The sequence below is a fragment of the Mycobacterium sp. 1165196.3 genome, assembly GCF_001673415.1.
GTDB lineage: Bacteria > Actinomycetota > Actinomycetes > Mycobacteriales > Mycobacteriaceae > Mycobacterium > Mycobacterium europaeum_A.
In genome coordinates, this window is sequence record NZ_LZLU01000267.1 from 1 (window position 1) to 41,798 (window position 41,798).

Genomic DNA, 41,798 nt, shown 5'->3' on the forward strand with positions numbered 1-41,798 from the left:
CGTCGTCGAGCGCGGCCAGCGCGGCCTGGACCTCGCCGAGCTCGATGCGGTAACCGCGGATCTTCACCTGCTCGTCGGCGCGACCCAGGTAGCGCAGCTGTCCGTCGGGCCCCCAGCAGACCAGGTCCCCGGTGCGATACATGCGCGCCCCGGGCGCCCCGAACGGGCACGCCACGAACCGCGAGGCCGTCAGCCCGGCCCGGCCCACATACCCGGTGGCCACCCCGTCGCCGGCCACATACAGCTCGCCGACGACACCGGCGGGCACCGGGCGCAACCACGGGTCGAGCACGAACAGGGCCGCGCCGTCCACCGGCAGACCGATCGGCGGCGTCCCGGATCCCCGCGTCAGCGGGGCGCTGATCGCCACACACATGGTGGTCTCGGTCGGGCCGTAGGCGTTCACCATCACCCGACCGGGCGCCCAGCGATCCACCACCTCGGCCGGGCAGGCCTCGCCGACCACCGCCAGCGCCACCGACTCCAGCCCCTTCGGCGACAGCATCGCCACCGCCGACGGGGTCTGCGTCAACACAGTGACCTCCGCGTCGACGAGCAGGGCGTGGAAGTCCTTCGGCGAGCGGGCCACCGACTCGGGCACCACCACCAGCCGGCCGCCGCGCAGCAGCGCGCCGAAGATCTCCCAGACCGACACGTCGAAGGCGTACGAGTGGCTCTGCGTCCACACGCCCACCCGCGGCAGGCCGGCGTCCAGGGTGTCCAGCAGCTGGGTCACGTTGCGGTGGGTGATCGCCACGCCCTTGGGGACACCGGTGGTGCCCGAGGTGTAGATGACGTAGGCGATGCCGTCGGCCGCGACCGCCGGCAGCGGCGTGGCCGCGCGCTCCCCGATCCGGGGGTCCTCGATATCGATGACCGTCACCTGGGAGCCGTTCAGTCGCGACCGCAGGCCTTCGGTGGTGACGGCGGCGACCGGCGCGGCGTCGTCGAGCATGAAGCGGATCCGGGCGCCCGGCGCGGCCGGGTCGATCGGCAGGTACGCCGCCCCGGTCTTGAGCACCGCCAGGATGGCCACGATCGCCCGCGCCGACCGCGAGAACAGCACCGCCACCGACTCTCCCGGCCCCGCGTCCTGCTCGGCGAGCAGGCGCGCCAGCCTGGTGGCGGCCTCGTCGAGTTCCCGGTAGGTCATCGACGTGCTGCCCCAGCTGATCGCCGCCGCGTCGGGCCGGTCGGCGACCTGCGCGTCGAACAAGGCGGGAATCGACGGCAGCGCGGGCAGCGGCCGGGTCAGCACCGCCCGGTTGCCGATCTGGTCCAGGCGGGTGCGCTCGGGCGCGCCGAGCAGATCGACCGACGACAGTGGCCGGCCCGGGTCGGCGGCCATCGCGAGCAGCACCCGCTCCAGCCGGTCGCGCAGCGCGTCGATGGTCTGGGTGTCGAAGATGCCGGTGTCGTACTCCACCCGCAGGCCGAGTTCCTGGCCGGACAGGGCGGCCTGCATCGTCAGCGGGTAGTGGTTGCGCTCGAACACGTTGACGTCGGCGATCGCCAGTTCGTGGTCGACGGCCATCGCGGAGGTGTCCAGCGGATAGTTCTCGTAGGCGAACAGGGTGTCGAAGAGCTGCTCGTGTCCGGTGAGCCGGTGGATCTCGTGCAACGCCAGGTGCTGGTGGTCCAGCGTGTCGGCGTGGGCGCGCTGCATCTGGTCGAGCAGCTCGGTGGTGGTGGTCGACGCCGTCATGTTGGCGCGCACCGGGACGGTGTTGATCATCAGACCCACCATCGATTCGGCGCCGAGCACCTCGGCCGGCCGGCCCGACACGGTGGTGCCGAAGGCGACGTCGTGCTGGCCGGTCAGCCAGGCCAGCAGCTGCGCCCACCCGGCTTGCAGCACGGTGCTGACGGTGGTGTGGCCGGCGCGAGCCAGTTCGCTGACCACGCGGGTGGTCTCCTCGGACAGCGCGAACGACCAGACACCGCGGCCGCCGGGTTCCCGCTGCTGCGGCGGCCCGACCAGCGTCGGGGTGTCGAAGCCGTCCAGCACGTCGCGCCACGCCGCGCGGGCGGCGTCGTGGTCGCGCTCGGCCAGCCAGGTGACGAACCGGCGGTAGGGCGCGGGCGCCGGCAGCCGCTGTCCGGTGTAGCAGGCGAACGTCTCGTTCAGCAGGATCGGCACCGACCAGCCGTCGAGCACGATGTGGTGGATGGTGAGCACCAGCCGGTGCCGGCCGTCGCCCGTGCGGATCAGCGCGGCGCGCACGGCCGGCTGGTCGGCCAGGTCGTAGACCGCGGCGCGTTCGGCGGCGCACAGCCGCTGGATCCGCTCTTCGGGCGCGCTGCCGTTGGGCCTGATCTCGAGGTGGCGCCAGGCCAGCGCCGGGTTGGCCGGGATGATCTGGACCGGCTCGTCGAACTCCTCGCAGAAACGGGCCACCAGGTGCGGGTGCCGGCCGACCACGGTGTGCATGGCGTCGCGCAGCCGGTCGGCGTCCAGCGGGCCGGTCAGGGTCAGGTCGAGCTGCACCGCATAGAGGTGGTCTTCCAGCCGGTCCCGGCCGTCCCGCCGGGAGCCGGCGTGAAAGAGCAGCCCCTCCTGCAGCGGGGTCAGCGGCAGCACGTCGGCGATCCGCAGGCGCCGCTCCAGCCGCTCGATCTGCTGCTGGTCCAGGCGCGCGGGCGCGATGTCCGACGGGGTCAGGCCGCCGCCGCCGTGGCGCACGTGCGCGCAGATGCCGGCCAGGGCCTCGAACCACAGCCGGCTCAGGCGGGCGATCTGGTCGCGGTCCAGCGCCGAGGCCGCCCACGTCCAGTTGGCGTGCAGCTGCGGGCCGTCGGCGGTCTCCATGGTGCCGGCGTTGAGGTCGACGGTGTGCATCAGCGGCATCGGCACCGCGGTGCTGGTCGCGGTGGCCGACGACCCGTCCGGGCTGATTCGCCACAGCTCGTCGGAGAGCTCGGCCGCCGCGCCGCCCAGCCGGCCCAAGTAGTTGAACCCGATGGTCGGGTCGGGGCCGTCCAGGTCGACGTCGCCGTTGAGGTAGCGCAGCAACCCGTAGGTGAGCGGGTCCGGCAGCGCGCGCAGTTGCTCCTTGGCGTCCTTGATCAGCGCGCCCAGGATCGGCGCGCCGGAGGTGACCTGCGACCAGGACAGCCCGCCGACGTGCCCCGCGACGTTCAAAGCCACCGGGTACTTGGAGGTGAACCACCCGACGGTGCGCGACAGGTCGACTCCGGGGGCCAGTTCCTCGTGGCGGCCGTGGCCCTCGACGTCGATGCCGATGGGGGTGCCGACAGCGAGACGGGGGCCCAGGAACTCGGCCCAGGCCAGGGCGAACCCGATCAGCAGGATGTCGTTGACGCCGGCGTGGAATGCCGCCGGCGCCTCGCCGAGCAGCGTGCGGGTGGTCGTCGCGTCCAGGGTCACCGACATGTTCTCGGCGGTCTCGTAGGTGTCGACCTCGGGCCGCACCGCGGGCAGGGCGGACGGGGTCGCGGCGACCCGCCGCCAGGCCTCGGCCTGCTCGGCCACGGCCGGTGACTGCGCGTGCTCGGCGAGCAGCGTCGCCCAGCGGGCGAACGAGGTGCCGCCGGCGGGCAGCGCGACGGGTTGGCCGTGATGATGCTGGCCCCAGGCGATGTTGAGGTCCTCCAGCAGCACCCGCCAGGAGACGCCGTCGACGGCCAGGTGATGAATGATCAGCACCAGCTGACGCGTGGCGGAAACCCACAGCGCGCTGAGCATCACCCCGGCGGCCGGGTTCAACCGCGACCGCGCCTCGACGATCGCCGCGTCCGACAGCTCGTCGACCGCGTGCAGCCGCTGGGCGGCATCGACCGAACCCGGCTCGGGCACCCGTAGCGACCATTCGCCCGCACCCTCGTCCGCGCCCTCGTCCGCGCGATCGACGCGCAGCCGCAGCATGGCGTGCCGGTCCAGCAGGGCCTGCAACACCACCACCACGTCGGCCTCGGTGACGCCGGCGGGTGCCTGCAGGACCATCGTCTGGTTGAACTGGTCGACCGGACCGTCTGCCCTTTCCAGGCTGCGCAGCCACCGGATGATGGGCGTAGCGACGACCTCGCCGACGCCCTCGTCGAGCACGCCGTGCTCGCCGTCGGTGACGCCGGCGACCCGGGCCAGCCGGGCCACGGTCTGCTCGGTGAAGATGTCGCGGGTGCGCAGCGCCAGGCCTGCGGCCCGCGCGCGGGTCACCACCTGCATCGAGGAGATGCTGTCGCCGCCGAGGTCGAAGAAGGAGTCGTCGACGCCGACCCGGTCGACGCCCAGAACCTGGGCGTAGATGCCGGCCAGGGTCTCCTCGGCCGGGGTGCCCGGGGCGCGGTAGCGGTCGACGTCGCGGTACTCCGGTGACGGCAGGGCCCGGACGTCGAGCTTGCCGTTCGGTGTCAGCGGCAGCGCGTCGAGCGCCACGACGGCGGCCGGGACCATGTAGGCCGGCAGGCGATCGGCCAGCCGGGCGCGGGCCTCCACCGGGTCTGCTCCCCCGGTGACGTAGCCGACCAGGCGCTTGTCGCCTGGGCGGTCCTCGCGGGCGATCACCGCCGCCTGGTCCACGCCGTCCAGCGCGGCCAGCGCCGAGCGCACCTCGCCGAGTTCGATGCGATAGCCGCGGATCTTGACCTGCTCGTCGGCCCGACCCAGGTACTGCAACTGGCCGTCGGGCCCCCAGCGGACCAGGTCGCCGGTGCGGTACATCCGCGAGCCGGGCGCCCCGAACGGGCAGGCCACGAAGCGCGACGCGGTCAGCTCGGCGCGGCGCCAGTAGCCGACCGCGACGCCGCCGCCGGCGACATACAGCTCACCGACCACGCCGTGCGGCACCGGCCGCAGGGATTCGTCCAGCACGAACGCCGCGGCCGCCGGCACCGGGGAACCGATCGGCACCGGCCCGGTGGTGGGCGATCCCGCCTGCAGCGGGGCGCTGACCGCGGCGTACACCGTCGCCTCGGTGGGGCCGTAGGCGTTGATCATCGTGCGTCCCGGCGCCCACCGGTCGACCAGCTCGGCCGGGCAGGCCTCACCGGCCACCACCAGCGCCGCGGAGTCCAGCCCCGCGGGCGACAGCACGTCCGCCGCGGACGGCGTCTGGCTGATCACGGTGACCCGTTCGGCAACCAGCAGCGCGTGGAAGTCGTCCGGCGACCGGACCACGGAGTCGGGGATCACCACCAGGCGTCCGCCCTGCAGCAGCGCGCCGAAGATCTCCCAGACCGAGACGTCGAAGGCCAGCGAGTGCCATTGCGACCAGACGCCCTCGCGGGGCAGACCGGAGTCACCGGACGCCAGCAGCCGGGCGACGTTGCCGTGCGTGACGGCAACGCCTTTGGGGACACCGGTGGTGCCCGAGGTGTAGATCAGGTAGGCGACGTCGTCGGCGCTCGGCGCCGGCAACGGGGTCGAGGGTTGGCTGTGCACCGCCGGATCGTTCACGTCGAGGACGGCGACGTGGTGGCCGTACAGCCGCTCGGCCAGCCCAGCGGTGCTGATCGCGACCATCGGCGCGGCGTCGGCGAGCATGAAGCCGATCCGCTCCGCCGGCAGCCCCGGGTCGATCGGCAGATAGGCCGCGCCGGTCTTGAGCACCGCCAGGATCGCCACGATCGCCTCGGCCGAGCGGCCGAACAGCAGCGCCACCCGCTCACCGCGGCTGACGCCGAGGCCGGTCAGCCGGTGGGCCAGCCGGTTGGCGGCCTCGTCGAGCTCGCGGTAGGTCCACGAGCGGTCGTCGCAGCGCAGCGCCACCGCGTCCGGGGTGCGCGCCACCTGCTCGGCGAACAGCGCGGGAATCGAGGCGTCGGTGGTCGCGGGTGCGGTCAGCGCCGCGCGGTTGCCCAGGGCGTCCAGACGGGCGCGTTCGTGCCGGTCCAGCAGGTCCACCGTCGACAGGGCGCTGGCGGGATCGGCCGTCATCGCCTCCAGCACCCGCTGCAGGCGCGCGATCAGCGTCTCGATGGTGGCCGCGTCGAACACGTCGGTGCGGAACTCCACCCGCCCGCCGATCCCGGCGGGCTCGTTGTCCTCGCCCCAGCGTTCGGCCAGCGAGAACACCAGATCCATGCGGGCGACCTGGGTGTCCAGCGGTATCGAGGTCACCTGCACGTCGCCCAGGGCCAGTCCGGCGCCGGGGTCGCTGTCCTGGCCGGCGAAGTTCTGCCAGGCCAGCATCACCTGCACCAGCGGGTGGTGGGTCAGGCTTCGGGTCGGGTTGACGCGCTCGACCAGCACCTCGAACGGCACGTCCTGGTGCTCGAAGGCCTCCAGGCTGCGGGTGCGGACGCGGGTCAGCAGGTCGGTGAAACTCGGGTCACCGGCCAGGTCGACGCGGAGCACCAGGGTGTTGACGAAGAACCCGACCAGGTCGTCGAGCGCGGGGTCGCGCCGGCCGGCGATCGGGAAGCCGACCGCCACGTCGGTGCTGGCGCTGATCTTCGACAGCAGCACGGCCAGCGCGGCCTGCACCACCATGAAGCTGGTCGAGTTGTACTCGCGGGCCAGCCCGGCGACCTGCTGCTGCAGGTCGGCCGGCCAGTCCACCTCGACGGCCGCCCCGCGCTGATCGGCGATCTGCGGGTAGGGCCGGTCGGTGGGCAGCGCCAACCGCTCCGGCATGCCGGCCAGCGCGTCCTGCCAGTAGGCGAGCTGCGCGGCGATGCGGCTGCCGCTGTCGGCGAGTTCGCCGAACTGCGCGCGCTGCCACAGCGTGTAGTCGACGTACTGCACGGCCAGCGGCTCCCAGTCGGGGGCCCGCCCGGCGCAGCGGCTGGCGTACGCCAGCCCCAGGTCGCGGACCAGCGGCCGCAACGACCAGCCGTCGGCGGCGATGTGGTGCACGACGGCCACCAGCACGTGTTCGTCGTCGGCGGTGCGGAACAGCGATGCGCGCAACGGGATCTGGGTGGCCAGGTCGAAGGTTTCGCGGGCCGCGGCGTCGATCGCCTCGCGCAGCCGGCCCGCCGACCAGCCGCGGGCGTTCACGTTCCGCCAGCTCAGATCGGCTTGCTCGACCGGGATCACCACCTGCTGGGGCGTTTCCCCGGTCACGGCGAACACCGTGCGCAGGCTCTCGTGGCGGGCCACCACGTCGGCCAGCGCCGCCTCCAGCGCCGCGACGTCGAGGCGGCCGTGCATCCGCATCGCCGCCGCCATGTTGTAGACCGGCGACGGTCCCTGCAGCTGGTCGAGGAACCACAGCCGGCTCTGCGCGAAGGACAGCGGGACCACCGCCGGACGCTCCCCCGCCACCAGCGGGTCGAGCCGGCCGGTGTCCTCGCCGATGCGCGGCGCCAGCTGCGCGACGGTGGGCGATTCGAAGATGACGCGCACCGGCACGCCGACGTCCATGGCGCTGTTGACCGCGGCGATCACCCGCATCGCCGAGATGCTGTCGCCGCCGAGGTCGAAGAAGGAGTCGTCGACGCCGACCCGCTCGACGGCCAGCACGTGGGCGTAGATGCCGGCCAGGATCTCCTCGGTGGGGGTGGTCGGCGAGCGGTAACCGGCCGCGGAGTATTCGGGCGCCGGCAGGGCGCGGATGTCGAGCTTGCCGTTGAGGGTCATCGGCAGCGCGTCGAGCACCACCACCGCCACCGGGACCATGTAGGCGGGCAGCCGCTCGGCCAGCTGCGTGCGGGCCTCGGCGGGATCCGCGGTGCCGGTGATATAGCCGACGAGGCGCTTGTCGCCCGGTCGATCCTCGCGCGCGATGACGACCGCCTGGTCGACGCCGTCCAGCGCGGCCAGCGCCGAGCGCACCTCCCCGACCTCGATGCGGTAGCCGCGGATCTTGACCTGCTCGTCGGCGCGGCCGAAGTACTGCAGCTGGCCGTCCGGGCCCCAGCAGACCAGGTCGCCGCTGCGGTACATGCGCGATCCGGGCTCGCCGAAGGGGCAGGGCACGAACCGGGTCGCGGTCAGCCCGGACCGGCGCACGTACCCGTATGCGACGCCGCGGCCGGCGACGTACAGCTCGCCGACCACCCCGGCGGCCACCGGGCGCAGCCAGCCGTCCAGGACGAACAGCGCCGTGCCGGGCACCGAGGAGCCGATCGGCGGCGCCCCCGAGCCGGGCGCCAGCGGCGTGCTCATCGACGAGAAGATGGTGGCCTCGGTCGGGCCGTAGACGTTGACCATCGTCCGGCCCGGCGCCCAGCGGTCCACCAGTTCGGGCGGGCAGGGCTCGGCCCCGATCACCAGGGCCGCGGACTCCAGGCCCTGCGGCGAGAGCATCCGCACGGCCGACGGGGTCTGGCTCAGCACGGTGACCTTCTCCGCGACCAGCAGGGCGTGGAACTCCATGGGTGAGCGGGCCACCGAATCGGGCACCACGACGAGGCGCCCGCCGTGCAGCAGCGCGCCCCAGATCTCCCACACCGAGTAGTCGAAGGCGTACGAGTGGAACTGGGTCCACACCTGCCCGGCCGACAACTCGACGCCGACGGCCTGCGCGTCGAACATGCGAGTCACGTTGTGGTGGCTGACGGCCACGCCCTTGGGCAGACCGGTGGTGCCCGACGTGTAGATGATGTGGGCGACGTGTTCGGGTGCCGGCGCCGGCAGGGCGGTGCGCGGCTGGCGTGCGATGGCGCGGTCGTTGATGTCGATGACGATCAGGTCGTGCGCGTGCAGCTTGTCCGCCAGCGCGGCGACGGTGATCGCGGCCATCGGTGCGGTGTCGGAGAGCATGAAATCGATGCGGGCCGCCGGCAGCGCCGGGTCGATCGGCAGGTAGGCCGCGCCGGTCTTGAGCACCGCCAGGATGGCCACGATCGCGTCGGCCGACCGGCCGAACAGTAGGGCCACGGATTCGCCCGGGCCCACCCCGCGGCCGATCAGCAGGTGCGCCAACCGGTTCGACTTCTCGTCGAGTTCCCGGTAGCTGATGGACCGGCCCTCGAAGGTCACCGCCGCGGCCCGGGGGCTGCGCGCCACCTGCGCGGCGAACAGCGCCGGGATCGACGTCGGCGTGGTGGGCCGGGTGAGCACCGCCCGGTCGGCCCAGCCGTCCAGCCGGTCGTGTTCGGCGGCGTCGAGCAGGTCGATCGACGACAACCGCCGCGCCGGGTCGCCGGTCATCACGACCAGCACCCGCTGCAGCCGTTCGATCAGCGTCGCGATGCGTGCCGCGTCGAAGACGTCGGTGTCGTATTCGACCTGCAGGCGCAGCTCCTTTCCGGGCTGGGCCTGCATGGTCAGCGGGTAGTGGGTGGATTCGCGGGTGGTGATGTCGGTGACGGCCAGCTCGTGGTCGGCGGACAACGCGCTGGCGTCGATCGGATAGTTCTCGTAGGCGAACAGCGTGTCGAACAGCTGGTCCTGGCCGGTGATGCGGTGGATCTCGTTGAGCGCCAGGTGCTGGTGGTCCAGCGTGTGGTTGTAGGCGCCTTGCAGCTGGTCGAGCAGTTCGGCGGCCGTGGTCGTGGCGGTGATGTTCGCCCGCACCGGCACCGTGTTGATCAGCAGGCCGACCATGTTCTCCGCGCCGGCGACCTCGGCGGGCCGGCCCGACACGGTGGTGCCGAACACGACATCGCCCTGGCCGGTCAGGGCGCACAGCAGCTGCGCGAACGCGGCCTGCAGCACCGTGTTGACGGTGGTGTGGCAGGAGCGGGCCAGGTCGGTGATGGACTGGCTGAGCTCGGCGGGCAGCGCGAACGATTCCACGTTTTGCCGTCCGGGCTCGGTGCGGTCCTGCGGGCCGACCAGGGTCGGGCTGTCGAAGCCGGCGAACACCTCGGCCCAGGCGGTTCGGGCGGCGTCCACGTCGCGTGCGGCCAGCCAGTCGACGAAGGCGCGGTAGGGCGCCGCCGCCGGCAGCCGCTGGCCGTAGTAGCCGGCGAAGATCTCCCCCAGCAGGATCGGCATCGACCAGCCGTCGAGCACGATGTGGTGGTTGGTCAGCACCAGCCGGTAGCGCTGGGGGGCGGTGCGCAGCAGCGCCACCCGGAAGGCGGGGTGGTCGGCGAGGTCGCCGCAGACCGCGGCGCGCTCGGCCGCGCACAGCCGTCGGATCCGCGCGTCGGCGTCGGCGTCGCCGTCGAGCTCGACGTACTGCCAGGACGCCGCGGGGTCGGCCGGGATGATCTGGACGGGCTCGTCGTAGTCGTCGCAGAACCGGGCCACCAGGTTGGGATGCCGGTCGATCATCGTCTGCACGGCGTCGCGCAACCGGTCGGGGTCGAGTGGGCCGGCGATGCTGATGTCCAGCTGCCCGGCGTACAGATCCTCGCTCGCTTGCGCGGTGTTGGCGTGGAAGAGCAGTCCCTGCTGGACCGGGGTGAGCGCCAGCACGTCGGCGATATTGTGTTGGCGCGCAAGCTGATCGAGCTGCGGCTGGGTGAGCCGGGCCGGTGCGATGTCGGACGGGGTCAGGCCGCCGCCACCGCAGCGCACGTGCGCGCAGATGCCGGCCAGCGCCTCGAACCACAATCGGCCCAGCCTGGTGATCTGCTCGTCGCTGCATGCCGAGGGCGCCCAGGTCCAGTTGGCGTGCAGCCGCGGTCCGGCCGCGGAGTCGACGGTGACCGCGTTCAGCTCGACGGTGTGCATCAGCGGCATCGGTATCGCGGTCGCCGCGCGGGTGACCGTCCAGCCATCCGGGTCGGGCCGCCACATGTCGTCGGTGAGCTCGGCCGTACCGCCCTGGCGTCCCAAATAGTTGAAGCCGATCGGCGGCTCCGGCGCGTCCAGGTCGATGTCGGGGTTCAGGTAGCGCAGCAGCCCGTAGCTCAGCGGGTCGGGCAGGGCGCGCAGCTGTTCCTTGGCGTCCTTGAGCACCGCGCCCAGCGCGTCGCCACCGGCGGCGACCTGCGTCCAGGAGATACCTTGTAGCGCAAGGGATACCGGGTATTTGGTGGTGAACCAGCCCACGGTGTGGGACAGGTCGACGTCGCGGCCCAGTTCCTCGTGGCGCCCGTGGCCCTCGACCCCGATGCCGACCGGCGCGCCGCCGCCCGAGAATTCCGCGCATGCCAGCCCGAACGCGATCAGCAGAATGTCTTGCACGCCGGCGTGGAACGCCGCGGGCACAGCGCCGAGCAGCATGCCGGTGGTCTCGGCGTCCAGCTCCATCGAGAGGTGTCCGGCCGTGGCGAAGGTGTCGGCCTCGGGGCGCACCGCGGGCAGCACAGCGGGCGTGGCCGCCGCGGCCGCCACCCGCTGCCAGGTGTCGGCCTGGCCGACCACGTCGCGGTGGCGCGCATGCTCGGCCAGCCGTGCCGACCAGCGGGCGAACGAGGTGCCCACGGTCGGCAGCGCCACCGGCTGCCCGCCGTGCTGCTGGGCCCAGGCGATGTTCAAGTCCTGCAACAGGATTCGCCACGACACGCCGTCGACGGCCAGGTGATGAACGATCACGACCAGTTGACGGGTGGCGCTCGCCCACACCGCGCGCAGCAGCACGCCGGCGGCCGGGTTCAGCCGCGAGCGCGCCTCGATGACCGCCGCCTCGGACAGTTCGTCCACCGTGTGCAGGCACGCGCGGGCGTCCACCGCGCCGGGCTCGGGCACCGTCAGCGACCAGCCCATGGCGGGGTCGTTGTCGACGTGCAGCCGCAGCATGGCGTGGCGATCCAGCAGGGCCTGCAGCACCGTGACGACGTCGGCCTCGGTGACCGCGGCCGGGGCCTGCACGAGCATGGCCTGGTTGAACTGGGCGACGTCACCGCCGGCGTTGTGGACGTCCTGCAGCCAGCGGATGATCGGGGTGGCCTCGACCGGCCCGAGCCCCTCGTCGGCCACCGCGGTGGCGGCGTCGAGCACTTCGGCCACCCGGGCCAGCCGGGCCACCGTCTGCTCGACGAAGATGTCGCGCGTCTTGCACACCAGGCCGGCGGCACGCGCCCGCGTCACCACCTGCATCGACGAGATGCTGTCGCCGCCCAGGTCGAAGAACGAGTCGTCGACGCCGACGCGCTCGAGGCCGAGCACCTGCGCGTAGATTCCGGCCAGGATTTCTTCGATGGCGTTGTCGGGGGCCCGATACCGGTCGGCGTCGGAGTATTCCGGTGCCGGTAGGGCGCGGGTGTCGAGCTTGCCGTTGGGGGTGAGCGGCAGGGCCTGCATCACCACCACGGCGGTCGGGATCATGTAGCCCGGCAGCCGCTCGGCCAGCGCGGCGCGCACCGCGGCGGGGTCGGCGGTGCCGGTGACATAGCCGACCAGGCGCAAGGCCGCGGGGCGGTCCTCGCGCGCCACCACGACCGCCTGCTCGACGCCGTCCACCCAGGCCAGTGCCGCGCGCACCTCGCCGAGTTCGATGCGGTAGCCGCGGATCTTGACCTGCTCGTCGGCGCGGCCCAGGTAGTCCAGCTGCCCGTCCGCGCGCCAGCGCACCAGGTCACCGGTGCGGTACATGCGCGATCCCGGACCGCCGAACGGGCAGGCCACGAACCGCGACGCGGTCAATGCCGACCGCCGCCAGTAGCCGCAGGCGACGCCGGCGCCGGCCACGTACAGCTCGCCGACCACACCCGGCGGCACTGGCCGCAGCCACTCGTCGAGCACGAACGACGCCGCCCCCGGCACGGGGGAACCGATCGGCACCACGCCCGGTGCGTCGGCCTCCAGCGGTGCGCTGATCGCCGCGTACACCGTGGCCTCGGTGGGGCCGTAGGCGTTGATCATGGTCCGTCCCGGCGCCCAGCGGTCCACCAGTTCGGACGGGCAGGCCTCGCCGGCCACCACCAGCGTGACCGACTCCAGTCCCTCGGGCGCGAGCGCGCCCGCCGCGGACGGGGTTTGGCTGAGCACGCTGACCTGTTCGGCGACCAGCAGCGCGTGCAGGTCTTCCGGCGAGCGCGCCACCGATTCGGGCACCACGACCAGTCGGCCGCCGTGCAGCAGCGCGCCGAAGATCTCCCACACCGAGACGTCGAACGCGAGCGAATGCCATTGCGACCACACGCCCGAACGCGGCAGTCCCGACTCCCCGGACGCGAGCAGCTGGGTGACGTTGCGATGGGTGACGGCAACGCCTTTGGGGACCCCGGTGGTGCCCGAGGTGTAGATCAGGTAGGCGAGGTGTTCGGGTGCCGGCGCGGGCAACGCGGTGGCGGGCCGGGTGTCGACGGCGGGATCGTTGACGTCGATGACCGGGATGTCGTGGCCGTCGAGCCGGTCGCTCAGGTCGGCTGTGGTGATCGCGGCGATCGGCGCGGCGTCGTTGAGCACGAATCCGATCCGCGCCTCGGGCAGCGCCGGGTCGATCGGCAGGTAGGCCGCCCCGGACTTGAGCACCGCCAGGATCGACACGATCGCCTCGGCCGAACGCGAAAACAGCAGCGCCACAGTACGTCCGGGGCGGGCGCCCTGGCCGGTCAGCAGGTGGGCCAACCGGTTCGACGCCTCGTCCAGCTCGCGGTAGGTCAGCGAGCGGCCGGCACAGACCAGCGCGACGACGTCCGGGGTGCGGGCTGCCTGCGCGGCGAAAAGAGCTGGGAGGGAATCGGTTTGGGGCGCGGATGCGCTCAGCGCGGCGCGGTTGCCGAACGCGTCCAGCCGGGCGTGTTCGGTGTCGTCGAGCAGATCGATCGCGGACAACGCCTGGGCGGGATCGGCGGTCATCGCGAGCAGCACCCGCTGCAGCCGGTCGACCAGCGCCCGGATGCTGTCCTCGTCGAAGACGTCGGTGCGGAATTCGACGGTTCCGCCGATTCCGGCGGGTTCGCCGCGCTCGTCCCAGCGTTCGCCCAGCGAGAAGGTCAGGTCCATCCGGGCGGTCTGGGTGTCCACCGGAATCGGCGTGACATCGACGTCGCCCAGGGTGAATCCGGCCGCGGGGCCGGCGTCGTGGCCGGCGAAGTTCTGCCAGGCCAACATCACCTGGATGAGCGGGTGATGGGTCAGGCTTCGGGTCGGGTTCAGCCGCTCGACCAGCACCTCGAACGGCACGTCCTGGTGCTCGTAGGCGGCCAGGCTGCGCTGGCGCACCTGGGATAGCACGTCGGCGAAGCTGGGGTCACCGGCCACCTCGACGCGCAGCACCAGGGTGTTGACGAAGAAGCCCACCAGCTCGTCGAGCGCGGGATCGCGCCGCCCGGCGATCGGGAAGCCCACCGCCACATCGGGATTGGCGCCGATCTTGGCCAGCAGCACGGTCAACGCGGTCTGGATCACCATGAAGCTGGTGGCGTTGTGGTGGCGAGCCACATCCCCGACGCGCTGCTGCAGCCCGGTGGGCCAATCGATTTCGACGGTGGCGCCGCGCTGGTCGGCCACCAGCGGGTAGGGCCGGTCGGTGGGCAGCTGCACCCGTTCCGGCATCCCGGCCAGGGCGCCTTCCCAATAGGACAGCTGGGCGGCGATGCGGCTGTTGCCGTCGTCGAGATCGCCGAATTGGGCGCGCTGCCACAGCGTGTAGTCGACGTACTGCACCGGCAGCGGCGCCCAGTCGGGGCCGCGGCCGGCGGCCCGGCCGGCGTACGCGACCCCGAGGTCGCGCACCAGCGGGGTGATGGACATGCCGTCGGCGGCGATGTGGTGCACCACGGCGACCAGCACATGCCGGTCCTCGCCGAGCCGGAAAAGCTCGGCGCGCAACGGGATTTGGGAGGACAGGTCGAAGGTGTAGCGCGCGGTGGCGCCGATCGCCTCCTCCAGCTGGCTTGCCGACCAGGCGCTGGCGTCGACGACCTCCCAGCCGAAGTCGGCCTGGTCGGCGGGGATGACCACCTGCTGCGGCGTCCCCTCGGGGGCGGCGAACAGGGTGCGCAGGCTCTCGTGGCGGGCCACCACGTCGGCCAGCGCCGCGCCGAGCGCATCGGCGTCGAGCGCACCGTCCAGGCGCAGCGCGGCCGCCATGTTGTACACCGGTGAGGGCCCTTGCAATTGGTCGAGGAACCACAGCCGGTTCTGCGCGAACGACAACGGGACGATGGCCGGCCGCGCGCCGGCGGTCAAGGGCTGCAGCCCGTTGCCGCCCTCCCCGAGCCGGGGTGCCAGCTGGGCGATCGTGGGCGCCTCGAACACGACCCGCACGGCGAGGTCGGCGTCCAGGCTCGCGTTGATCGCGGCGATCAGGCGCATGGCGGAGATGCTGTCGCCGCCGAGGTCGAAGAAGGAGTCGTCGACGCCGACGCGTTCGGCGTTCAGGATGTCGGCGTAGATGCCGGCCAGGATCTCTTCGGTGGGGGTTTGCGGTGCGCGGTATTCACCCGCGGTGTATTCGGGCGCCGGCAGGGCGCGGGTGTCCAGTTTGCCGTTGGCGGTCAACGGAAAGGCCTCGAGCGCCATCACCGCGGCGGGGACCATGTACGCGGGCAGCCGTTCGGCCAGTGCGGTTCGGACGGCGGCGGCGTCGGCGCTGCCGGTGATGTAACCGACCAGCCGCAAGGCGCCCGGGTGGTCCTCGCGGGCGATGACCACGGCCTGCTCGACCCCGTCGAATCCGGCCAGCGCGGACTGGATTTCGCCGAGCTCGATGCGGTAGCCGCGGACCTTGACCTGCTCGTCGGCACGGCCGAAGTACTGCAGTTGCCCGTCGGCGTTCCAGCGCGCCAGGTCGCCCGTGCGATACATGCGCGTGCCGGCTCCGCCGAAGGGGCAGGCGACGAACCGCGACGAAGTCAGCCCGGGCCGGCCGACATATCCCGCGGCCACACCGGATCCGGCGACGTAGAGCTCCCCGACGACGCCGGGCGGCACCGGCCGCAACGACCCGTCGAGCACGAACAGCGCCGCCCCCGGCACCGGGGACCCGATCGGCACCGGCCCGTGGGCCGCCGACCCGGGCGCCAGGGGCGCGCTGATGGTCACACACATGGTGGTCTCGGTCGGGCCATAGGCGTTGACCATCACCCGGCCGGGCGCCCATTGGTCCACCACCTCGGCCGGGCAGGCCTCACCGGCCATCACCAGCGACACCGATTCCAGGCCCTCGGGCGAGAGCATCGCCACCGCCGACGGCGTCTGGGTCAACACGCTGACCTGCTGGGCGACCAGGACGTCGTGCAGGTCTTGCGGGGAACGCGCCACCGATTCGGGCACCACGACCAGCCGGCCGCCGCGCAGCAGCGCGCCGAAGATCTCCCAGACCGAGACGTCGAACGCCAGCGAGTGGCAGTGCGACCACACCCCCGCGGCCGGCAGCCCGGCGTCCAGCGAGCCCAGCAGCTGGGTCACGTTGCGGTGGGTGATGGCAACGCCTTTGGGGACGCCGGTGGTGCCCGAGGTGTAGATCAGGTAGGCGACGCCGTCGGGCCCGGGCAGCGGCAGGCTCGTTTCGGGCAGGGTGTCGATGCGGCGATCGTTGACGTCGATGACGGTCACGCCGCGTCCGTCGAACCGCGCGGCCAGGTCGGCGGTGGTGATCGCGACGACGGGCTTGGCGTCGCCGAGCATGAACTCGATCCGGGCGTCGGGCGACGAGGGATCGATCGGCAGGTACGCGGCCCCCGTCTTGAGCACCGCGAGGATGGCGGCGATCGCCTCGGCCGACCGCGAAAACAGCAGTGCCACAGTCTGTCCCGGACCGGCGCCCTGCGCCGCCAGGCGGTGCGCCAACCGGTTGGACGCCTCGTCCAGCTCGCGGTACGTCACCGACAGGCCCTCGCACACTAGCGCCACGGCCTCGGGTGCGGCGGCGACGTGCGCGGCGAACAGTTCGGGCACCGACACCGGCGGGCCGGCCGGCCCGGTCAAAACGGCGTTGTTTCCCAGCTTTTCGAGGCGGTCGCGCTCGGCATCGTCGAGCAAATCCACCGACGACACCGGGTGGGTGGGATCGGCGGTCATCGCGGTCAGCACCCGCTGCAGCCGCGCGATCAAAGTCTCGACGGTGGCCGCGTCGAACACGTCGGTGCGGAATTCCACCCGTCCGCCGATCCCGGTGGCCTCGCCGGCCGCGGTCCAGCGCTCGGCCAGGGAGAACACCAGGTCCATGCGGGCCGACTGGTCGGCCACCGGTACGGACGTGACCTCGAGGTCGCCCAGCGCCAGGCCGGCGGCGGGGTCGTCGTGCCCGGCGAAGTTCTGCCAGGCCAGCATCACCTGTACCAGCGGGTGGTGCGTCAGGCTGCGGGTCGGATTGACCCGTTCCACCAGCACCTCGAACGGCACGTCCTGATGCTCGAACGCCGCCAGGCTGCGCGCCTGGACGCGCTCCAGCAGTTCCGTGAAGGTGGGGTCACCGGCCAGGTCGACGCGGAGCACCAGGGTGTTGACGAAGAAGCCGACCAACTGGTCGAGGGCGGGGTCGCGCCGGCCGGCGATCGGAAAGCCAACGGCCACATCGGAACTCGCGCCGACCTTGGACAGCAGCACCGCCAGCGCGGCCTGCACCACCATGAAGCTGGTCGCGTTGTGCTCGCGGGCGAGCCGGCGGACCTGCTCCTGCAATTCCGCGGGCCAGTCCACCACCACGCTGTCGCCGCGCTGATCGGCCACCGGCGGGTAGGGCCGGTCGGTGGGCAGCGCCAGCCGCTCGGGCATGCCCGCCAGGGCTTCCTCCCAGTAGGCCAGCTGGCCGCCGATGCGGCTGGAGCCGTCGTCGAGGTCGCCGAACTGGGCGCGCTGCCAGAGCGTGTAATCGATGTACTGCACGGACAATTCGGCCCAGCCCGGTGCGCGCCCGGCGCGCCGGCTGGTGTAGGCCACGCTGAGGTCGGCGCTCAACGGCGTGAGCGACAAACCGTCCGCGGCGATGTGATGGACCACGATCACCAGGATGTGCTCGTCCTCGGCGAGCGCGAAAAGCTGTGCGCGGATGGGGATTTCGGTCGCCAGATCGAAGGTATGGCGCGTCGCCGCCTTGATGGCGTCGTCCAGCTGGTCCGCCGGGTACGCGGTGGCGTCGATGACGTCCCAGCCGATGTCGGCGCGCTCGACGGGCACCACCAGCTGTTGGGGCGTTCCCTCGTGCGCCGGGAACAGGGTGCGCAGGCTTTCGTGGCGGCTCACCACGTCGGTCAGCGCGGCGGCCAGGGCGCCGGCGTCGAGCCGCCCGCGCAGCCGCAGCGCCGCCGCCATGTTGTACAGCGGTGACGGGCCTTGGAATTGGTCGATGAACCACAACCGGTTCTGCGCGAACGACAACGGGACCACCGCGGGCCGCTCGGCCGCCACCAGCGGCTCCAGGCCGGCCGCGCTCTCCGCGATGCGCGGCGCCAGCTGCGCAACGGTGGGTGCCTCGAAGACGACGCGCACCGGAAGGTCGCTGTCCAGCGCGGCATTGATCGCGGTGACCAGCCGCATGGTGGACAGCGAATCGCCGCCCAGGTCGAAGAACGAGTCGTCGACCCCGACGCGTTCCACCCCCAGGATTTGGGCGTAGATGCCGGCCACGATCTCCTCGACCGCGGTGCTGGGGGCGCGATAGTTGCGATAATTGCCAGCGGTCCGGTAGTCCGGCGCGGGCAGGGCGCGGGTGTCGAGCTTGCCGTTCACCGTCACCGGCAGCGCGTCGAGCGCCACCACCGCCGCCGGGACCATGTAGCCCGGCAGTCGCTCGCCCAGCGCGGCGCGCGCCTTGCCCGGTTCGGCCGAGCCGGTGACATAACCGACCAGGCGCTTGTCCCCGGGGCGGTCCTCGCGGGCGACGACGACCGCCTGCTCCACCCCGTCGAGCGCGGCCAGCGCCGCCTGGATTTCGCCGAGTTCGATCCGGTAGCCGCGAATCTTGACCTGCTCGTCGGCGCGGCCCAGGTAGCGCAGCTGTCCGTCGGGTCCCCAGCAGACCAGGTCCCCGGTGCGGTACATGCGGGTGCCGGGTTGGCCGAACGGGCAGGCCATGAACCGCGATGCGGTCAGCCCGGGGCGGCGCCAGTACCCGACCCCCACGCCCTCGCCGGCCAGATACAGCTCGCCCACCACGCCGGCGGGCACCGGGCGCAGCCATTCGTCGAGCACGAAGAACGCCGCGCGAGTGACCGGTGAGCCGATCGGCGGGAATCCCGAGCCCGCCTGTAGCGGGGCACTCTTGCAGGCCCACATGGTGGTTTCGGTGGGGCCGTACACGTTGACCATCACCCGGCCCGGCGCCCAGCGGTCCACCAGCTCCGGCGGACACGGCTCGGCCCCGATCACCAACGCCGTGGAGTCCAGGCCGTCGGTGGGCAACAGCCCCACCGCCGACGGGGTCTGGGTCAACACCGTCACACCCTCGCGCACCAGCAGGGCGTGGAACTCCTCGGGTGAGCGGGCCACCGCGCCGGGGACCACGACGAGTCGTCCGCCGTGCAGCAGCGCACCCCAGATCTCCCACACCGAGAAGTCGAAGGCATACGAGTGGAACTGCGTCCACACCTGCTCGGCCGACAAGGCGAACCCGAGCCGCAGATCATCGAACAGCTGCGCGACGTTGTGTTGGGTGACCGCAACGCCTTTGGGCACACCGGTGGTGCCGGACGTGTAGATCACGTGCGCCAGATCGGTGGGCGCCGGCGCGGGCGGCGGGGTGCTCGGCTGGGCCGCGACCGCCGGGTCGGCCACGTCGATGACGGTCAGGTCGAAGCCGTGGAACTTCTCGGCCAGCTCGGCGGTGGTGACCGCGGCCCTCGGGGCGGCATCGGTGAGCATGAACTCCACCCGTGCGCCCGGCAGCGCCGGGTCGATCGGCAGATACGCCGCCCCGGATTTGAGCACCGCCAGGATCGCCACGATCGCCTCGGCCGACCGCGAAAACAGCAGCGCGACAAACTCACCCGGGCCCGCGCCGGACTCGACCAGCAGATGCGCTAACCGATTGGCCGCCTCGTCGAGCTCCCGATAGGACATGGACCGGTCCTCGAACGTCACCGCCACGGCGTCCGGGGTGCGCGCCGCCTGCGCGGCGAAGAGTCCGGCAACGGTCACCGGCTCCATCGGGTCGGCCAACACGGCCTGGTTGCCCCACGCGGCCAGCCGGGCGTGCTCGGTGGTGTCCAGCAGGTCCACCGACGACAACCGGCGCTCCGGCTCGGCGGTGACGGCCGCCAGCAGCCGCTGCAGCCGTTCGATCATCGCCTCGACGGTGTCCGCGTCGTATACGTCGGTGCGGTACTCCGCCGTCACCGCGATGCCGGCGCGCTGACCGGACTCGGTGAACCGTTCGGCCAGCGAGAACGTCAGGTCCATGCGAGCGGTGTTGGTGTGCAACGGCATCGGGGTGACCTGCAGGTCACCCAGCGCCAGCCCGCCCGCGGGCGCGGTGACCTCGCCGGGGAAGTTCTCCCAACCCAGCAGCACCTGGATCAGCGGGTGGTGGGCCATGCTCCTGGTGGGGTTGAGCCGTTCCACCAGCAGTTCGAAGGGGACGTCCTGGTGCTCGAAGGCGGCCAGGCTGCGCCGCCGCACCTGGGCCAGCAGCTCGGCGAACGTCGGATCGCCCGCCACGTCGACGCGCAGCACCAGGGTGTTGACGAAGAACCCGATCAGCTCGTCGAGCGCGCGTTCGGAGCGCCCGGCGATCGGGAAGCCCACCGCCACATCGGTACTGGCGCTGATCTTGGACAGCAGGGCGGCGAACGCCGCCTGAATCACCATGAAGGGGGTCGCGTTGTGTTCGCGGGCCACCCGCTGCACCTGTTGCTGCAGCTCCGCCGGCCAGTCCGCCGCCAATCGGGCGCCGCGGTGGTCGGCCACCTGCGGGTAGGGCCGGTCGGTGGGTAGCTGCAGGCGTTCGGGCAGGCCGGCCAACGCGTCGGTCCAGTAGTCGAGCTGCGCGGCGATCCGGCTACCGCTGTCGTCCACGTCGCCGAGATACGTGCGCTGCCACAGCGTGTAATCCACGTACTGCACCGCCAGCGGGGCCCAGTCGGGGGCGTGTCCCGCGCACCGGCTGGCGTATGCCACCCCCAGGTCGCGCGCGAACGGGGTGATCGACCAGCCGTCGGCGGCAATGTGGTGCACCGCGACCACCAGCTGGTGTTCGGTGTCGGTGACGGTGAAAAGCTCTGTGTGCAGCGGGCTTTCGCTCGACAGGTCGAACGCGTACTGGGCCGCGGCGGCCATGCGCTCGCGCAGCCGGTCCTCCGGCCAGCCGCGGGCATCGACGACCTCGCAGGCGAAGCCGATCTGGTCGGCGGGAATCACCACCTGCTGCGGGATTCCGTCGGCCGCGGCGAACACCGTGCGCAGGCTTTCGTGGCGGCCCACGACGTCGGCCAGCGCCGCGGCCAGCGCACCGGTGTCCAGATCCCCGCGCAGCCGCAGCGCCACGGTGACGTTGTAAATCGGTGAGGGGCCCTGGAATTGGTCGATGAACCACAGCCGGGTCTGGGCGAACGACAGCGGGATCACCGCCGGGCGCTCCCCCGCCACGAGGGGCTCCGGCCGGTCGCCGTCGCCGCCGGCCAGCAGCGCCAGTTCGGCGGCCGTCGGCGCCTCGAAGACGGCCCGCACACCGAGGTCGGAGTTCAGGCTGGTGTTCACCGCGGCGATCAGGCGCATCGCCGACAGCGAATCCCCGCCCAGATCGAAGAACGAGTCGTCGACGCCCACCCGCTCCAGGCCGAGCACCTGGGCGTAGATGCCGACCAGGATCTCCTCGGCCGCGGTGGCCGGGGCGCGGTAGCGGTCCACGTCCTGGTATTCCGGCTCCGGAAGGGCCTTGCGGTCGAGCTTGCCCGACGAGGTCATCGGGAATTCCTCAAGCGCCACAATGTGTGTCGGCACCATGTATTCCGGCAGCCACGCGCTGAGCCGCTCGCGCACCTCGCCGATCTTGGTGTTGGTCCGGGGGTCGTTGGCGTGGCTGGTGCGCCGCCGGGACCCGGTGGGGGGCAGGTAGACGTCGGTCAGGGGCGCGGCGTAGTTGGGGTCGCCGGTGTCGACGAAAACGGCGCTGAGGGTGCCGGGTACCGCACCCCAGGTGACCGCGACGCGATACCCGGCGGCCTCGCCGATGCGGTGCACCTCTTCGGCGACGGCGGCGCCCGACACGGCGTCGGCGGTGGCGAGCGCGTCGGCCACGGGCTGCCCCTCGGCGAGCGCCGTTTCGACGCGAACGTCCGCGATGACCCCGGCGTGCGGGATGTCGGTGACGCGCACAACGGCGGGACGCTGGGACGCCAGCACGTCGCCCAGCCCGTCCGAGCCCGCGCATTCGGTCCACGACCAGGTGGGTGCGTCGCCCACCGAGCGCACCGCCGCGGGCGCTTTGCGGATGACGACGTCGTACCGGTAGCGGTTGAGTTCGTTGTCGGCGAAGCCGCGTTTGACTTCGATGTCGACGCCGCCGGCCGACGGGCAGCTGACCGCCCAGGTGGTGAAAAACTCTGGCGCCAACAGCAATTCGGTCTCGCCGAGCATGGCGTGGCGGACGCGCTGACGGATGTCGGCGGCCTCGGTGGCGGCGGCGCCGCCGCGCGACAGCGCGATCGCGGTCTGGAATGCGCCCTGCAGGCTGTGGTTTCGCACGTCACCGATGAACACGGCCCCGCCGGGGGCCAGCAGCTCCATGGCGTTGTCGATGACCTCGGCCAGATAGCCCGCGTTCGGGAAATACTGGACGACCGAGTTGAGGATGATGGTGTCGAAGTGGCCGCGGGGCAGCCCGTCGGTGACATGGGCCGGCTGGGTCCGCAGCTGGACCCGGTCGCGCCAGGGCAGCTGCAGCTGCTCCATTGAGCGGGCCAGGTTCTCGATGGCCACCGGGGAGAAATCGGTGGCCAGATATTCGTCGCAGTGCGGGGCGAGCTGCGACAGCAGCAGCCCCGAGCCGGCGCCGATCTCGAGCACGCGTCGCGGTCGCAGGTCCGTGATCCGGTCCACCGTGGCGGCCCGCCACTCGATCATCTCCGCGAGCGGGATCGGGTCGCCGGTGTAGCTGCTGTTCCAGCCGCGGAAGTCCATGCCGAACCGCGACTCGAGGTCGGCGCCGTAGAGATCGTCGTAAAGGTGTTGCCACTCTTCGACGTTGTCCTCGTCGTGGTCGGCGCCGATGGTGTGGTCGAGCGTGACGTAGGCGACCAGATGCGAGCCGGTGGCGCTGTCCAGCACGGTGACGGCGGCCTGGGTGACCTGCGGGCAGGCCAGCAGGGTGTTCTCGATTTCGCCCAGCTCGATGCGCTGGCCGCGCAGTTTGATCTGGCTGTCGGCGCGCCCGACGAAGTCCAGGTCCCCGTCGCGCGTCCAGCGCACCAGGTCGCCGGTGCGGTACATGCGGTCCCCGGGGCCGCCAAATGGGTTGGCCACGAAGCGTTCCGCGGTCAGGTCCACCCGGCCCATGTAGCCGTGCGCCAGCGCCGGCCCGCTCACGTACAGCTCGCCCACCACGCCGACGGGAACCGGCTTCAGCCAGGCGTCGAGCACCACCGCGCACACGCCCGGCAGCGGGGTGCCGATGCGAACCGGCCCCTCGGCCGACAGCGGCGCGCTGAGGGTGACCCAGATGGTGGTCTCGCTCGGGCCGTAGACGTTGAACATCCGCCGACCGGGCGCCCAGGCGGCGACCAATTCCTTCGGGCAGGCCTCGCCGCCGACCATCAGCTTGTCGAAGCCGGGCAGCCGGGCGCGATCCAGCGACGACAGCACCGTCGGGGTCAGGAACGCCGCGTTGACGCGCTGGCTCTGCAGCAGGGCGGTCAGCGGCTCGCCGGCGTACACCTGCGGTGGCGCCACCACCAGCGCGGCGCTGGCCGCGGCCGCCAGCACCATCTCGCCGACCGACGCGTCGAAGGTCGGCGAGGCCACCATCAGCACTCGGGTGTCGGTGTCCAACTCGGACGCTTCGCATTGCGCCGCAGCCCATCCCAGCAGGCCGGCGTGGCTGACCAGCACGCCTTTGGGGGCGCCGGTCGAGCCCGACGTGAAGATCGCGTAGGCGCTGTCGCGAGCGGTCAGCGGCGCCAGACGGTCGGCGTCGGTGATCGCCGCGGCGTTGTAGCCGGACAGGTCCAGGCCGTCGATCCGCAGCACGGGGCGCGCCCCGGCGCCGGCGACCTCGTCGGCGCCGCGCGTCAACACGCACAGCGCGCCGATGGCGTCCAGCACCGCGGCGACCCGCTCGACCGGATGATCCAGGGCCACCGGCGCGTGGATGCCGCCCGCCTTGACCACGGCCCACCAGGCGACCACCAGTTCCGCGGACCGGCCCACCGCGACGCCCACGGCGCGCTCCGGGCCCACACCCGCGTCAATCAGCTTGCGCGCCAACCGCGTCGACCACTCGTCGAGTTCGCGGTAGGACAGTTCCCGCGCACCGTCGACCACCGCCGGCGCGTCCGGGGCGATCGCCAGGGCCGCGGCCAGCAGCTGCGGCGCCACCCCGACCGGCCCGGTGACACCGGCGCCCGACAGCCGCGTCAGCACCAGCTCGCGCTCGGCGCGGTCCAGCAGTTCGACCTCCGAGAGCCGCCGGGTGGGATCGCTGGTCATCGCCACCAGCACACGCTGGAATCGGTCCAGCAGCGAGGCGATGCCAGCGGGGTCGAACACGTCGGCGTCGTATTCGACGTGCAGCCCGAGTTCGCGACCGGGCAGGGCCTCGACGGTCAGTGGGTAGTGGTTGTACTCCCGGTTGGTGAACTCGGCGATGGCCAGCCCGTCCGGGCCCAGCGTCATGCCGCTCTCGACGGGGTAGTTCTCGTAGACGAACAGCGTGTCGAAGAGTTGATCGTGACCCGTGACGCGGTGAATTTCGCTGAGCGCGAGGTGCTGGTGCTCGAGCGCGTCGTTGTGGCTGCTCTGCAACTGGGCCAACAGGTCTGCGGTGGTGGTGCTCGCGCGGATGTCGGCGCGTACCGGCACCGTGTTGATCAGCAGCCCCACCATCTGTTCGGCGTCGTCGACCTCCAGTTGGCCGACGCGCGATCGCGGGGTGCCGAAGACGACGTCGTGCTGGCCGGTCAGGGAGGTCAGCACCACGGCCCAGGCCGCCTGCAGGACGGTGCTGACGGTGGTGTGGCAGGAGCGCGCCAGGTCGGTCAGGGCCTCGGTGATTTGCTCAGGCACACAGGACTTTTCGAAACCGCGGTCGCCTTGGCCCAGCCGGTCCTGCGGTCCGACCAGGGTGGGTGTATCGAAGCCGGACAGCAGCTGGCCCCAGGCGTCCCGGGCGGCGTCGAGGTCTCGATCGGCCAGCCAGGTGAGGAATGCCCGGTAGGAGCCGGCGGCGGGCAGCCGCTGGCCGTAGTAGCTGGTGAAGATCTCCCGCAGCAGGATCGGCAGCGACCAGCCGTCGAGCAGGATGTGATGGTTGGTCAGCACGAACCGGTGCCGGCCGGCCGCAGTGCGGATCAGCGCCACACGGAACGCGGCCTGTCCCGACAGGTCGCGCACCGCCGCGCGCTCGGCGGCGCACAGCTGCTCGATCCGCCGGTCGGCGTCGGTACCGTCCAGATCGAGGTACTGCCACTGCACCACCGGATCGGCGGGGATGATCTGGACCGGCTCGTCGTAGCGGTCGCAGAACAGCGCCGCCAGGTGTGGATGCCGGTTGACGACGGTGTGCACGGCGTCGCGCAGGCGGTCGGGGTCAAGCGGCCCGGTGAGGGTGAAGTCGAGCTGCACGGCGTACATGTCGTCGCTGCCCTGCGCGGTGCTGGAGTGAAAGAGCAGTCCCTGTTGCAGCGGGGTCAGCGGCAGGATGTCGGCGATGTGGTGCTGGGTCGCCAGCTCGTCGATCTCGTGCTGGCTCAGCCGGGCCGGCGCGATGTCGGACGGGGTCAGGCCGCCGCCGCCGGCGCGCACATGCGCGCACACGCCGGCCAGGGCCTCGAACCACAACCGGCTCAACCGGGTGATCTGTGCCGCGTCGAGAACCGATGGCGCCCAAGTCCATTCGGCGTGCAGGTGGGGTCCGGTGCCGGTGTCGATGGTGCCGGCGTTGAGCTCGACGGTGTGCATCAGCGGCATCGGCACCGCCGCGGCGGCCCCGATCAGGGACAGGCCCTCCTGGCTGATGCGCCAGCCCTCGCCCGCCGAATCAGACGCCGCGCCTTGGCGTCCCAGGTAGTTGAAGGCGATCGACGGGTCGGGGCCGGCCAGCTCGACCTCGGTGTTGAGGTAGCGCAGCAATCCGTAGGTCAGCGGATCCGGCAGGGCGCGCAGCTGCTCTTTGGCGTGTTTGATCACCGCGCCCAGCGCCGGGTCACCGGCCACCACCTGGGCCCACTCGAGCCCGGCCACGCCCAGTGCCACCGGGTATTTGGTGGTGAACCACCCGACGGTGCGGGACAGGTCGATGTCCGCGGCCAGTTCCTCGTGCCGCCCGTGGCCCTCGACGTCGATGCCGATCGCGTCGGCGCCACCCAGGAATTCCGCCCAGGCCAGGCCGAACGCGATCAGCAGGATGTCCTGGATGCCGGCGTGGAACGCGGTCGGCACGTCGCCGATCAGCGCGCGGGTCGTCTCGGCATCCAGTTCCACCGACAACCGCCCGGCTGAGGCGTAGGTATCCACCTCGGGGCTGGCCGCCGGCAGCGCGGGGGGCGTGGCGGTCACCTTCTTCCAGGCACCCAGCTTGCTGACGACCTCGGGGCGATGCGCGTGCTCGGCCAGCACCGCCGACCACCGGGCGAACGACGTTCCCGCCGACGCCAGCTCCACCGGCTGCCCCGCGCTGTGCAGCGCCCAGGCAATGTTGAGGTCTTCCAACAGGATCCACCACGACACGGCGTCGACGGCCAGGTGGTGAATGATCACGGCCAACTGGCCGGTGGCCTCGAGCCACAGCGCGCTCAGCATCACCCCGGCGGCCGGCTCCAGCCGAGCCCGCGCGTCGGCCAGCGCCTCGTCGGACAGCTCGTCCACCGATCGCAGGCAGTCCTGCGCCCGCACTGACCCGGGCTCGGGCACCCGCAGCGACCAACCGCCGGCCTCGTCGTCATCGACGCGCAGCCGCAGCATGGCGTGCCGATCCACCAAGGCCTGCAACACGATTGCGACGTCGGCCTCGGTCACCCCGGCCGGGGCCTGGACCATGACGGTCTGGTTGAACTGATCGATCGGGCCGCCGGCGCTTTCGATGTCGCGCAGCCACCGCATGATCGGGATGGCCAGCACCGGGCCGACGCCCTCGTCGACGACCTCGGCGGCCCCGTCGCTGACGCCGGCCACCCGGGCCAGCCGGGCCACGGTCTGTTCGACGAAGACGTCTCGTGGCCGGCACGTCAGGCCGGCGGCGCGCGCTCGCGCCACGACTTGCAGCGACAGGATGCTGTCGCCGCCCAGTTCGAAGAACGACTCGTCCACGCCGACCCGCTGCACGCCGAGCACCTCGGCGTAGATGCCCGCCAGGATTTCCTCGACGGCGTTGCTCGGCGCGCGATACTCGCCCGTGCTGTATTCGGGCATCGGCAGAGCGCGGGTGTCCAGCTTGCCGTTGGCCGTGAGCGGCAGCGCGTCCAGGCCGACCACCGCGGCCGGCACCAGGTGCGCCGGGAGCCGGTCGGCCAGCGCGGTGCGCGCCTCGGCCGGGTCGGCGGTCCCGGTGAGGTAGCCCACCAGACGTTTGTCGCCGGGCCGGTCCTCGCGGACGATCACCACGGCCTGCTCGACACCGTCGAGTGCGGCCAGCGCGGCCTGGACCTCGCCGAGTTCGATGCGGTAGCCGCGGATCTTGACCTGCTCGTCGGCGCGGCCCAGGTAGCGCAGCTGACCGTCGGCATCCCAGCACGCCAGGTCGCCGGTGCGGTACATCCGGGCGCCCGGCGCGCCGAACGGGCACGCCACGAACCGCGAGGCCGTCAGCCCGGCCCGGCCCACATACCCGGCGGCCACCCCGTCACCGGCCACATACAGCTCACCGATGACGCCCGGCGGGAGCGGACGCATCCAGCCGTCGAGCACGAACAGGGCGGCGCCGTCCACTGGGGACCCGATCGGCGGTATGCCGGATCCCGGCCGCAGCAGGGCGCTGATCGCCACACACATGGTGGTCTCGGTCGGGCCGTAGGCGTTGACCATCACCCGGCCGGGCGCCCACTGGTCCACCACCTCGGCCGGGCAGGCCTCGCCGACCACCGCCAGCGCCACCGACTCCAGCCCCTTCGGCGACAGCATCGCCACCGCCGACGGGGTCTGCGTCAACACGGTGACCTCCTCGGTCACCAGCACGTCGTGGAACTCGTCGGGGGAACGGGTTACGTCTTCGGACACCACCACCAGGCGGCCGCCGCGCAGCAGCGCGCCGAAGATCTCCCAGACCGACACGTCGAAGGCATACGAGTGGCACTGCGACCACACGCCGGCGGCGGGCAGGCCCGCGTCCAGCGAACCGATCAGCTGCGTCACGTTGCGATGAGTCACCGCAACGCCTTTGGGGACGCCCGTGGTGCCCGAGGTGTAGATCAGGTAGGCGATATCGGCCGGGTCGGGCACCGACAGCGCCGTCGCGGGCCGGGCGTCGATGCGCGGATCGTTGACGTCGACGACGGTAATGCCGAGGCCGTCGAACCGCTGCGCCAGATCGGCGGTCGTCACCACGGCGACCGGCTGCGCGTCGGCAAGCATGAATTCGATCCGCGTCCCCGGCGACGACGGGTCGATCGGCAGGTAGGCCGCCCCGGTCTTGAGCACCGCGAGGATGCTCGCGACCGCCTCGGCGGAGCGCGAAAACATCAGCGCCACAGTCTGTCCCGGCCCAGCGCCGTGGGCCACCAGGTGATGCGCCAACCGGTTCGACGCCGCATCGAGTTCGCGGTACGTCACCGATGCGCCCTCGCACGCCAGCGCCACCGCCTGCGGCGCCCGGCTCACCTGCGCGGCGAACAACTCGGGCACCGACATCGGCGCGGTCGCCGAATCGGTCAAAACCGCTGTGTTGCCAACCTCTTTCAACCGGGCACGTTCGTCGGCATGCAGCACGTCCAACGACGACAACTGCCGGTCCGGACCGGCGGCGATGGTCGCCAGAATCCGCTGCAGCCGCTCCCCCAGATCCGAGACGTCGAAGTTGGCGAAGGGTTGCCCGGTGCCGACCGTGCTCAGGAACTGCTGATCGCCGAATCCGAGGAAGAACAGCCCGAAATGGCCCACCGGGCCGAAGCTGGTGTACTTCGCGGTCGCCGGGACGTCGCCCAGGCTGAGCGTGAGGCGCGCCGGCACGAAGTTGACGACGACGCGGTTGGGCGCCTGCCTGGGTCCGTTGAAGTGGCCTTCGCCGTCCAGCGTGCGCGTCGGAAACTGCTGATGCCGCAACGCTTCTCGTGACCGCGCATCGACCTGACGGCAGAAGTCGGCGAACGTCGTGTCCGGCGCAGCCTTCAGCACCAGCGGCACCACCCCGGCGAGCATGCCGGGATGCGTCTTGGACTCCGGATCGACTCGCCTGCTGACCGGGAAGTCGAGCACGACCTCGTCCGAGCCGTCGGCCGACCAACCGCGGACCAGCAGTGCGCACGCCGCCGTGAGCACCGAGGACCGGCGGATGCGCAGCGCCTTGGACAGCTCCTTGACCTTGCCGATGACGGCCTCGTCCAATTGGACTGGCGGAGAAGGCGCATACGGGTCCCGCCCATCGTCGGCGACCGTCGACGGGTAGTCCGCCCCGGCGCCCGATGGCCGGTGAGAGGCCCAATATTCCTGATCCTCAACGAATTTGGGAGATGTCTCGTACTCCAACTCGCCGCTGGCGAGGTCGTGCAGCGACCCGAAGAAGGCGGGCGGAATCGGTTTCCCGGACGCAAGCGCGGAGTAGATCGCCGCGATCCGCCGGCCCACCAGGGCGATGCCCATCCCATCGATGGCGATGTGATGACAGGTGGTGAACCAGTAGTACTCGTCGGGCGCGGTCCGGAACAGCGCGAACTTGATCATCGGGCCGGTGAGCGGCATCGGCGTCCGCTGAATCGACGCGGCGGTTTCGCGAACTTCCCGCTCCGGATCGCGTGAGTCGGTCAGGTCATAGAAGACCAGATCGACATCGTCGTACTCGACGGCCTTTTGGAAGACCTGGCCGTCCACCTCGAAGAACGAAGCCCGCAGGCTCTCAGCCTCATTGACCACATGTCGCATAGCCTCGTGCAACAAACCGGTGTCGATGGCGCCCTGGATATGGACGAGGACACCCAGCTGCCAAGCCACATCAAAGTAGCCCGTTTGCAGCGCCAGCCAGATGTCGAGCTGACCCCGCGTCACCGGAACAGCCCGGTCAACACGCTCCACTAAACGCCCCCCACCAAGAGTTCGACCCCGAAACCCTTCATACCGACACCGGTCTAATGATCACAAACCGGCGCGGTCAGCGTGTCGCGCAGACTTTTCGCCCGTATATCGGGCCAGGCTTCTTCGATGTAGTGCAGGCATGTGGCTCGGTCGGCTTCCCCAAAAACTACCCTCCAACCGGCGGGAATGACAGCGAAGGTCGGCCAAAGACTGTGCTGTTCTTCATTATTGACCAAGACGAAAAATTGGCCGTTGTCGTCATCGAACGGATTGAGCGACACCGATGGACCCCCTAACACCCGAGACATAGATTTACCAAGCCGTGCCGCGGATAACCCCGAATATCGTTGCGGCGCTTGAGGATTGATCCGTCAAGCCCGGCCCGTATGTCGACCTGCCCAGGCGCCCGGCGTCAGCGCCGGTGAGCTCGGACGGCGGGGGCGGCGCGACGACATCATGGTCGCGGTGACCATTCCGGCACCTCGCCGACAGATAGCGTTCATCGGCAGTGCACTCCTCATGAGCTACCACTGCGACCGTCGGCGTCGCGATCCACGGAATCGACAATACCCAGCCAATACTGTGCCAAACATATGAATTCCGTTCTTGCATAACCGATCCGCAGTCATACTACTGACGCACCGATTTTTGCTGCTTAGCAAAAGTAACGTGTCATGCCTGCGCCAGGTGCACCTCCACTTCCCGAACGCGACGCCGGGTGCGATTTCGCTTGTCGACGCTGACCAGCGATCTTTGCCGCCATCCGCGGCCGAAAACCTCGCTTACGCATTCGATAAATATTTGCCGGTGCGGTCGGCATGCGTCCAGTGCCGGCGCGCGTGACACCGGGACCACCGATTGAGTTCGGGTAGGCGTCCAGCCCGAGCGCTTTCAGCTGCGCGTTTGTGACTCTGCACCGGGGACCCCGGCCAGCAGGACGCGACGTCGCATCCGGCTGCCACCATGCAAAAACATACGGACGCTTGCTAAAACGCGGCCGGCGGCGTGGCGAACCACTGATGGCGACCCCGGCCGCGCCATAGCTACACAGAGCCGAACCGGCCCACCGTGGCTGCCCCATCGCCTGTCCTCATCATTCGGATGTCGCCGAGTCGAATCCGCGCCTCAAGCCAGCCTCGCACGATTTGCCAGGGGCCGCTCAGCGCCATCCACGCGGGGCCGTAAACAGGCACGTTGTGATTGATGTCACGGCCGTCCGGCACGGAAGATGTTCGCCGGTGCTCGGGCGTCGGCCCGGTCCGCTACCTCCGATGCGCGGCTTCGGCGATCCGAGCCGGGCGACGGTTCGGCACGCGGACCCCTCTCTCACCTGCCGCGCTGTCGTCGAGCGGCCGAGCCCGAATCCGTTGACCACAACCGGGTTTGGCGCACACAGCGGATTCATAGCCGACTTTGCGGCACGCAAATACTCGAGTGCGTACTCGGGGAATGGCGGCGTTTAGACGCCGCCATCGACGGGTAGAGCCCCGAACCATGTGGGGGTCAGTGCTGGGCTTGGGGATCCTGGCTGCGCTCAATCCGGTCCGCCTCGGCCTCGCCTTATTGATGATCTCTCGACCGCGTCCCGGGGCGAGCCTGCTCGCCTACTGGCTCGGCGGATTGACGATATGCATACCCGAGTTGCTCGTCCCGCTGCTGCTGCTGAACTTCACGCCGATGTTCGCACACCTCGCGCACGGTTCGGCGTCCCCGTCGACGAGCTCGGCCCTCGGCAGGATTCAGATCGGCCTCGGTGTGGTCGTCCTGTCGGTCGCCGCACTGATGACGGTCCGCTTCCTCACCCGCCGACGGATACGCCAACCCGCGCCCGACGCCGACCGCACGCCGGAACTGTCGATGGTCTCGGGTGCACCGATCGCAATGCCGCGGCTGCTGACGCGGGTCCAGGAGGCGCCGGCCGACGACCCCTCCCGATTCCGGCGCCTGCTCGGCCGCGTCCACAGCGCCTGGGAAAGCGGGGCGTCGTGGGTGGCGTGGGTGATCGGCATCATCTCGGTGCCGGTCGACGGCGTCCTGTTCATCGTGGCGATCATCGCGGCCTCGGGTGCATCGGTGAGCGCGCAGGCCGGCGCGTCCGTCGCATTCGTCATGCTGATGTACGCCGTCGTCGAGATCATCCTGGTCGGCTACCTCGTCAGGCCGGCGCGAACGCAGTCCTTGCTGTTGGTGCTGCACGACTGGGTGCGCAGCTACCACCGGCAAATCCTGGTGGGCCTGTTCGCGGTGGTCGGGGCCTCGGAGCTGGCCCAGGGCCTGCACATCCTCTGAGCGGAACCGCTCACCGAATCAGGGCGTCCGGTGGCGGATCCGGGGCAACTCGCGCAGGATCGCGCTATGAAACGCGAAGTGGGCGCCGAACTCGAAGTCGACATCACCGCGGCCACGACGCTGGAGTTTCAGATCGCCGTGGCGCCGCATCCGCGAGCCGAGGTGTCCGAGTCGCTGCGCTTCGTCCTGGACGGACGGCCGATCACGCCCCTGGAGATCAGCGGGCTGCACGGCAACCGCATCCACAAGTTCGACGCCGCGGTGGGCACGCTGCGCGTCGACTACGAGGCGACCATCGTGGGTCACACCGATCCGGCTCCGGTGACCGAATACGACCAGTCGATGTACCTGCGGCCCAGCCGCTACGCCGAATCCGACAAGTTTTTCGGTTTCGCCGCAACCGAATTCGGAAATGACCGCGATGCCGCGGAGCTGCTGGAGCACGTGAGTTCCTGGGTAGGCACCCGGCTGAACTACGTGCCCGGCTCCAGCGATCCGATCGACGGGGCGGTGGACACGTTGCTCGCCGGCGAAGGTGTGTGCCGGGACTACGCGCACCTGGTGGTGGCGCTCCTGCGAGCGGTCAGCGTCCCGGCCCGGGTGGCGTCCGTGTACGCGCCGGGCGTGTACCCGATGGACTTTCACGCCGTCGCGGAGGCGTTCGTCGACGGGCACTGGCGGGTGGTGGACGCGACGTTGCTGGCGCCACGGCAGACGCTGGTGCGGGTGGCCACCGGTCGCGACGCCGCCGACACGGCGTTCCTCGACAATCACAAAGGTGCGGTCACGCTGAATCGTCTGGTCGTGAGCGCCGTGGTGGACGGCGAGTTGCCCCGGGACTCGATCGACCACCTGATTTCGATCCGCTGAAATCGCCTGTGCCACAGCATGATCGCGGCGTTCTGGTGATCAGCCGGACTTGTCGTCGTCGGAATCTTTCTGGTCGTCGGAGTCCTCGTCCTCGTTATCGGAGTCACCGTCGTCGTTGTTATCGGAGTCCTCGTCGTCGGAGTCCTCGTCCTCGTCGCCGGAGTCGTCCTTGTCGTCGGAATCCTTCGACTTGTCGTCGGAGTCCTTCGACTTGTCATCCGACTCGTCCGCCTCGTCGGCCTTGTCTGCGTACTTCGTCAAAAGCCCGGCGAGTTGCCGGGCCTCTTGGGGTGACAGCAAATCGTCGAATATCCGCTCGTCGCCCTCAGAGATGCGCTCGAGGTACACCGTGTTGCCCTCGGCCCCGACATCCCAGCGGCCTCCTTCCTGACGAACCATCCGATGCCGCCTTTCGACTAGTGAACTGGTACAAACCGGACGCGCGTGCGCGCTTGGGTGTTGCTTACCCACTTTTGCTGGAGCCGACGACCAATAGGCTGGTGTTTTGAACGCCCGAGCTTCGGAGGTAACGACATGCCTGCACCGTCTGCCGAGGTCTTCGATCGCCTGCGTCAGCTGGCCGCGATCAAAGACGCCACCGCACGTCAGACCAAGACGATCGACGAGGTCTTCACCGGCAAGCCGCTGACCACGATCCCGATCGGCACCGCCGAAGACGTCGAAGCCGCATTCGCCGAGGCGCGGGCGGCCCAGGTCGCCTGGGCGAACCGCCCGGTCGCCGAGCGCGTCGAGATCATCGCCCGCTACCGCGACCTCGTCATCGAGAACCGCGAGTTCCTGATGGATCTCCTGCAGGCGGAGGCCGGCAAGGCCCGCTGGGCGGCGCAGGAGGAAATCATCGACCTGGTGGCGAACGCGAACTACTACGCGGGCGTCGCGGCCGACCTGCTCAAGCCCCGCACGGTGCCCGCGCTGCTCCCCGGCATCGGCAAGACCACGGTCGGTTACCAACCCAAGGGCGTGGTCGGGGTGATCTCGCCGTGGAACTACCCCATGACGCTGACGGCGTCCGACTCGGTGCCGGCGCTGCTGGCCGGCAACGCGGTGGTGCTCAAGCCCGACAGCCAGACGCCCTATTGCGCGCTCGCCTGCGCCGAGCTCCTGTACAAGGCCGGCCTGCCGCGCGCGCTCTACGCGATCGTGCCCGGGCCGGGCTCGGTGGTGGGCACCGCAATCATCGACAACTGCGACTACCTGATGTTCACCGGCTCGACCGCCACCGGCAGGCAGCTCGCCGAACACGCGGGCCGTCGCCTGATCGGGTTCTCGGCCGAACTCGGCGGCAAGAACGCGATGATCGTCACGCGGGGCGCCAATCTCGACAAGGCCGCCAAGGCGGCCACCCGCGCCTGTTTCTCGAACGCGGGCCAGCTGTGCATCTCCATCGAGCGCATCTACGTCGAGAAGGACATCGCCGACGATTTCGTCGGCAAATTCGGCGCCGCGGTGCGAAACATGAAGCTGGGCACCGACTATGACTTCTCGGTGGACATGGGCAGCCTGATCTCCGCCGGCCAGCTGGATACCGTGACCGACCATGTGGAGGACGCGAAAGCCAAGGGCGCCAAGGTGATTGCGGGCGCGAAGGCGCGTCCCGACATCGGCCCGCTGTTCTACGAGCCGACGGTGCTGACCGATGTCACGCCCGAGATGGAGTGCGCGGCCAACGAGACGTTCGGTCCGCTCGTCTCGATCTACCCCGTCGCCGACGTGGACGAGGCCGTCGAGAAGGCCAACAACACCGACTACGGGCTCAACGCCAGCGTGTGGGCGGGCTCCTCGGCCGAGGGTCAGCAGATCGCCGCCCGGTTGCGGTCGGGGACGGTGAACGTCAACGAGGGTTACGCCTTCGCCTGGGGCAGCCTCAGCGCGCCGATGGGCGGGATGGGCCAGTCCGGCGTCGGCCGCCGGCACGGCCCCGAGGGCCTGCTGAAGTACACCGAATCGCAGACGATCGCGACCGCGCGGGTGTTCAATCTCGATCCGCCCCTGGGCATTCCGGGGAAGGTGTGGCAGAAGTCGCTGCTGCCGATCGTGCGGACGGTGATGAAGATCCCCGGCCGGAACTGACTTCGCGGCGGGCCGATTCACCCGTTGACCCCGATCTACTACCGAGCGTAGTATCCGGGCTACCCCATCATGCACAAGGAGGTGCACTGTGAGGTGGAGTTTCGCCCAGATCGGGCTGCTGATCATCTGCGCTTTTCACGTCGTCCAGGCGGTGATCGGCCTGATCATGAATCCCAGCTTCGCCACCGGCCCCACCGCGCCGACCGTGCAGCTGCTCGGAATGGACTACAACGGCTGGCACGCCGTCGCCGGTCTGGCGCTGTTCGCCCCGGGCCTGGTGTTCGCGCTGCGCAAGTCATGGTCGGTGCTGTATCTGCTGCTCGCCGCGATAGCCGGTGCGCTGCCCGGCATTTGGGCCTTCTTCTCCCATCAGGTCGCGTTCGTCTTCACCTTCCCCAACAACACGACCGACGCGGTGGTGCACCTGGTGACCGCCACGGTGATGGTCGCGGTGGCGGCGGTTCAGATCCGGATGGACGGCGGTCTCAAAAGTTCGCTCGCCGATCTCCGGAAAGCGCCGTAACGCCAAACCCTCACACCTGGGCCAGTTGAGTTCACATCGCCGCCGCTGCGGGTAGTCCTCCGGTCGACGAAGGAGGTTGCGATGGCCAAGCAATCGGACAAGGACGACGACGAGCCCAAGGGCGGTCGCCCCGGCCCCGCGGATCACGGGCGCGAAGGCGGGATGGCGACCCGCGAGAACGCGCCCGAACTCACCGAGCCGGACCGCGAGGACTGACGGCGTGACGGCATGACGCCGCCCGAATCGGATCGCGTTTCGCGCGGTCAGCGGGGGCGGGTGGCCGGGATGTCACCGTCACGACGAAAATGGATGGATGCCGTCTGAACAGGCGCCGCCGCCGCCGCAATCGGCGCCGGGCTGGTATCCCGATCCCGCAGTAGGCCACGGGCTGCAGCGGTACTTCGACGGCACCAGCTGGACCAGCGAGTGGGCCTTCACCGCGGACCCGCCGAAGAAGGGCCTGCCCGGCAAGGCGGTCCTGGCGCTGGCCGCGCTGTGCGTCCTGGTGCTGCTCATCATCGTCGGCAAGAGCTGGGTTTTCGACCCGAAGAAGGACGGCCGATCGGCCGAGTCGAGCAGTTCGGCCACGGCGGGGCCGACCGAGGCGCCGTCGACGCCGGCCGGTCCCAAAAAGCCGGACGGCGTCACCTTCACCGTCGCGCCGGGCCCGAATGGTGACGTGGTCGACGCCAAGTTCGCCATTCGGGACAACTACACCGAGCAGATGATCAAGGACGGCGCCCGGCTGGACACCATCGGCATTCTCAAGTACGCGCGGGCGACCTACCCCGACGCGTCCGCGGTGAACGTGCAGGGCACCTTTCCGATGACCGACCCGTACGGCAACACCTCGACCCAGGTCGCCATCGACCTCACGTATTCGCGGGCCACGCTGGACAAGATCAACTTCGACGGCATCAACAAAGCCAGCATCTGGGAGATCCGCGACTCCGGAACCGTCCTGCCGGCCTTCCAGCCATAGATCGGTCGTCCGTGGCCGCTAGGTGCAGTACTGCCCGTTGATCAGGCAATTCTGCGGTGGCGAGAAGGGACCGGTCAGCACGCCCCTGAAACCGCCCGTGGCCGAACCCCCGGGGGGAATGCTGCGATTCCAGTTCGCCGGGGTCAGAACATAGTGCGTGCCGGATTGGGTAACGGTGCTGTTCCAGGTGTGCAAGACGGATTCGCTCGCCGGCAAGTCGAATTCCAGCTTCCAATCGGTGAGCGGCGCCATGCTCGCGTTGGTGACGGAGAAGCGGGCGATGAAACCGGTCTGCCACGCATGGTCCACCGACAACGTCGCCGTGGCGGCGGCCGCGTGGGCCGCGGGAGCGATGCCGAGCCCCAGGACGGCAACCGTCGACGCCGATGCGAGTACGTGAAACGCTGCGCGCCAGCGGTTCACGCGATGTGTGCCTCCGCCCATGACTGCCAACATTAAAACCGCGGGGGCGATATCGGCCGGCGCGTCGCGGGTAAGCTGCCGTACCTTTGCCCAACCGAAACCGTCGTGAAATCTTCTCGCCTCGGGCTGGGCCGGCGGCTGACTCAAACCGCCGCTGACCTGTGGTCGGGCTGACAGGATTTGAACCTGCGACCACTTGACCCCCAGTCAAGTGCGCTACCAAACTGCGCCACAGCCCGCGCGCCGGCGCTTGCACCGGCAGCAGGTCGAAAGCCTACCGTAACCGGGCGGCCGCCCCGCCAAGCGACCTCCGCCGGCGGGCGACAGAAGACCAATAGGTGAATCGCAAACGCGCTAGCGCCGGTGCTAGCGGCTTTGAGAAGCACCTATTGGTCTGAAGAGAGCCGGAAACATCCCCGGCGCCCCGAAAACCGCGCCGACACCTCAGCGCCGCCGCGCTCCCCGCTTCTCGCGCACCCGCACGTTGATCCGGATCGGCGACCCCTCGAACCCGAAGGCCTCGCGCAGCCGGCGCTCCAGAAAGCGCCGGTATCCGGCCTCCAGAAACCCGGTGGTGAACAGCACGAACGTCGGCGGCCGGGCGGTGGCCTGGGTGGCGAACAGGATGCGCGGCTGCTTGCCGCCACGCACCGGCGGCGGGGTGGCCGCCACCACCTCTTTGAGCCAGGAATTGAGCGGGCCGGTCGGAATCCGCGCGTCCCACGACGCCAGCGCGGTCTCCATCGCCGGCACCAGCTTCTGCAGCGCCCGACCGGTCTTGGCGGAGATGTTGACCCGCGGCGCCCACCGCAGCTGCACCAGTTCGCGGTCGATCTCGCGCTCCAGCATCTCGCGGCGGTCCTCGTCGACCAGGTCCCACTTGTTGAAGGCCAGCACCAGGGCGCGGCCGGCCTCGATGACCATCGACAGCACCCGCTGGTCCTGCTCGGTCAGCGGCTCGGACCCGTCGATCAGCACGATCACCACCTCGGCCGCGTCAATTGCCGAGTGGGTGCGCACCGAGGCGTAGAACTCGTGCCCGCTGGCCTGGCCAACCTTTCGCCGCAAGCCCGCGGTGTCGACAAACCGCCAGACCTTGTCATCCAGCTCGATCAGCGAGTCCACCGGATCCACCGTCGTTCCGGCGACGTCGTGCACGACCGAGCGCTGGTCCCCGGCCAGCTTGTTCAGCAGCGAGCTCTTGCCCACGTTGGGCTTGCCGACCAGCGCCACCCGCCGCGGACCGCCGGACGTGGGCGCCACCTCGGACACCTCGGGCAGCGCGGCCAGCACCGCATCGAGCAGATCCGCCACGCCGCGGCCGTGTATGGCGCTGATCGCGTGCGGCTCACCGAGCCCCAGCGACCACAGCATCGCGGCGTCCGCCTCGACCTTGTCGCTGTCAACCTTGTTGGCCGCCAAGAAGACCGGCTTGCCCGACCGCAGCAGGATCCGGGCGGCGGCCTCGTCGGCCGTGGTGGCGCCGACGACGGCGTCGACCACCAGGATCACCGCATCGGCGGTGCGCATCGCCACCGAGGCCTGGTCGGCCACCAGCTGCTGCAGCCCCTTGGCGTCGGGCTCCCATCCCCCGGTGTCCTGCACGATGAACCGACGCCCGGTCCACAGCGCGTCGTAGGACACCCGGTCGCGGGTGACGCCCGGGACGTCCTGCACCACCGCTTCGCGCCGGCCCAGGATCCGGTTGACCAGTGTCGACTTGCCGACGTTGGGTCGGCCGACCACCGCCACCACGGGCGCCGGGCCGGCCTCCTCCTGTTCGTCCAGGCCGAAATCGACGGATTCCCAGTCGCTTTCGTCACTCCACGTGCCGTCTTGGGTCACCGCACCGCTCCGCTTCGCTGCTTGACCAGGTCCCGCAGGTGCGAAATCACCTGGGCCTCGGTCATCTCGCTGGTGTCGACGACGAGTGCGTCGGGCGCCGCGCGCAGTGGCGACACCGCCCGGGTCGAATCCAGATGGTCGCGGCGGCGGACATCGGCGAGCACCGCCTCGTAGTCGTCGGCTAGCCCGGCCGCCACGTTCTGTTCGTGGCGCCGCCGCGCCCGGGTCTCGGCCGACGCGGTCAGGAAGATCTTGACGGGCGCGTCGGGCAGGACGACGGTGCCGATGTCGCGCCCCTCGACCACGACATCGCCTGGCCCAGCGGCCATCTCGCGCTGCAGCTCGACCAGCCTGGCGCGCACGGCCGGCACCGCCGACACCGCCGAGACGGCGCCGGTGACGGCATCCCCGCGAATCTCGGTGGAAACGTCCTCGCCGGCAAGCAAACACCGATCGCCGTCCACCGACAGCTGCGCCGTCGACCCGATCCCGCCGACCGCGTCGGCGTCGTCCGGGTCGATGCCCGCGCGCAGCACGGCCAGCGTCACGATCCGGTACATCGCCCCGGTGTCGAGGTAGCGTGCGCCGAGCGCTTGCGCCAATCCCCTTGACACCGAGGACTTTCCGGTACCCGCCGGGCCGTCGATGGCAACGACCATTCCACTCACAGGCCCACCGCCTTGTACAGCTGGCCGATCTCGTGATGGGCCAACGCCCGGAAGGTGCCCGGCCGCTGCTTACCCAGCGAGACGGGCCCGATGTCGGTGCGCACCAACGACTCCACCGGGAATCCCGCCGCCGCCAGCAGCCGGCGCACGATGCGATTGCGCCCCTCGTGCAACGTAACCCGCACCAGCGTCTTGCCGGGAATGGCGTCCACCACCGCGAATTCGTCGACCTTGGCCACCCCGTCGTCCAACTCGATCCCCGCGCGCAGCTTCTTGCCGAGCCCACGCGGCACCGACCCGGTCACCGTCGCCAGATACGTCTTGGGCACCTCATGCGAAGGATGCATCAACCGATGCGCCAGCTCGCCGTCGTTGGTCAACAGGATCAGCCCCTCGGTGTCGGCGTCCAACCGCCCGACGTGAAACAGGTTCTTGTTGCCGCGGACCTTGCGCTCGACCAGATCGCCGATGCACGGGCGGCCGCGGTCGTCGGACATGGTCGAGTGCACACCGCGCGGCTTGTTCAGTGCCAGATACACCTGCGAGTCGTCGAGGACCACCCGGGCCCCGTCGACGCGGATCACCGAGGAGTCCGGGTCGACGCGGGTGCCCAGTTCGGTCACCACCTGCCCGTCGACCTCGACGCGGCCGTCGATGATCAACTTCTCGGCGGCCCGCCGCGACGCAATTCCGGCCTGCGACAACACCTTCTGCAGCCGGATCCCCTCAGCTTCGTGCATCAATCCTGGTCCACGTCGAAGGTCAGCGCCTGATCGGGCGATGGACCGCCCGAGAGCTTGATGAAACGTGGCTCGCTGTCCAGGGATTCGGATAAATCCTCGATCGTGTCGACGTCGGGAAGCAGCGGCGCAATGTCCGGCAGGTCGGAAAGCGACGTCAACCCGAGGCGTTCCAGGAACAGGTCGGTGGTGGCGAACGTCACCGCGCCGGTGTCCTCGTCGGCCCCGGCCTCGGTGATCAGGCCGCGCGCCAGCAGCGTGCGCATCACCGCGTCGACGTTGACGCCGCGCACCGCGCTCACCCGCGCGCGGGTCACGGGCTGGCGGTAGGCGACCACGGCCAGCGTCTCCAGCGCGGCGCGGGTGAGTTTGGATCGCGCGCCGTCCAGCAGCAGCTTCTCGACATAGGGCGCGAACCGGGCGCGGGTGTACATCCGCCAGCCCTCGCTGTTTTTGCGCAGGTCGATGCCGCTGTCCCGCTCGGTGAGTTGCTCGGCCATCTCCTGCAGCTTGGTCGCGATCCGGTACACCGGCTGCCCGGTGGCCGACGCCAGCGCCTCCGCGGTGACCGGGGTGTCCACCACCAGCAGCAGCGCCTCGAGCACCGAGCCGAGTTCCTCGGATTCCATCGGCGCGACCTCGGCGATGTCCGGGATGCCGTCATCGAGTACGACGTCGGGCAGATCTTCAGTCATTACTCGTCTCGTATTTCGGTGGTCGGACACTCCCCGGTCCAGGCAATTTGGAGCACGCCAAGCGGCTCTGACTGGTCGAATGCTACCGCCCGCGACCGATACAGTTCGAGCAGCGCCAGGAAGCGCCCGACCACCTCCATCGACGCCTCACAGTCGGCGACCAGCTCGGAGAACGTCGCCCACGCGCCGCTGCCCCGCGCCTGAAGGATGTCCAGCAGCTTTTTGGCCTGCTCGGGGACCGACACCTGCACCTGGTGCAGGTGCGCGACGGACACCGTCGGCACGGGCCGCGGGCTGAACGCGATCGCGGCGATCTGGGCGAACCGTTCGGCGTCGACTCCGATCATCACCTCGGGCAGCAGTTCGGTGAACCGGTCCTCCAGCGACACCGAGCGCGGATAACTGCGCAGCGCGGTGGCCTCGAGCTCCGCGAACATCTCGGCGACGTGCTTGAACGCCCGGTACTGCAGCAGCCGGGCGAACAGCAGGTCGCGCACCTCCAGCAGCGCCAGGTCTTCGTCGTCGTCGACCTGCCCGGCCGGCAGCAGCCTTGCCGCCTTCAGATCCAGCAGGGTCGCGGCGACCACCAGGAACGCGGTGGTCTCCTCCAGCTCGAGCTGCGGGCCGATTTCGCGGGTGTAGGCGATGAAGTCGTCGGTGACCTGGTG

Annotated in this window: 15 protein-coding genes and 1 tRNA gene; 6 read left to right on the forward strand and 10 right to left on the reverse strand. The window is 70.5% G+C overall.

The features are described 5' to 3' along the window. A partial coding sequence (locus A5659_RS25305; RefSeq protein WP_067185088.1) for a non-ribosomal peptide synthetase occupies nucleotides 1-30,004 on the reverse strand: 30,004 nt, incomplete at its 3' end. A 53-nt stretch (nucleotides 30,005-30,057) separates the two neighbouring features. Then, nucleotides 30,058-30,285, reverse strand: a complete 228-nt coding sequence (locus A5659_RS27480) for an MbtH family protein (protein WP_067142077.1) — start codon at nucleotides 30,283-30,285, stop codon at nucleotides 30,058-30,060. A gap of 1,213 nt (nucleotides 30,286-31,498) precedes the next feature. Here A5659_RS27480 and A5659_RS25310 point away from each other — a divergent pair. Further along, complete coding sequence (locus tag A5659_RS25310; protein ID WP_067185065.1) at nucleotides 31,499-32,293, forward strand: GAP family protein; 795 nt, start codon at nucleotides 31,499-31,501, stop codon at nucleotides 32,291-32,293. Between the two features lie 66 nt (nucleotides 32,294-32,359). Further along, on the forward strand, nucleotides 32,360-33,163 hold the full coding sequence (locus A5659_RS25315) for a transglutaminase family protein (protein ID WP_197498213.1): 804 nt from the start codon (nucleotides 32,360-32,362) through the stop codon (nucleotides 33,161-33,163). A gap of 39 nt (nucleotides 33,164-33,202) precedes the next feature. Here A5659_RS25315 and A5659_RS25320 read toward each other — a convergent pair whose 3' ends face one another. Then, nucleotides 33,203-33,562, reverse strand: a complete 360-nt coding sequence (locus A5659_RS25320) for a hypothetical protein (RefSeq protein WP_067185069.1) — start codon at nucleotides 33,560-33,562, stop codon at nucleotides 33,203-33,205. 135 nt (nucleotides 33,563-33,697) lie between these two features. Between A5659_RS25320 and A5659_RS25325 the strand changes: the two genes are divergently transcribed. From A5659_RS25325 to A5659_RS25335, 4 genes are all read left to right on the forward strand, one after another. Then, on the forward strand, nucleotides 33,698-35,254 hold the full coding sequence (locus A5659_RS25325) for a succinic semialdehyde dehydrogenase (RefSeq protein WP_067185072.1): 1,557 nt from the start codon (nucleotides 33,698-33,700) through the stop codon (nucleotides 35,252-35,254). Between the two features lie 88 nt (nucleotides 35,255-35,342). Beyond that, nucleotides 35,343-35,777, forward strand: coding sequence for a DUF4383 domain-containing protein (locus A5659_RS25330; RefSeq protein WP_067185076.1), 435 nt, complete (start codon nucleotides 35,343-35,345; stop codon nucleotides 35,775-35,777). 81 nt (nucleotides 35,778-35,858) lie between these two features. After that, nucleotides 35,859-35,993, forward strand: a complete 135-nt coding sequence (locus tag A5659_RS28860; protein ID WP_255361674.1) for a hypothetical protein — start codon at nucleotides 35,859-35,861, stop codon at nucleotides 35,991-35,993. A 97-nt stretch (nucleotides 35,994-36,090) separates the two neighbouring features. Further along, nucleotides 36,091-36,759, forward strand: a complete 669-nt coding sequence (locus A5659_RS25335) for a DUF2510 domain-containing protein (RefSeq protein ID WP_067142088.1) — start codon at nucleotides 36,091-36,093, stop codon at nucleotides 36,757-36,759. 18 nt (nucleotides 36,760-36,777) lie between these two features. Here A5659_RS25335 and A5659_RS25340 read toward each other — a convergent pair whose 3' ends face one another. The 7 genes from A5659_RS25340 to A5659_RS25370 form a co-directional block, all read right to left on the reverse strand. Then, nucleotides 36,778-37,203: a cellulose-binding domain-containing protein gene (locus A5659_RS25340; RefSeq protein WP_066876930.1), complete on the reverse strand. Its 426-nt coding sequence runs from the start codon at nucleotides 37,201-37,203 to the stop codon at nucleotides 36,778-36,780. 141 nt (nucleotides 37,204-37,344) lie between these two features. After that, a tRNA-Pro gene (locus A5659_RS25345) sits at nucleotides 37,345-37,421 on the reverse strand. A 205-nt stretch (nucleotides 37,422-37,626) separates the two neighbouring features. Beyond that, the gene (gene der, locus A5659_RS25350; protein ID WP_066872268.1) at nucleotides 37,627-39,027 is read right to left on the reverse strand and encodes a ribosome biogenesis GTPase Der; all 1,401 of its coding nucleotides are present in this window, start codon (nucleotides 39,025-39,027) and stop codon (nucleotides 37,627-37,629) included. Further along, complete coding sequence (gene cmk, locus A5659_RS25355) at nucleotides 39,024-39,686, reverse strand: (d)CMP kinase (RefSeq protein ID WP_067185080.1); 663 nt, start codon at nucleotides 39,684-39,686, stop codon at nucleotides 39,024-39,026. Before cmk ends, der begins: the two co-directional genes overlap by 4 nt. A gap of 5 nt (nucleotides 39,687-39,691) precedes the next feature. Further along, nucleotides 39,692-40,435, reverse strand: coding sequence for a pseudouridine synthase (locus A5659_RS25360; RefSeq protein WP_066872262.1), 744 nt, complete (start codon nucleotides 40,433-40,435; stop codon nucleotides 39,692-39,694). Next, nucleotides 40,435-41,130 carry an SMC-Scp complex subunit ScpB gene (gene scpB, locus A5659_RS25365; protein ID WP_066872259.1) on the reverse strand — a complete coding sequence of 232 codons (696 nt, stop codon included), beginning with the start codon at nucleotides 41,128-41,130 and terminating at the stop codon, nucleotides 40,435-40,437. Before scpB ends, A5659_RS25360 begins: the two co-directional genes overlap by 1 nt. Next, on the reverse strand, nucleotides 41,130-41,798 hold a 669-nt coding region (locus A5659_RS25370; protein WP_067185084.1), incomplete at its 5' end, for a segregation/condensation protein A. The genes scpB and A5659_RS25370, both read right to left, overlap by 1 nt.

Coding starts and splice junctions, on each gene's coding strand:
- A5659_RS25310 (WP_067185065.1), top strand. CDS start 31,499: ATGTGGGGGTCAGTGCTGGGCTTGGGGATCCTGGCTGCGCTCAATCCG.
- A5659_RS25315 (WP_197498213.1), top strand. CDS start 32,360: ATGAAACGCGAAGTGGGCGCCGAACTCGAAGTCGACATCACCGCGGCC.
- A5659_RS25320 (WP_067185069.1), bottom strand. CDS start 33,562: ATGGTTCGTCAGGAAGGAGGCCGCTGGGATGTCGGGGCCGAGGGCAAC.
- A5659_RS25325 (WP_067185072.1), top strand. CDS start 33,698: ATGCCTGCACCGTCTGCCGAGGTCTTCGATCGCCTGCGTCAGCTGGCC.
- A5659_RS28860 (WP_255361674.1), top strand. CDS start 35,859: ATGGCCAAGCAATCGGACAAGGACGACGACGAGCCCAAGGGCGGTCGC.
- A5659_RS25335 (WP_067142088.1), top strand. CDS start 36,091: ATGCCGTCTGAACAGGCGCCGCCGCCGCCGCAATCGGCGCCGGGCTGG.
- A5659_RS25340 (WP_066876930.1), bottom strand. CDS start 37,203: ATGGGCGGAGGCACACATCGCGTGAACCGCTGGCGCGCAGCGTTTCAC.
- cmk (WP_067185080.1), bottom strand. CDS start 39,686: ATGGTCGTTGCCATCGACGGCCCGGCGGGTACCGGAAAGTCCTCGGTG.
- A5659_RS25360 (WP_066872262.1), bottom strand. CDS start 40,435: ATGCACGAAGCTGAGGGGATCCGGCTGCAGAAGGTGTTGTCGCAGGCC.
- scpB (WP_066872259.1), bottom strand. CDS start 41,130: ATGACTGAAGATCTGCCCGACGTCGTACTCGATGACGGCATCCCGGAC.